The organism is Massilia genomosp. 1 (genome assembly GCF_011682185.1).
In the GTDB taxonomy this organism is placed as follows: domain Bacteria; phylum Pseudomonadota; class Gammaproteobacteria; order Burkholderiales; family Burkholderiaceae_D; genus Telluria_A; species Telluria_A rubra.
On sequence record NZ_WHJF01000059.1, the window covers coordinates 1 to 43,270 of the forward strand.

General features: G+C 63.7%; 37 protein-coding genes, 4 tRNA genes and 3 pseudogenes. 23 read left to right on the top strand and 21 right to left on the bottom strand.

Annotated elements, in window-relative coordinates; all coding sequences use genetic code 11:
• Positions 1 to 181 precede the first annotated feature (181 nt).
• The gene (locus F1735_RS20455; RefSeq protein WP_167238664.1) at positions 182 to 1,339 is read left to right on the top strand and encodes a hypothetical protein; all 1,158 of its coding nucleotides are present in this window, start codon (positions 182 to 184) and stop codon (positions 1,337 to 1,339) included.
• A gap of 41 nt (positions 1,340 to 1,380) precedes the next feature.
• Here the strand turns inward: F1735_RS20455 and F1735_RS20460 are convergent, their stop codons facing one another.
• Complete coding sequence (locus F1735_RS20460) at positions 1,381 to 2,118, bottom strand: hypothetical protein (RefSeq protein ID WP_167238665.1); 738 nt, start codon at positions 2,116 to 2,118, stop codon at positions 1,381 to 1,383.
• A gap of 212 nt (positions 2,119 to 2,330) precedes the next feature.
• On the opposite strand from F1735_RS20460, the gene F1735_RS20465 reads away from it, so the two are divergent.
• Positions 2,331 to 3,113, top strand: coding sequence for a YfaP family protein (locus tag F1735_RS20465; protein WP_167238666.1), 783 nt, complete (start codon positions 2,331 to 2,333; stop codon positions 3,111 to 3,113).
• 67 nt (positions 3,114 to 3,180) lie between these two features.
• Positions 3,181 to 4,062: a hypothetical protein gene (locus F1735_RS20470; protein WP_167238667.1), complete on the top strand. Its 882-nt coding sequence runs from the start codon at positions 3,181 to 3,183 to the stop codon at positions 4,060 to 4,062.
• On the opposite strand, the gene F1735_RS20475 is transcribed toward F1735_RS20470, so the two are convergent.
• Together F1735_RS20475 and F1735_RS20480 are read right to left on the bottom strand one after the other, a co-directional pair.
• On the bottom strand, positions 4,052 to 4,633 hold the full coding sequence (locus F1735_RS20475) for a DJ-1/PfpI family protein (RefSeq protein ID WP_167238668.1): 582 nt from the start codon (positions 4,631 to 4,633) through the stop codon (positions 4,052 to 4,054). The genes F1735_RS20470 and F1735_RS20475 overlap by 11 nt on opposite strands.
• 108 nt (positions 4,634 to 4,741) lie before the next feature.
• On the bottom strand, positions 4,742 to 6,016 hold the full coding sequence (locus F1735_RS20480; RefSeq protein WP_167238669.1) for a DUF1963 domain-containing protein: 1,275 nt from the start codon (positions 6,014 to 6,016) through the stop codon (positions 4,742 to 4,744).
• A gap of 139 nt (positions 6,017 to 6,155) precedes the next feature.
• Between F1735_RS20480 and F1735_RS20485 the strand changes: the two genes are divergently transcribed.
• On the top strand, positions 6,156 to 7,631 hold the full coding sequence (locus F1735_RS20485) for a M20 family metallopeptidase (RefSeq protein ID WP_167238670.1): 1,476 nt from the start codon (positions 6,156 to 6,158) through the stop codon (positions 7,629 to 7,631).
• Positions 7,632 to 7,694: 63 nt separating this feature from the next.
• The gene (locus F1735_RS20490; RefSeq protein ID WP_167238671.1) at positions 7,695 to 8,150 is read left to right on the top strand and encodes a DUF695 domain-containing protein; all 456 of its coding nucleotides are present in this window, start codon (positions 7,695 to 7,697) and stop codon (positions 8,148 to 8,150) included.
• A 16-nt stretch (positions 8,151 to 8,166) separates the two neighbouring features.
• On the opposite strand, the gene F1735_RS37460 is transcribed toward F1735_RS20490, so the two are convergent.
• The 3 genes and pseudogenes from F1735_RS37460 to petA all read right to left on the bottom strand — a co-directional run bounded on the left by F1735_RS37460 (position 8,167) and on the right by petA (position 10,081).
• Complete coding sequence (locus F1735_RS37460) at positions 8,167 to 8,301, bottom strand: hypothetical protein (protein WP_267876681.1); 135 nt, start codon at positions 8,299 to 8,301, stop codon at positions 8,167 to 8,169.
• A 248-nt stretch (positions 8,302 to 8,549) separates the two neighbouring features.
• Positions 8,550 to 9,403, bottom strand: a pseudogene (locus F1735_RS20495) (isoaspartyl peptidase/L-asparaginase).
• Positions 9,404 to 9,556: 153 nt separating this feature from the next.
• A complete protein-coding gene (gene petA, locus F1735_RS20500) occupies positions 9,557 to 10,081 on the bottom strand; it encodes a ubiquinol-cytochrome c reductase iron-sulfur subunit (protein ID WP_373888557.1) in 525 nt (174 codons plus the stop codon).
• A gap of 274 nt (positions 10,082 to 10,355) precedes the next feature.
• Here petA and F1735_RS20505 point away from each other — a divergent pair, with 274 nt between their 5' ends.
• The gene (locus tag F1735_RS20505; protein WP_167238672.1) at positions 10,356 to 14,069 is read left to right on the top strand and encodes a DUF4132 domain-containing protein; all 3,714 of its coding nucleotides are present in this window, start codon (positions 10,356 to 10,358) and stop codon (positions 14,067 to 14,069) included.
• A 227-nt stretch (positions 14,070 to 14,296) separates the two neighbouring features.
• On the opposite strand, the gene F1735_RS20510 is transcribed toward F1735_RS20505, so the two are convergent.
• The 7 genes from F1735_RS20510 to cysS all read right to left on the bottom strand — a co-directional run bounded on the left by F1735_RS20510 (position 14,297) and on the right by cysS (position 20,668).
• Positions 14,297 to 14,388, bottom strand: a tRNA-Ser gene (locus F1735_RS20510).
• 203 nt (positions 14,389 to 14,591) lie between these two features.
• Positions 14,592 to 14,683 (bottom strand) — tRNA-Ser (locus tag F1735_RS20515).
• 92 nt (positions 14,684 to 14,775) lie between these two features.
• Positions 14,776 to 16,023: an aspartate kinase gene (locus tag F1735_RS20520; protein WP_167238673.1), complete on the bottom strand. Its 1,248-nt coding sequence runs from the start codon at positions 16,021 to 16,023 to the stop codon at positions 14,776 to 14,778.
• Positions 16,024 to 16,152: 129 nt separating this feature from the next.
• Entirely contained in the window at positions 16,153 to 17,565 is a 1,413-nt protein-coding gene (tilS, locus tag F1735_RS20525; protein WP_167238674.1) for a tRNA lysidine(34) synthetase TilS, read from the bottom strand.
• Entirely contained in the window at positions 17,562 to 18,539 is a 978-nt protein-coding gene (locus F1735_RS20530) for an acetyl-CoA carboxylase carboxyltransferase subunit alpha (protein WP_166898635.1), read from the bottom strand. Before F1735_RS20530 ends, tilS begins: the two co-directional genes overlap by 4 nt.
• A gap of 57 nt (positions 18,540 to 18,596) precedes the next feature.
• Positions 18,597 to 19,256 (bottom strand): DNA-3-methyladenine glycosylase family protein, encoded by a 660-nt coding sequence (locus tag F1735_RS20535; protein WP_166898646.1) that lies wholly within the window; start codon positions 19,254 to 19,256, stop codon positions 18,597 to 18,599.
• A complete protein-coding gene (cysS, locus tag F1735_RS20540; protein ID WP_167238675.1) occupies positions 19,256 to 20,668 on the bottom strand; it encodes a cysteine--tRNA ligase in 1,413 nt (470 codons plus the stop codon). The genes F1735_RS20535 and cysS overlap by 1 nt, the downstream gene beginning before the upstream one ends.
• Positions 20,669 to 20,941: 273 nt before the next feature.
• Here cysS and F1735_RS20545 point away from each other — a divergent pair, with 273 nt between their 5' ends.
• From F1735_RS20545 to F1735_RS20555, 3 genes are all read left to right on the top strand, one after another.
• Entirely contained in the window at positions 20,942 to 21,535 is a 594-nt protein-coding gene (locus F1735_RS20545) for a peptidylprolyl isomerase (RefSeq protein ID WP_167238676.1), read from the top strand.
• A 72-nt stretch (positions 21,536 to 21,607) separates the two neighbouring features.
• A complete protein-coding gene (locus tag F1735_RS20550) occupies positions 21,608 to 22,084 on the top strand; it encodes a peptidylprolyl isomerase (protein ID WP_166898629.1) in 477 nt (158 codons plus the stop codon).
• Between the two features lie 38 nt (positions 22,085 to 22,122).
• Positions 22,123 to 22,884, top strand: coding sequence for a UDP-2,3-diacylglucosamine diphosphatase (locus tag F1735_RS20555; protein WP_167238677.1), 762 nt, complete (start codon positions 22,123 to 22,125; stop codon positions 22,882 to 22,884).
• A 316-nt stretch (positions 22,885 to 23,200) separates the two neighbouring features.
• Here the strand turns inward: F1735_RS20555 and F1735_RS20560 are convergent, their stop codons facing one another.
• Positions 23,201 to 24,190 (bottom strand): LysR family transcriptional regulator, encoded by a 990-nt coding sequence (locus F1735_RS20560; RefSeq protein WP_167238696.1) that lies wholly within the window; start codon positions 24,188 to 24,190, stop codon positions 23,201 to 23,203.
• A 117-nt stretch (positions 24,191 to 24,307) separates the two neighbouring features.
• Here F1735_RS20560 and F1735_RS20565 point away from each other — a divergent pair, with 117 nt between their 5' ends.
• From F1735_RS20565 to F1735_RS20575, 3 genes are read left to right on the top strand one after another with little or no spacing between them, the layout of a single operon-like run.
• Positions 24,308 to 25,390, top strand: coding sequence for an aldo/keto reductase (locus F1735_RS20565; protein ID WP_167238678.1), 1,083 nt, complete (start codon positions 24,308 to 24,310; stop codon positions 25,388 to 25,390).
• Positions 25,387 to 25,755 carry a DoxX family protein gene (locus F1735_RS20570; RefSeq protein ID WP_167238679.1) on the top strand — a complete coding sequence of 123 codons (369 nt, stop codon included), beginning with the start codon at positions 25,387 to 25,389 and terminating at the stop codon, positions 25,753 to 25,755. Before F1735_RS20565 ends, F1735_RS20570 begins: the two co-directional genes overlap by 4 nt.
• Positions 25,756 to 25,765: 10 nt before the next feature.
• On the top strand, positions 25,766 to 26,368 hold the full coding sequence (locus tag F1735_RS20575) for a flavodoxin family protein (RefSeq protein WP_167238680.1): 603 nt from the start codon (positions 25,766 to 25,768) through the stop codon (positions 26,366 to 26,368).
• 175 nt (positions 26,369 to 26,543) lie between these two features.
• Here F1735_RS20575 and F1735_RS20580 read toward each other — a convergent pair whose 3' ends face one another.
• Positions 26,544 to 28,565 (bottom strand): hypothetical protein, encoded by a 2,022-nt coding sequence (locus tag F1735_RS20580; protein ID WP_167238681.1) that lies wholly within the window; start codon positions 28,563 to 28,565, stop codon positions 26,544 to 26,546.
• 140 nt (positions 28,566 to 28,705) lie between these two features.
• Between F1735_RS20580 and F1735_RS20585 the strand changes: the two genes are divergently transcribed.
• The 4 genes from F1735_RS20585 to F1735_RS20600 all read left to right on the top strand — a co-directional run bounded on the left by F1735_RS20585 (position 28,706) and on the right by F1735_RS20600 (position 31,278).
• Positions 28,706 to 29,359: a MarR family winged helix-turn-helix transcriptional regulator gene (locus tag F1735_RS20585; RefSeq protein ID WP_167238682.1), complete on the top strand. Its 654-nt coding sequence runs from the start codon at positions 28,706 to 28,708 to the stop codon at positions 29,357 to 29,359.
• Between the two features lie 95 nt (positions 29,360 to 29,454).
• Complete coding sequence (locus F1735_RS20590; RefSeq protein WP_167238683.1) at positions 29,455 to 29,997, top strand: carboxymuconolactone decarboxylase family protein; 543 nt, start codon at positions 29,455 to 29,457, stop codon at positions 29,995 to 29,997.
• The gene (locus tag F1735_RS20595) at positions 29,994 to 30,500 is read left to right on the top strand and encodes a peroxiredoxin family protein (protein ID WP_167238684.1); all 507 of its coding nucleotides are present in this window, start codon (positions 29,994 to 29,996) and stop codon (positions 30,498 to 30,500) included. Before F1735_RS20590 ends, F1735_RS20595 begins: the two co-directional genes overlap by 4 nt.
• A 25-nt stretch (positions 30,501 to 30,525) precedes the next feature.
• Positions 30,526 to 31,278 (top strand): hypothetical protein, encoded by a 753-nt coding sequence (locus F1735_RS20600; protein WP_167238685.1) that lies wholly within the window; start codon positions 30,526 to 30,528, stop codon positions 31,276 to 31,278.
• Positions 31,279 to 31,317: 39 nt separating this feature from the next.
• Here F1735_RS20600 and F1735_RS20605 read toward each other — a convergent pair whose 3' ends face one another.
• A complete protein-coding gene (locus F1735_RS20605; RefSeq protein ID WP_167238686.1) occupies positions 31,318 to 33,162 on the bottom strand; it encodes a hypothetical protein in 1,845 nt (614 codons plus the stop codon).
• A gap of 387 nt (positions 33,163 to 33,549) precedes the next feature.
• Here F1735_RS20605 and F1735_RS20610 point away from each other — a divergent pair, with 387 nt between their 5' ends.
• Genes F1735_RS20610 through F1735_RS20620 form a run of 3 tightly spaced genes read left to right on the top strand, consistent with a single transcriptional unit; the run spans position 33,550 to position 35,725 of the window.
• Positions 33,550 to 33,915 carry a GntR family transcriptional regulator gene (locus F1735_RS20610; protein ID WP_167238687.1) on the top strand — a complete coding sequence of 122 codons (366 nt, stop codon included), beginning with the start codon at positions 33,550 to 33,552 and terminating at the stop codon, positions 33,913 to 33,915.
• Positions 33,912 to 34,769: an ABC transporter ATP-binding protein gene (locus F1735_RS20615; protein ID WP_167238688.1), complete on the top strand. Its 858-nt coding sequence runs from the start codon at positions 33,912 to 33,914 to the stop codon at positions 34,767 to 34,769. Before F1735_RS20610 ends, F1735_RS20615 begins: the two co-directional genes overlap by 4 nt.
• Positions 34,766 to 35,725: a hypothetical protein gene (locus tag F1735_RS20620; RefSeq protein WP_167238689.1), complete on the top strand. Its 960-nt coding sequence runs from the start codon at positions 34,766 to 34,768 to the stop codon at positions 35,723 to 35,725. Before F1735_RS20615 ends, F1735_RS20620 begins: the two co-directional genes overlap by 4 nt.
• A gap of 49 nt (positions 35,726 to 35,774) precedes the next feature.
• On the opposite strand, the gene F1735_RS20625 is transcribed toward F1735_RS20620, so the two are convergent.
• The 4 genes from F1735_RS20625 to rnr form a co-directional block, all read right to left on the bottom strand.
• The gene (locus tag F1735_RS20625; protein ID WP_167238690.1) at positions 35,775 to 36,455 is read right to left on the bottom strand and encodes a YceH family protein; all 681 of its coding nucleotides are present in this window, start codon (positions 36,453 to 36,455) and stop codon (positions 35,775 to 35,777) included.
• A 27-nt stretch (positions 36,456 to 36,482) separates the two neighbouring features.
• Entirely contained in the window at positions 36,483 to 37,223 is a 741-nt protein-coding gene (cysE, locus tag F1735_RS20630) for a serine O-acetyltransferase (protein WP_167238691.1), read from the bottom strand.
• 250 nt (positions 37,224 to 37,473) lie between these two features.
• Positions 37,474 to 38,217: a 23S rRNA (guanosine(2251)-2'-O)-methyltransferase RlmB gene (gene rlmB, locus F1735_RS20635; RefSeq protein ID WP_099880211.1), complete on the bottom strand. Its 744-nt coding sequence runs from the start codon at positions 38,215 to 38,217 to the stop codon at positions 37,474 to 37,476.
• Positions 38,218 to 38,220: 3 nt separating this feature from the next.
• Complete coding sequence (rnr, locus tag F1735_RS20640) at positions 38,221 to 40,740, bottom strand: ribonuclease R (RefSeq protein WP_167238692.1); 2,520 nt, start codon at positions 40,738 to 40,740, stop codon at positions 38,221 to 38,223.
• A 371-nt stretch (positions 40,741 to 41,111) separates the two neighbouring features.
• Between rnr and F1735_RS20645 the strand changes: the two genes are divergently transcribed.
• The 4 genes and pseudogenes from F1735_RS20645 to F1735_RS20665 all read left to right on the top strand — a co-directional run bounded on the left by F1735_RS20645 (position 41,112) and on the right by F1735_RS20665 (position 42,851).
• A tRNA-Leu gene (locus F1735_RS20645) sits at positions 41,112 to 41,196 on the top strand.
• A 78-nt stretch (positions 41,197 to 41,274) separates the two neighbouring features.
• A tRNA-Leu gene (locus F1735_RS20650) sits at positions 41,275 to 41,359 on the top strand.
• 151 nt (positions 41,360 to 41,510) lie between these two features.
• Positions 41,511 to 42,584 (top strand): annotated as a pseudogene (locus tag F1735_RS20655) (serine hydrolase domain-containing protein).
• Positions 42,585 to 42,650: 66 nt separating this feature from the next.
• The gene (locus tag F1735_RS20665; protein ID WP_167238694.1) at positions 42,651 to 42,851 is read left to right on the top strand and encodes a hypothetical protein; all 201 of its coding nucleotides are present in this window, start codon (positions 42,651 to 42,653) and stop codon (positions 42,849 to 42,851) included.
• A 246-nt stretch (positions 42,852 to 43,097) separates the two neighbouring features.
• Here the strand turns inward: F1735_RS20665 and F1735_RS36645 are convergent.
• Positions 43,098 to 43,270: pseudogene (locus tag F1735_RS36645) on the bottom strand (ISAs1 family transposase); the annotation flags it as partial.

Genomic DNA, 43,270 nt, shown 5'->3' on the forward strand with positions numbered 1-43,270 from the left:
GATGAATGTTTTAGCGCGAGGACATCGCGTCTTGGCCTGTGGAGAGTCGGCGCAGTCAGGCCGCTCGATGAAGCAGGAACCCACCGAAGCGACCCGTAGATCATCACGCGGCGCCGTAGGAATCCCTTTCCTTTAGGGCGGGGAGGATGTCAACACGATTACCAATTCGAACTATGTGCGCGTGGAAGGCTTTGACGTCGCCAACTTCATCACCGGCGCCTCGGCAACGCCGGTCGGCATCCTGGTCGAAGGCAAGGGATCGAACATTCAGATCGTCAACAACAAGATCCACAACGTCAAGCACACCAGCACCTGCAAGGAGCCCTGCTCGGTCGGCGCGCACGGACTGGCCGTGTTCGGCACGCACGCCAGCGGCATCACCGATCTGCTGGTCCAGGGCAACGAGGTGTACCAGAACGTGCTGCAGGCCAGCGAAGCGCTGGTGATCAACGGTAACGTGGACCGCTTCGAAGTGCTGTCGAACAACGTCCACGACAATAACAACATCGGCTTCGACTTCATCGGTTACGAAGGCGAATGCGGCGGCTGCGGCGACAACGACCGGGTCCGCAACGGCATCGTGCGCGGCAATACGGCCAACAACAATTCGAGCAAGAGCAATCCCTGGTACGCCAAGGTCGGTTCGGCCGGCGGATTTTATGTCGATGGCGGCCGCAACATCATTTTTGACCGGAATATTTCGACGGGCAACGACATCGGCTTCGAGTTCGCCAGCGAGCACAAGGGCAAGGCCACCGAAGATATCCTGATGATGAATAACGTCGTTTTCAACAAGCGCGAAGCGGGCTTGTCGCTGGGAGGCTACTCCTCCTCGGCGGGCGCCTCGCGCCGCATCCAGGTACACAACAATTCCTTTTACAAGAACCAGGGCTGGGGCACCGAACTGCTGTTCCAGTACAAGGTCACCGACAGCCGCTTCAGCAATAACATCTTTTTCGGCGAAAACAGCGCGGGAGAAGCGTACGACATTTCCGGCAGCGGCAACGGCAACAATGTGTGGGGCAAGAATATCTGGTGGGGAACCAGCACGGAAGCGTCTTCGCTGCCCGGCGTCAAGGTCGTTGCCGATCCGAAGTTCGTGGCGCCGGTGACCGGCAACCTCAGGCTCCAGGCCGGCTCGCCCGCCATCAATGCCGGCGCCGTGACAGCGGCCGTGACGACCTGGACCTCGCCGCTGTGGACGCGCTACTTTCCGTCGGGCGTGATTGCGGTCAACGGCGTGGCCGATATCGACGGGCAAGCGCGCAGCGAAGGCGCGATCGACCTGGGCGCGGATGAATTCGGCGCTGCCGCGATTCCGGCCGGGGCGCCGCGCTAAAGCGTGCCGGGGCCATCGCCTGGCGATGGCTTCTTTGCCGCTTACAGCTTGGTGTTACCGCGGTACCAGTCGCTGCCGACCAGGCGCAGGTCGGCCGTTTGCACCGACCCGAGCGCGCCCGAACCGGACCGGCTCTCGTCGATACTCTGGATATTATCGATCGCCACGGTTTCATCGCGGTTATATACCGTGTTATGCAGCAGCACAGTGCCCTTGTTCCAGTCGACGCTGGTCAAGGTGCCCTGCTCGATACGGAAATTGCCCGCTCCGTACGGCAGATAAATCATCAGGTATTTCCCTTTCTGGATCTGCAGCAGCTGGCGCCGGATCTGCTCTTTCCAGCCGTCGAACGGCTGGCCGGCATCGAGATTGGCGCTTTCTTTTTGACTCCACTCGCCGGCCGTCGACAGCATGCCCGCGTATTTGGCGCGGTCGAGCGTGCGCAGCACTTCATCGGCGATGCGGACCTGCTCCGTGTAAGGCAAAAACTGGGGAATCTTGAATTCGTCACGCCACTGCTCGGTGCGCACGATGTAATCGGCGTGCGTGCTAAACGTGGGCAAGACTTCTCCCAGCCGCGTACGCTCCTGTTCGATCCAGATTCCGGCTTCGTCCGCGATCTGCTCGAATTTATCGGTGCCGGCATCGAACAAGACGCGGTCCGCGATCTCCACCTTCAGATCGTAAGGATAATCTTCCGGAATACTGAATTCCATGCACCACTTGGCCGATTGCGCCACAAAATCGGATACCGACAGATCGAACGGATTGATATTCATATACATGCTCTCCAGTGATTGGTGTGAGTGTCATTTCCTACCCTAACCCTGAGTAACGCCGGGCTGATGGATCAGCCTCTTGCCTGCATGACGATATGGCGCGGGTCGCGCTGTCGTGCATTCAATCTTACGCTCCAATTAACAATAATACAAAGGCAATATCGAAATGCATGGCGAGCGGTTACAATCACCCCACCTGCATGGAGAAACCGATGAAAACGACCTGGACGCTGTGCCTGCTGGCCCTGACCCTGACACCCGCGATGGCCACCGAAATCGCCTCGCCGTCCGGCGGATGGAACCGCTCGGGCCTGGTCGACAAGAGCGAGCAAGCCAGCGTGGCCTACCCGAACTCCCCGATCGACCGAGGCGCGCAGAGCAAGCGCAGCATGATCAAGGGCCATATCGCGGCAGCGGCCGGCAAGCGCGCGCCGCACCAGTTGGTGGTCAATGGCAATCCGCTGCGCCTGCTGACCGACGAGCAGGGCCACTACGCGCGCCCCTACCTGTTCGGCGCCGGCTCGAACAGCGTCGAAGTCAAATCGCCGCAAGGCAAGTCGCTGCGGCGCGTGCAGTTTTATGAAACCGACTCGGGCCGCCCCTTGCCCGGCCTGCGCGTGATCTGCGCCTGGGACGACACCGAAGCCGAGATCGACCTGCACATCGTCACGCCGGACGGCCAGCATGCCTACTTCGGCCATCCGGTGCTGACCAATGGCGGCGGCCTGGACGTCGACAGCGTGGACGGCCCCGGTCCCGAGATGTACACCATGACCGCGCCCTTGCGCGGCAACTACCACGTGTACATCAATTACTGGGGCAAGCTGGGCGCGAACGGCTATCACTTCGACGAAACCAAGCGCCAGATGGAGATGATCACCGCGCGCGTGACCTTGGTGTACAACGAAAACACCCCGCGCGAAAAACGCGAAGAATTCGTGCTGCCGATGCGCAGCATTGGCGAGCTGACCCTGGTCAAATCGTTCACCTTCTGACGCCCGGGCGGGCGCCGCGCCCCCCCGTAACCTATACTCGCGGTTTCTTTATTCTGGACAATCATCCATGTGGAAACAGGCGTATCGGCGCTGGTCGGCTGGCTTCGGCGAAGCGGTCGCATGCATCGGGATGGGCTTGCGCGACGCGCGCCACGCCGGCCTGTGGTGGCGCGCAGCGCTGTGGTGCCCGGCGCCGTCCTTGCTGTGTCTCTGGCTGTACTACCACTACCACGATTTTTTCTTCAAGCTGGCCGGGCGGGCCGGCGTGTTCGCCCTGTTCGGCGGGCTGACCCTGCTGGACGGCGGCCTGGGCATGGGGAGCGGCGGGGGTGGCGGGCAAGGCAAGGGCTACGCCAATATCATGGGCGACATCGCGCGTTTCCTGCGCGACCTGGTCAAATTCGTCATGGACCTCGGATTATTCCTGCAGTTTCTCCTTGCCGCACTGGCCATGGCGGGCTTCTTTTATGTGCTGCTGTTCGCCTTCGCCAACCTGAGCACGGTCGCCTTGCCCCTGCGCTGGCTGTTGCTGCGGCGCGCACAGCGGGTCGCCCACACGCGTTATACCGGATGGCAAGCGAGGCCCTTGCCCCCGCTGCCACGCCTGTCCGCATGGCAATGGATGCGCAAGATCCTCACGCTCCTGCTGTCCCTGCTCGTTCCCGTATGGTCGCTGTACGTGGTCTTGCGCTTTGTGCTCGGGTTCAACGTGCGCTTGATGTACTTGCTTGCCGCCGACGGCGTGCTCGACCCGCAACAGCGGCGCGCGCTGATGCATGCCCAAGGCCCCGCCATCACCATGCTGGGCCTGATCCTGTGCGTGCTGATGCTGGTGCCTTTTGTTAACCTGCTGATGCCGGCACTGCTGTGCAGCAGCGTCTGTCACCTGCAGCGGCGCGGGTGGATCGATCCCACCCAAGCGCCGCCGGCGCCACCGCTTACAGCGTGATTTCCGTGCCCAGCAGCACCAGGAATTGGGCCAGCCATTGCGGATGCGCGGGCCACGCCGGCGCCGTGACGAAATTGCCATCCGTCACAGCCTGATCGACCTCGATCTGCGCGTACTCGCCGCCGGCCATGCGCACGTCCGGCGAGCACGCCGGGTAGGCCGAAATGCGCTTGCCGCGAATCACATCGGCGGCGGCCAGCAATTGCGCGCCGTGGCAGACCGCGGCGATCGGCTTGTTCGCTTGCGCGAACTGGCGCACCAGCGCGATGACCCGCTCGTTCAGGCGCAGGTATTCGGGCGCGCGTCCGCCGGCGATCATCAGGGCGTCGTAATTGCCCGCCTCGGCCTCATCGAAACTGGCGTTGAGCGCGAACAGATGGCCCGGTTTTTCGGTGTAGGTCTGGTCGCCTTCGAAATCGTGGATGGCGGTCTTGATCTTGTCGCCGGCCTTCTTGCCCGGACAGACCGCATGCACCGTGTGCCCCACCATCTGCAGCGCCTGGAACGGCACCATGGTTTCGTAATCTTCCGCAAAATCGCCCGTCAGAAACAAAATCTTCTTTCCAGCCATGCTTTTCTCCTTGGTGGGTGGGGTGTAACGAGGTGATGCTTGATTTTCAGATCGTGATTCTCAGATTTTGATTTTCAGATAATACGCCGGAATCGCCCATGACGCGCTTCAGGTACATTGCCACAGGTAGCCGATGGTCCGGCAAGGCTGGCACTGAAAGACATAGCAGATCCCGCCGCTGCCCCACAACCAGGATTCGTCTTCGTCCGTCGTCGGCAATTCCGAGTCGAGCTGCATGGCAAAATGCATGGTCCGGGCGCACGCGGGGCAATCGGGATAATCTGCCGACTGGATCCAGACAGGCGCGCCGCCAAGCCGGTGCAGGTTTCCGCCTCCCCACTGCTGCCAGGTCCAGCGCGCCGGCGTGGGCGCCAGCCGCACCTCGGTCGGGGCCAGCGCCTTGGCGGGAAATTGCGGCGTCACCGCACCGTGGTCGAGCGGACCCGGCAAGCCGTCGTCGCCATGGCGGTAAAACAGCACGTCGCGCTCCCAGCCCAGGCAGGACAGGCATGCTTCCAGCGACAGCGCCCCCGCGCGTGAGGCCGTGGCGCCAAAAATCGCGCTTTCCGGCAGCGTTAGCAGATGATGCAACTGGCCGCCGCACAGCCCGCAGGCGGCGCTGCCGGCGCCGCCGAAGCGATGCAATGGCGCATCGGCGGGCAAGGTCCAGCTGGGGTGCTGCGCGCCCGGCGCAGGATCGGCGCTGCCGTCCCCCAGGTAATTTGCAGGGAAAATCAGGTGTACGCACTGCCGCGAATACAGCGGCAGGCCGGGTCCATCGTGGTCGAGCGCGCGCAGGTAGGCCGCTGGCGGGTATGGCAACGCCAGCGTGGGACAGGCGTTCACCGCGATCGTCATGGCGTCGGGACGACGTGTTTCGAGCAGACAGTCGAATGCCTTGCGCCGCTCTTGCGGGTCGCCCGCTACCAGTTTTTCACTGAGAAAAGCGAGATCCTCGTCCTGCGCGGCGCGCCAGGGCCAGTCCTCCATGGTCCAGCCACGGTGCGGCGCCAGGTCGAACAGGCGCGCGAGATAAGGTTGCAGCGCCGGGGCGATCTGCAAGCTGGCAGCCGCCAGTACCTCGTTGCATATCGCGCGCGCCTCTGGCGACGGCTGCTGTTCCAGCAGGTCCAGGGCGCGCACGGCCAGGCGGGCAAAGGCCGTCGTCGAGATCACGCACAGCACCTCCTCGATCATGTTGCTGGCGCCGCGAGGCAAGCTCAGCAGCTCGTCGCCGGCGAGCGCGTCGATGTCCCCAGGACCTGCATCGCGCAGGAAAACGCGCAACCGCGCATGGCTGGCATGATAATCGCCCGCCCTCAAGACCTGCATCAGGTCGATGGCGCGCAGGGCGCCCGTGCCAGGGTGCGCCGCGTCGGTCATCGTGGTTTTTCCATTCCGATTCTCCAAAAAACAGCTACTTGTGCGACATGCCCGCTGGCGCGATCATACGCGAGCGCCGGTGCAACATGAACCAGGGTGCTACAGTAAAATACAATATTCAGTCAACAGCGAGAATCCCATGACCCATCCAGTGACGTCGCCTGCCAGCGGCACGCTCTCCCCAAGCGAACTCGCGGCGTACGCCGACCGCGTGTGGGATGAAGAAATCGTTCCAGCCCTGGTGCAGTACATCGCCGTGCCCGCCAAAAGCCCCGCTTTCGATGCCAACTGGGAAGCCAACGGCTATCTCGACCGGGTCGTGCGCGATGCCGAGGAGTGGATCAAGAGCAAGAAAATCCCCGGCCTGAAACTCGAAGTGCTGCGTACACCCGGCCGCTCGCCCGTCATCTTCTTCGAAGTGCCGGCCACCAAGGCGGACTCGAACGACACCGTGTTGATCTACGGCCACCTCGACAAGCAGCCCGAATTCGACGGCTGGCGCGGCGACCTGGGGCCCTGGACGCCCAAATACGAAAACGGCAAGCTGTACGGACGCGGCGGGGCCGACGACGGTTACGCGGTGTATGCCTCGCTGACCGCGCTGATGGCGCTCGACCGCCAGAACATTCCGCGTCCGCGCTGCGTGGGCCTGATCGAAACCTGCGAAGAAAGCGGCTCCTACGACCTGCCGCCCTACCTCGACATGCTGGGCCAGCGCCTGGGCCAGGTGTCGCTGGTGGTGTGCCTGGACTCGGGCGCGGGCAACTACGACCAGCTGTGGCTGACCACCTCGCTGCGCGGCATGGTCTCGGGCACCTTGAAGGTCGAAGTGCTGACCGAAGGCATCCACTCGGGTGCGCATTCGGGCGTGGTGCCGTCGAGTTTCCGCATCCTGCGCCACCTGCTCGACCGCCTGGAAGACGCGAAAACCGGGCGCCTGCTGCCTGAAAGTTTCCATTGCGAGATTCCGCACGTGCGCATCGAAGAAGCGAAAGCGACCGCCGCCATCCTCAAGGAAGAAGTCTACAAGCGCATGCCGTGGGCTTGCGGCGCCGACGGCGGCTCGGTGCTGCCGGTGACGACCGACCCGCTCGAAGCGATCCTGAACCGTACATGGCGCCCGACCCTGTCGGTGGTGGGGGCCGAAGGCTTTCCAGAGTTCGCCAACGCCGGCAACGTGCTGCGACCCTACTCCGCGTTCAAGCTGTCGCTGCGCATCCCGCCGCTGCTCGACGGCAATGCCGCCGCGCTGCAACTGAAAGCATTGTTGGAAGATAACGCGCCCTACAATGCGCGCGTGAGCTTCGTGCCCGACGGCACGCCGGGTTCGTACGGGGCCAGCGGCTGGAATACGCCGGAACTGAGCCCGTGGCTGTCGACCGCCGTCAACGCCGCCAGCGAAAGCCATTTCGGCACGCCGGTCGGCTACCTGGGCGAAGGCGGCACCATTCCGCTGATGGGTTTGCTGCAAAAGAGCTTCCCGAAAGCGCAGATGATGGTCTGCGGCGTGCTCGGTCCGAAGAGCAATGCGCACGGTCCGAACGAGTTCCTGCATGTGCCGTACGGTAAGCGCCTGACGGCGGCGGTGGCGCAAGTGATCGCGGCGCACCCATAAAGCCGGTGGCGCGCCGGCGCTGCGCCGGCGCGTCTTGTGTCCAATGACGAACAAGGATTTTCTATGCCATCCGACCACCATTTGCCGCTTGCGCAATTGAACGACCTCGATGACAGCTGGACCCTTGCCGAAGGAAGCCACGGCGACGGTCCGATGCTGGTGCGGATCAACAACTCGGCCAGGCGCTGGGCCGGACACCCGGAACTTGGCATCCGCGTCGGATTTGCGATTGCCTTGAACCATCCGAACCCGGGCGGCTTGCCGGATGCGGAAGAAAACCGGATCATCAGCGAGCTGGAAGACCGGATCCGCGAACGGCTCCAGGCCGGCGGGCCGGTGGTGCATGCGCTGGCGATCACCACCGGCACGTTCAAGGAATTCGTGTTCTACCTCAAGAACGGCGAGTGCATCGGTCCGGTTCACGAGCAGTTGCGCGCCGAGGTGAGCTCGCACCAGATCCAGTGCATGGCCTATCTCGATCCGCAGTGGGACGTGTACGCGTCCTTTGCGACCGGGTAGGCGCCGGCCAGGCCGCTCAGTGCATGGGCGTCGCGCCGCCCTCTTTGCCGATGGCGCCGCGCCAGGCGCCGGTTTCGCTGCCGCGCTTCTCCAGCAAGTTCTTGAAGCGCTGCAGGTTCGCGCGTGCCTGCATGCGCACGGCGCCGGCCATGTCGCCCACGGACCGCGACCGCCACCAAGCCGAGAATACGGTTCAACATGGTTTCCTCCCGGTTGTCGATGAAGATGAAAGGGCGCAAGCGCCGCGCCATGCCGATGCGCCGGCCTTGCCAGACCTTTCATGTTAGACGGGCTGCTTGCGCGCTTGAAAAGGCCTTATCGCAGAACCGCTGCAGGAATGCTCCTTTCATCACCGGCTCACCGTTGTCGGCCCAGGCCATATCGGCGCTCATTTTCTCCTCATGACGGTTCTCCTTGTTCGCGTTGAGGAATGGCGCCGGAAAAATCTTGCGCCTGCGGCATCGCTTGATTGCTCAACGCGCCAGCCTCGGTGCGGCTGACCGCGATCAGGCCCACGGCAACGTCGGCCGGGAACAGGCCGATCGCGCGCCGCAGCGCGTCGCCGACTGCGGTACCGGCGGCGATCCAGTGGTAGACCGTGCTGGCCAGCATGTGCCGCATGATGTGTTCACCGATGCCGGTGGCCGCCACCGCCCCGTGCGGGCCGGCGTAGAAGCCGCTGCCGACGATGGGCGTGTCGCCCACGCGCCCGAGCAGCGACGGCGCCGAGCCGCCGGTGGAACCGGCCACGGCGAAGTGGCCATCCTGGTCGCGCACCACCGCGCCGACCGTGTCGCAGCCGGTCTTGCCGGCAAAGGCCGGGGAACAGGCGTAGTTCCAGAAGGTGGCGAAAGCACGGTTGTCGACGCCCGGCATGACCTGGGCCTCGCCGGCGAGCCGGTCGAGCATTTTTTTGTGCTTGCGCCGCGCCTGCTCGCTGACCTCGCGATACGGTGCGTGGCCCATGGCGTGCGCGCCACGTCGCGCGTGTCCATCACGCAGGCATCCATTTCGATGGTGGCGCCGTCCAGGCCGAGCACGGCGCCGGTGCCGGCATTGAAGCGGCCGTCGTTTTCCATCGACAAAACGGCGGCGATGGCGGCGTCGAGCGCATCGCCCTCTTGCGCGAGTTGTTCGCGCGCGGCGTGCGCGGCCTGGACGCAGCCGTCGTCGAGCTCGCGTCCGGCGCCAGCCCCACCGTGGACCACGATGGCGCTGCCGGGGTGATGTGCATTCATGGCGTCCTTGCTCATTCGTTGATGGTCATCTGTTGAACATTATGCAAATGACAAACGGCTGAGCGAAGTGGACAATGACGCGTGTACGTGTAAGCGCTTTCCCACAGGGTATCTGGCAAGCACGCGCTTGCGCCCTCCCGCTGCGCTTGCGGCGCGTACTGGGCCCGCTCAGGCGGGATGGTCGCGGTCGGCGTCGATGCGCAGGCGGGTATCGGCCAGGTATTCGTGCGGCGGAATGTCCAGGTTGCTGGGGGCCGGCACGTTCTTGAACACACGCCCGGCGAGATCGAATCGCGAGCCGTGGCAGGGACAGTAAAAGCCGCCGTTCCAGTCGCCGCCCAGGTCGGCGGGCGCGACATCGGGACGATACACGGGCACGCAGCCGAGATGGGTGCAGATGCCGGTCGCCACCAGGAACGCGGGGCGGAGCGAGCGGGTGGCGTTGCGCGCGTACGCCGGCTGCTGGTCCTGCCGCGAGCGCGGATCGGCCAGGCGCGCATCATCCGCGCGCAGCTGGGCGATCATGCGCTCGGTCCGGTGCAGTATCCACACCGGCCGGCCGGGCCACTCGCTTGTGAGCAAGGCGCCGGGCACGATCTGGGCGATGTTCTGCGTCAACCGGGCTTGCGTCACCAGTACGCGCTGCTTTTGCTCAGCCGCGTCCGCAGTGCGCTTGCCGACTTGCGCTTGCACCGACTGGCTTGCCGGTGCCTGGTTGGCGGCGTAAATATGGAAAGGAATTCACAGCCAGGCGACCAGCGTTGAAACACGCAGGGCAGTACGGTTGTGCAAGTTCATTCTGTTCTCCTGTTCCTGGATCGTGAGTGGAGCGCTGGTTTGCCGCTCCTGAATGATTTGGACCGCGAGGGCGTCCGGCGGTTCCCGCGACGCACGATGTTTTTTTGGCAAATGGGTGTGTAAAATGGTGGCGGCGTTCGCACGGCAACCCTATCGATCAAGGCAGACAATGAAGCGTTTCGAGTTCACCGACGGCAGCTCCGGCAAGTTTGGGGAAATCGAACACGATGGTTGCGACCTGCACGTTCGTTACGGCAAACTCGGCACCACCGGGCAAGCCCAAACGACGACCCACGCCGATGCCGCCAGGGCTGGCGCCTCCATGGAGAAGCTGGTCCGCGAAAAAACCGGCAAAGGGTACGTCGAGACCGGCGCCGGAACGCCTCGCGCCACGGCGCCGCAGCCGGCCTGCGCGGCGCCCGCGCCCGCGCCCGCGCTCGCGAGCGGCGGCGCGCCCTGGCTGGCGGCAGGCCCGGTGGTCGATCTGGCGCCCGGACTGCTCGGCCCCGCCCTGCCCTCGCGTCGCTTTCCGGCCCCCCGCCCGCTGGACGCGGACGCCAGCTGGCGCGCGTTTCTCGCCATTGCCAACAAGCGCTTCGTGATCGCCCCGGACGCCTCGCATGCGGACGACCGCAACGCGGCCACCGAAGCGGCCGCGCGCCTGAGCGAGGGCGCCAGCGACGGCTCGTTCGCATCCGATGTGGTGCTGATGGCGCTCGACGCCTACCTGCACCAGCACCAGCAACGCGACCAGGCGAACGGGCAATTCCTCGATTTCCTGGTGGCGCGCAAAGGCTTGCCCTACGCCGTGGAGGTGTTCCTCCAGGCCGAAGGCAGCAGTTGCGACCATGCGGCCGGATGGGAGGCGCCCAAGTGGCCGGTGATGTTCGCACGCGACCAAGGCAGGCCATTCGCCACCAGCGAAGAACAGATCGACAACGCGCCCGAACTGGCGCTGCGCGCCCATCTGGCCGCCGCCGCGCCGCAGTCCTGGGAGCAGTGCGTCGCCAGCATTCGCGCCGCCCTGCCGCGCATCGCCCCGCAACGCCGGCCCTGGTACGCCATCATGCTGCCGGAGCTGCCCGACATCGCCAACGACCTGGCACTGACGCTTGATCATGCGCAGGCTCCGGACTCGCGCAACTGGCTGCTGCTGGCGGCCACGTCGCCGGCCGCCATCGCCGCGCTGCGCCTGGACAGCGCGCGCCACGGCACGCCACGGCTGTTCAGGAAGCACGCCATGATCGCCACCCTGGTACAGGAACGCGGGGCGGACGCGGTCGCGGCGCTGGAATCGGGCCTGGAGTACCCGATCGTCGGCGAGGTGCTGACGCATATCGGCACCCCGGCCGCATTGATCATGCTGGCGCGCGACGCCAGGGACGACAAGGCAAAGCTGGTGCGCTTCTTCGGCCTGACCCGGCGCTGGCCGCTGGCCGCCATCGCCGCCCTGGCCGAACTGCTGGCCGCCGAGCGCGGCGCGGCCGCCACCTTCGGCTTCGCCCTGAACAACCTGGTGCGCGTACACGCGGCGGCGGTCCCGGCGATCATCGCCGCCATCGCGCCGGAGGGCGCCAGCCTGCTGGCCGGACTGCAGCGGGAGTTGAGCGTGCCGGCCGACCTGGCCGATTGCGCCGACCTGCCGCCGGTGCTGGTCAATCCACCGTGGCTGGCGGCGGCCAGGCCGGCGCACGCGGTGCTGACGCTCAAACCGCTGGCGCTGCCCGAACGCGAACAATGGGAACCGGGCAGCCGCGCAGCGTGGCTCGCGCTCGACGACGACGTCGCCAAACAGCGCGACGCGGCCGGCAGCGATCCGCTGGCGCTGGCGTGGCTGGCCGGGTTTCGCGACAGTCCGCAACGCGAACAGATTGCCGCCTTGATCGGCGGCGCCGATAGCGAGCGCCTGATCGCGCTGGCGCGGGAGCACCGCAGCATCCCCACCCGTTACATGCTCGATGGGCGCGGCATCGCCAACCTGCCCGCGCCGCTCGGCCTGGCCCTGTGGAACGCGCTCGGGTGCGACGACGTGAGCAATCCGGGGTACGCCGTGGCGCGTTTCGGCCTGGACGCCCTGCCCTCGGTGCTGACGCTGTGCCGCGACTCGCCGGACGGCGGCCAGTGGCTTGCGCTGCCCTTCGGCGCGGTGGCGCTGGCGCAACCGATGGCGCGCAGCTTCGCCACCAAAAAAGCGGCGCGCGACGAGGCCCGCGCGTGGCTGCTGGCGCACCCGGAGCACGCCGCCTGCGGCCTGATCGCCGTGGCGGTCGGTAAAACCTGCCCGGCGCGCGTACACGCCATCGTCGCGCTGCGCATGCTCGCCCACGAAGGCCAGCGCGCACTGCTGCTCGATGTCGCCGCGCGCTACCCGCAAGCGGAAGTGGCGGCGGCGCTGGCCGACCTGCTCGACCCGTACCAGCTGTTCCCGGCCAAACAAGGCGCCTTCCCCGCCTTCTGGCAGCCGGGCGGATGGAGCCGGCCACTGCTGGCGCACAATGGAAAAGCACTGCCCGACAGCGCCATCGAACAACTCGGTTGCATGCTGCGCTTTCCCACCGACGACGGTGTATACGCCGGCATCGCCGACGTCATGCGCGCCTGCACGGCCGAGTCGCTGGCCGACTTCGCATGGGAGCTATTCCTGGCGTGGGTCGGCGCCGGCGGTCCGCCCAAGGAGGGCTGGGGCATGGGCGCGCTCGGCCTGATCGGCAATGACGACAGTGCCCGCAAGCTCACTGCCTGCGTGCGCAGCTGGCCCGGAGAGAGTCAGCACCAGCGCGCCGTGGCGGGGCTGGACGTGCTGGCCGCCATCGGCAGCGACACCGCGCTGATGCTCTTGAACGGCATCGCGCAGAAGCTCAAGTTCAAGGCTTTGCAGGATCGCGCGCGTGAAAAAATCGCGCAGATCGCCGACGCGCGCGGCCTCGGCGTGGAAGAACTGGAAGACCGCCTCGCGCCCGACCTGGGCCTGGGCGAGGACGGCACCTTGCTGCTCGACTTCGGACCGCGCCAGTTCCGCGTCGGCTTCGACGAGACGCTCATGCCGTTCGTGCGCGACGGCGCCAAGCTGCGCCTGGCGGACCTGCCCAAGCCGAACAAGGCCGACGACAAGGCACTGTCGGCGGCGGCGGTGGAGCGCTTCAAGGCGCTCAAGAAGGATGCGCGCACCATCGCCGCGCAGCAGGTGCGCCGGCTGGAAGCGGCCATGTGTACGCAGCGCCGCTGGAGCGCGCAGGTATTCCGCCAGTGCCTGGCCGGGCATCGGCTGGTGCGCCATCTGGTGCAGCGGCTGGTGTGGAGCGTACATGGGGGCGACGCGAACCTGCTGGCGTGCTTCCGGGTCGCTGCCGACGGCAGTTTTACCGATAGCGCCGACGCGCCGTTCGCGCTGCCCGAAGGCGATGACGTGCGCATCGGCATTGCGCATGCGCTGGACTTGCCGGCGGCGGATGCGGCGGCGTTCGGTCAGTTGTTCGCCGACTATGAACTGTTGCAGCCGTTCGCCCAGATCGGGCGCGACGTGCATACGGCCAGCGCCGCCGAACTGGCGGCCGGCAGCTTCGAGCGCTGGGTTGGCGTGGTGGTGGCGAGCGGCCGCGTTCTCGGGCTGGAAAACCAGGGCTGGCGGCGCGGCCGCGCCTGGGACGGCGGCGCGATCTGGAATGTCAACAAGCCGCTCGGCGGGGGACGCGCGGCGCAGCTGGATCTGACTCCGGGGCTGATGGCGAATAATCCGGGTGAATTTCCCGAGCAGACGCTGGGCAAGCTGATTGTGGGGGTGACGGACCGGCACGGTGAAGTGCCGGTCGTGGCCAGTCTGGCCACGCTCGACGCCATCGTTCTCAGTGAACTGATACGGGATATGGAAAGGCTGCGCTCCTGACAGGGGACGGTATTGAGGAGACGGCGCTAAGAGCAGCTACGCCGTACTCACCAAGCAGCCATCGGAAATCAGTCTTTGTATGATCTCCGCCTGATGCATATCGCGGCGGCGTTTAGCCGCATCGCGCCTTTCTGCAACCCGCGCCCCCGGCGCGGCTGCACTAAACGAACGGGCGCGTGTGAATGGCCCAACGAAAAAAGCTCCCTCGCGGGAGCTTTTTCTTGTTCTGGCGGAGATGGTGAGATTCGAACTCACGATACAGGTTACCCCATATGCGTCCTTAGCAGGGACGTGCCTTCGGCCACTCGGCCACATCTCCATTCTGGCCTACACAGTATTGCCAAGCCAGAAGACCAAGATCATACCGGATTCCCGCCGCGCCGAACAGGGCCGAAACGCCCCCCGCAGCGAAAAATTTACCATTTTCCCGCTGCAAACCGGGCAACAAATGCAAAAAACCCGCAGGCTCATGACGAGCGCTGCGGGTTTCTTGACAGTCCAGGCACAAGCTGGACAGGATTCTGGCGGAGATGGTGAGATTCGAACTCACGATACAGGTTACCCCATATGCGTCCTTAGCAGGGACGTGCCTTCGGCCACTCGGCCACATCTCCATTCCGCCCAGTAGTTTCACCAGATCAGAAGACCAAGATCATACCGGCTGGGCGTGGATTTTGCAATGATCCGCATCCATTTTTTGGAAATATTATGCTTTTTCCAAATCGAAGGCCTTGTGCAGGGCGCGCACGGCCAGTTCCATGTACTTTTCATCGATCAGCACCGAGATCTTGATCTCCGACGTCGAGATCATCAGGATGTTGATGCCCTCTTCCGCCAGGGTGCGGAACATCTGCGAGGCCACGCCGACGTGGCTGCGCATGCCCACGCCCACCACCGACACTTTCGACACCTTGGCGTCGCCCGAAATGCTGGCCGCGCCGATGTCGTTCTTGACGCCCTCTAACACGCCCATCGCCTTCACATACTCGCCGCGCGAGACCGTGAAGGTGAAGTCGGTCTTGCCTTCGACCGACTGGTTCTGAATGATCATGTCGACTTCGATGTTGGCGTCGGCCACCGGCCCCAGGATGTGGTAGGCGATGCCCGGCTTGTCCGCCACGCCGAGGATGGTGATTTTGGCCTCATCGCGGTTGAATGCGATGCCGGAGATGACAGCTTGTTCCATATTTGTATCTTCCTCAAACGAAATCAGGGTACCCGAGCTGGCTTCTTCTTCGAGCGGCATCAGGGGATCGGTCAGCGACGACAGGACGCGGGTTGGCACGCGGTAGTTGCCGGCGAATTCCACGGAGCGGCTTTGCAGCACTTTGGAGCCCATCGAAGCGAGCTCCAGCATTTCTTCAAAGGTAATGGTCTTGAGGCGGCGCGCCTCCGACACCACGCGCGGATCGGTCGTGTACACGCCGTCAACGTCGGTGTAAATCAGGCATTCCTGCGCCTTCACCGCCGCTGCGATGGCCACCGCCGAGGTATCCGAACCGCCGCGACCCAGGGTGGCGATGTTGCCGTTCGCATCCACGCCCTGGAAACCGGTAATGATCACGATCTTGCCGGCATCCAGGTCGGCCTTGACCTTGGCGTCGTCGATCGATTCGATGCGCGCCTTGGTAAACGACGAGTCGGTCTTGATCGCGACTTGCCAGCCGGCGTACGAGACCGCCGGTTTACCGATCGCCAGCAGCGCCATCGCCAGCAAGCCAACGGAAACCTGTTCACCGGTGGAGGCAATCATGTCCAGTTCGCGCGGATCAGGCTGTTCCATCAGTTGTTTGGCCAAGCCAATCAGGCGATTGGTTTCGCCCGACATTGCCGATGGTACAACAATGATCTGGTGCCCCGCGTCATGCCACTTGGCGACGCGTGCCGCGACGTTCTTGATGCGGTCGGTCGAGCCCATCGACGTTCCGCCATATTTGTGGACGATTAAAGCCATAAGAGTGAAGTTTCCGCTCGGTTAATGAAAAAGGAGGGCTTTACTCTACATGCTGCGATGCAAAAAAACAAGGCAGTCTGTGGACAAATTTATACGTTATTGGTATATAGAAATAACGTTTTTGCATAGTCAACAGGCATTGCGGGCTTCCCAGCGCAGGCTGACCAAGGGGCCGGAAACGTCCCCGAAGTGATGGCAATCCATGCCGATGCCGGCGGCAAACAGCAAATCCTTGCCGCTGCTGACCACCGGCAGGCGCTCGCGCTCCCAGGCGGGGACATTGCAGGCCTGGTAGTGGTATTTGAGCGGGCGCGTGGGGCGATTCGCCGCCGGTTTCAGGCGCTCGCCGCCCTTGCGGAAGTCGATCTGCAAGGCTTGCGCGCGCAGCCAGGCGCTGTCGAAGCCCTGCCCGGCCGCGTCGAAATGCAGCACGCCGCCGTAGGCCGGGAAGGCCATGCTCGCTTCGCCGTTCCAGGTGAAGCGCTCGCCTTCCTTGACGAAAAGTCCCGCGTCGTCCGGATCGCGCTGGCCGGCCAGGTCGGCCAGCTTGGGCGTGATGTACAGCCGGTCGCGGTGGCGCCGGATGTGGCAGTCGGGATGCGTCACCAGCAGTTGCGCGTCATGCCGCGCTTCGACCAGCTGGGTCACCATTTCGGTCAGCCAGGCGGTCGAGGGCATGCGCAGCGAACGCAGGCCGAACCAGTAGCGCAGCATGTTGTAGGCGCGGTCCAGGCTCATCGAACGCAGTTTGGCCACGTCGATGCACTCCTCGACCAGGCAGCCGGCCAGGTCTTGCACGGCCAGCTCATTCAACAGGCGCTGGGCCGACTGTGCGTGCGCGGCGCTGCGGGCAAAGCGTTCCTGGTAACCGGGAAAGGCCGCCGCCAGCGCCGGCATCACCTGGTGGCGCAGGGCGTTGCGGGCATAGCGCGGGTGGGTGTTCGATTCGTCTTCGACCCAGGCCAGCGCGAATGCGGCGACGTAGGCTTCGAGCTGCTGGCGCGACACCGGCAGCAAGGGACGCGCCATCACCAGGTCGGGATTGCCGAGCAGTTCGGGCGCGGCGTTGGCCGCATCCATGCCCGACAGGCCGGCCGTGCCGGAGCCGCGCAGCAATTGCAAGAGCACGGTTTCGGCCTGGTCGTCGAGGTGGTGGGCGGTCAGCATCAGGCGCACGCCGTGCTCGCGGCACAGCTCGCCCAAGGCCGCGTAACGCAGCTTGCGGGCGGCCGCTTCGACACCGGACTTGGATTTTTCCAGCACCACGCGGCGCGCGGCGAACCTCACGCCCAGGCCAGCACAGCGCGCTTCGCAATGCGCCAGCCAGGCATCGGCGTTGGGGCTGATGCCGTGGTGGACGTGGAAGGCAAACAGGGGAACATCGCTGGCGGCGGCGTACTGCGTCGCCAGGTGCAGCAGGGCCGAGGAATCGAGCCCGCCGCTGTAGGCGATCGCCACCGAGGGCGAAGCGCCTTGTGCCCGCAACGCGTCAAGCGCCTGCGCAAACTGCGCTGCAAGCGCTGCGTTGCTGGTCTGCTTCACTCTTCGGCCGGCGTCGTTTCTTTGAATTTGCCGTAGCTCATCAACTTGTTGTGACGCGCTTCGAGCAAGTCCCTGGTTTTCATGCCCTGGAACTGGCGCAAGGTGTCGGCCAGCGCGCGCTTGAGCATGACGGCCATGTTCTTCGGATCGCGGTGGGCGCCGCCGAGCGGCTCGTTGATGATCTTGTCGATCAGGCCCATGGCTTTGAGGCGGTGCGCGGTCAGGCCCAGCGCGTCGGCGGCGTCGGCGGCGCGCTCGGAGGTTTTCCAGAGGATCGAGGCGCAGCCTTCGGGCGAAATGACCGAGTAGGTAGCGTACTGGAGCATGAGAACCGCATCCCCCACGGCGATCGCCAGCGCGCCGCCGGAGCCGCCTTCGCCGATGATGGTGGCGATCAGCGGCACTTTCAGTTCGGCCATGACATACAGGTTGTGGCCGATCGCTTCGGACTGGCCGCGCTCTTCGGCGTCGATGCCGGGAAAGGCGCCGGGCGTGTCGACGAAGGTGAAGATCGGCAGGCCGAATTTTTCGGCCAGTTTCATCAGGCGCATGGCCTTGCGGTAGCCTTCCGGCTTGGGCATGCCGAAGTTGCGCAGGGCGCGCTCCTTGGTGTCGCGCCCCTTCTGGTGGCCGATCACCATGCAGGCCTGGCCGTTAAAGCGCGCCAGGCCGCCGACGATCGACAGGTCGTCCGCGTAGGAGCGGTCGCCGTGCAGTTCGTGGAAGTCGGTAAAGATTTCGTTCACGTAGTCCATGGTGTACGGACGTTGTGGATGGCGTGCAATCTGCGACACCTGCCACGGCGTGAGCTTGGCGTAAATATCTTTGGTCAGTTGCTGGCTCTTCTTGGCCAGGCGGTCGATTTCTTCGGAGATGTCGACAGCCGAATCGTCCTGGACGAAGCGCAGCTCTTCAATTTTGGAATCGAGCTCTGCAATTGGCTGCTCAAAATTGAGGAAAGTTGTTTTAATCATTGTACCTCCGGGTAAATTCTGGCCGCAGCATACCCCACCGCACGGCCGCTACAGGCGCTATTCTACCGGAACCGGATCGAGGCTACGCCACAAATACCACGTAGCGACCGTTCTCCACGGTTCCCAATTGGCCGAGACCTCGCGCGCATCGCTACGTGATACAGGTTCGCCGGAAAAGTAGTTCTGGCTGATGCCCTGGATCAAACCAGGATCGTCCAGCGGCAAGACATTCGGCCGCAGCAGATTAAATATCAGAAACATCTCCGCTGTCCAGCGTCCGATGCCGCGAATTTGCACCAGCTCGGCGATGACGGCTTCGTCATCCATCTCGGCCCACTGGTTCGCGTGTACGCGCTTGGCCTTGAAATGGTCGGCCAGGTCGAGGATGTATTCGGTCTTGCGCTTGGACAGGCCGCAGGCCGACAGTTGCTCGGCGCCAGCCTTGATCACCTGGGCCGGGTTGATCTTGGGACACGCCAGCAAGAGCTTGTTCCAGGCGGCGTCAGCGGCCTTGGTGGTGACCTGCTGGCCCACCACCGAGCGCGCCAGGGTCGTAAACGGATCGCCGTGGCCGACCAGGTGCAGGTCGCCGAACTGCGGGATCAGCTTTTTCATGATGCGGTCGCGCTTCATGAGTTCGACCTTGGCCTGTTCCCAGTACGCGGGCACATCCAGCGGCGGCGGGGTGGTCCCCGCCGTTTCCTTGGTTGGGGCCATCATGCACGGCGCCAGTTGCTTGTGCCGTCCGGCTTGTCTTCGAGGACGATGCCGGCCGCCAGCAAGCCGGCGCGAATGCTGTCGGACTCGGCGAAGTTGCGCGCCTTTTTGGCCTCGCCGCGGCGCGCGATGGCGTCCACGATGGCGGCCTCGTCCATGCCGCCCTCTTCCACGCCGCCCTGCAGGAATGCCTGCGGGCTGCGTTCGAGCAGGCCCAGCACGGCGGCGAGCGCCTTGAACTGGCGCGCGTACTCGGCCGACTTGCTTTTGTTCAGTTCCGTGGCCAGGTCGAACAGCACGGCGATCGCGATCGGGGTGTTGAAGTCGTCGTCCATCGCCTCGCGGAAACGGATGGCATGCGCTTCGTTCCAGTCGACCTCGGGCGCAGCGGCGCCGCTGTCGATCCCGGCCAGCGCGGTGTACAGGCGCGTCAGGGCCGACTTCGCGTCCTCGAGATTGGCAACGCCGTAGTTCAGCGGGCTGCGGTAGTGTCCGCGCAAGATGAAGAAGCGGATCACTTCGGCGTCATACAGCTTGAGCACGTCGCGGATCGTGAAGAAGTTATTGAGCGACTTGCCCATCTTTTCCGCAACCTGCGTCTCTTCGTTGACCACGCGCACGAAGCCGTTATGTACCCAGTAATTGGTCATCGGATGGCCAAAGGCGCCTTCCGACTGGGCGATCTCGTTCTCGTGGTGCGGGAACTGCAGGTCGGCGCCGCCGCCGTGGATGTCGAAGTGCTGGCCGAGTGTCGCGCACGACATGGCCGAGCACTCGATATGCCAGCCCGGACGGCCGCTGCCCCAGGTCGAGTCCCATTTGACTTCGTCCGGCTCGGATTCCTTGGAGGCCTTCCAGAGCACGAAGTCGAGCGGATCGCGCTTGCCGGCGTTGACGTCGACCCGTTCGCCCGCGCGCAGGTCGTCGAGCGACTTGCCGGACAGCTTGCCGTAGCCGGGGAAATTGCGCACCGAAAAATTGACGTCGCCATCGTCCGACTTGTAGGCCAGGCCCTTCTGTTCGAGCTGGGCGATGATCGACAGCATCTGCGGCACATAGGCGGTGGCGTGCGGCACCACGTCGGGCGGCAAAATGCCGAGCGCGGCGGTGTCTTCGTCCATGTACTTTTCGAAACGCGAGGTCAAGGAGAAAATCGACTCGCCGTTTTCGACGGCGCGCTTGATGATCTTGTCTTCGATATCGGTGATGTTGCGCACGTACGTGACCTGGTAGCCCGACACCTTGAGCCAGCGGTAGATGACGTCGAACGCCATCATCATGCGCGCATGGCCGATATGGCAGTAGTCGTAGATGGTCATCCCGCACACGTACATGCCGACTTTACCTGGCTCGATGGGGGTGAATACCTGTTTTTCACGCGCAAGCGTGTTGTAGATCTTTAATTGGCTCATCAGATTCTTACTCGTTACAGCGCGCGCCGCGCTCGGGCAAAACGACAACCGGGCGCGATCGCCGCGGTGGGCGCGCGCCGGTCAGGCGTGGTTTGCATCGAGATCGTCGGAGCCCTCTGTCTTGTTCTTCTTTGATAGAATGGGACGTTCTGTACAAAGTATAGCATTGTTAAAATACCGGCTGGCCGCATATGGATCAGGTTTATTTTTGCGGTAAAGGCTTGACAGCCTTCCGTCCATATAACAACAAGCACTTCACGTCAAGGATTCCAAATGCAAGATTCGTTAATGTTCCGCATGCCCCTGGTGGCACGTTTTCTCACGCTCTTCGCCGGCCTGACCCTCAGCACCGCCGTACTCGCGAGCGAAACGCCGCAAGTGTCGCTCAAGACCAGCATGGGCGAGATCGTGCTCGAACTGGACCAGGCCAAGGCGCCGAAAACGGTCGCCAATTTTTTGCAGTACGTCAAAAGCGGGCATTACAAGGGCTTGATTTTCCACCGCGTGATTAACGACTTCATGATCCAGGGCGGCGGCATGGACGAAAAAATGCTGCCGCGCCGCACCAACAAGCCGGTCGAGAACGAAGCCAAGAATGGCTTGCTGAACGTACCCTACTCGGTCGCCATGGCGCGCACGCAAGATCCGAATTCGGCCACCTCGCAATTTTTCATCAACGTCGCCGACAACACCAACCTCGACTATCCGGGCCGCGACGGCTTCGGCTACACGGTGTTCGGCAAGGTCATTTCCGGCCAGGAAGTGGTCGACAAGATCAAGGGCGTGATGGTCGACGACGTGCGCGGCAACCAGAACGTGCCGGTAACGCCGATCGTGATCAAGTCCGCCACCATCGTCAAGCCCTGAATTTTCGCGATTCCCGTAAAATAGCGGCGCTGGAAAATACTTCCATTAGTAACTCAACCAACAGGAACACACATGGCTATTCTGATTACCACCAACATGGGCAACATCACCGCCGAGCTCGACGCTGAGAAAGCGCCGAAAACGGTCGCCAACTTCCTCGACTATGTCGCCAAGGGCCATTACAGCAACACCATTTTCCACCGCGTCATCGCCGACTTCATGATCCAGGGCGGCGGCATGGAGCCGAACATGCGCCAGAAGCCAGCCGATCAAACCGTCGAAAATGAAGCCAGCAACGGCCTCAAGAACGACACCTACACCCTGGCAATGGCCCGTACCTCGGCCCCGCATTCGGCTTCGGCGCAGTTCTTCATCAACGTCAAGAACAACAGCTTCCTCGACTATCCGGGCCAGGACGGCTTCGGCTATGCCGTGTTCGGCAAAGTCACCGAAGGCAAGGAAGTGGTCGACGCCATCCGCAAGGTCAAGACCAAAAGCGGCGACGTGCCGCTCGAGCCAGTGATCATCGAAAAAATCGAAGTCATTTAAAGCATGAAGCGCGAGCACACCCCACCGGCGGCGGCCGAATGACCCTGCCCGCGCGAACGCTCGCGCTGTTGATCTCCGACCTGCATTTGCAGGAGGCGCATGCGTACACCGTGGACGCCTTCTTCGCTTTCCTGGAAGAACGCGCCATGGCGGCGCGCGCGCTGTATATTCTCGGCGACCTGTTCGAATACTGGGCCGGCGACGACGATCTCGACGCGCCCCTGCACCGCCGCATCGCCGCCGGCATCCGCGCCGTCAGCGATGCCGGCATTCCGGTCTACTGGATCGCCGGCAACCGCGACTTTTTAGTGGGCCAGGCCTTTGCCGACGCCGCCGGCATGCAATTGCTGGCCGAGCCGCACATTGCCGACATCGGCGGGCAGAAAATCGTGCTCGTGCATGGCGACGCCCAATGCACCGACGACATCAATTACATGGCATTTCGCCAGCAGGTGCGCCAGCCGGCCTGGCAGGCGCAATTCCTGGCCATGCCGCTGGCGCAGCGCAAGGCCATCATCGCCAACCTGCGCGAAGGCAGCAAGGAAGCGCACAGCACCAAGACCATGGAGATCATGGACGTCACGCCGCAGGCGATCGACGCGCTGTTCGCCGCCACCGGCACCGACGTGCTGATCCACGGCCATACGCACCGCCCCGCCCTGCACCAGCACGACGGCAAGCGCCGCTACGTGCTGCCGGACTGGGAGCCGGACGCCGACCCGCCGCGCGGCGGCTGGATCGCCATCGGCGACGGCGGCGCCATCACGCGCCATGACCTGGACGGCAAGGTGATCGGCTGAGTCGTTCGGCTGAGTCGTTCGGCTGAGTCGTTCGGCCAAGAGCGCCTGGCACAAGCTGTCGCCATACCGCCAACAGATGAGCGAGCAGGCCAAGCGAGAGGAAGGCTTGATGGATGCCTGCTGGTCGCTCGTGCCGCATGCGCAATCTGCGAAATCGGTGTAACCATCCCAGGGTGCGCGCAAGGGCCCAAGGCCATCGGCCGGGCCTTTCACGCGACGCCACGCCATATCGCCCGATGCGTACGCGCGATCGGCGTGCTGCCTATCCGGATGTTTGCGCGCACGCCCGGAAAGCCCTTTAACTGCTGGTAAGCGTTCAAACACCGTGATCGCGTCCAAGCTTGGCCTCATGAATGGAAGCGTCAAGCCCACATGATGAGACTGGCTCCGCCTTCGGTGACCGTTCCAAGTCTGGCTGCAGGATCTGTTCGAGCCATTCGATGAAAATGCGGACGCGGCGCGACAGGTTCTGGCGATGCGCTACCACGACCGATACCGGCAACGGCGCCGGCCGCAAACCCGGCAGCACCTCGATCAGTTCGCCGCTGGCAAGATAAGGTTTCAGGCTGGTCAGCCCGGCCTGAATCAGTCCGAGGCCGGCCAGTCCCGCACCATGATAAGCCTGGACGTTGTTGACGCTAACCGCGCCGGGCAGCGCGAGCGTGGCAAAGCCGTCGCCGTCCGGATATTCCCAGCCGAATGGCCGGCTGCCCAGGGTCGGCGTGTAATGCACCATGCGATGTCCGTGCGCGAGCAGGTCGTGCAGGGTGCGAGGTATGCCACGCCGCTCAAGATAAGCCGGACTCGCGGCGTTCGCCATCGGAAGGTCCCCGAAGGGGCGTGCCACCAGCGTGTCGTCGACGATGGGGCCAACGCGCAGCACGCAATCGATCCCTTCCTGCACCAGATCGACGCGCCGGTCAGTGCTCGATATCTCCATCTCAATGCCCGGATAGCGTTCCAGGAAAGCCGGCAAGGCGGGCATGACCGTGGTACGGGCTAATTCGGTGGGCAAGTCGATGCGCAGACGGCCGCTCAGCGGTGCGTCGCGTCCGGTGAACATGGAACCCAGATCCTCGGCATCGGCGAGCAAAGCGCATGCACGCGTATAGAAGCTGCGCCCGTCTTCGCTCAATTGCACCGTCCGGGTCGAACGGTGTAACAGGCGCACGCCCAATTGCGCCTCCAGCTGGCGGACCACGGTCGACGCCCGGCCTTTCTGAATGCCGATGCTCTCAGCGGCGTGGGTGAAGCTGCCCATTTCCGCGATGCGAACAAAAATCGCCAACGCTTCAAGGTTTTGTATTGTCATATTTTTTGATAACAATGAGTTTCCATAGGAGCACTTTATAGAAAAAGTCGCAGCGGGCATAGTGAAGGCTTGGGGCCACCAAGTAGGCCCCCTACACTTTTCGAGGCGATAATGCGCTACAAACAATTGGGTAACACAGGGCTGTTCGTGTCCGAGCTGTGCCTCGGCACAATGACCTTCGGTCCTCCGGGGCAGGCAGGCTTGTATCACGATATCGCCGGAATGGATCAAGCGACGGCCGACAAGATCGTGCAGCGCTGTCTTGACGCAGGGGTCAATCTCTTCGATACCGCCGATGTCTATACCCACGGCCATGCCGAGCGCATGCTGGGCCAGGCTTTGAAAAATCTTGGCGTGGCGCGCAAAGATGTGGTTATCGCAACCAAAGTATTCAATCCGTCGGGCGCCGGACCGAACGACCGCGGCGCATCGCGCGGACACATCATGGACGCGGTCGTGGCCAGCCTGGCGCGCCTGCAGACAGAGTACATCGACCTCTACCAAGTGCATGCCAACGATCCGGTGACCCCCCTTGAAGAAACGCTGCGCGCGTTCGATGACCTGGTGTCGCGTGGACTCGTGCGTCATGCCGGCGTCTCGAACTGGCCAGCCTGGCGCATCGCCAAGGCGAATGGCATTGCCGAGCGACGAGGGTACGGACGCTTCGAAACCGTGCAAGCCTATTATTCGATCGCAGGCCGCGATGTCGAGCGTGAACTGGCGCCGATGGTCAGCGAAGAGAAGATGGGGCTGCTGGCCTGGTCGCCGCTGGCAGGCGGCCTGCTGTCCGGTAAATTTGGTCCCGATTCGATCAATCAGGGTCGGCGCGCGACGTTCAATTTTCCTCCTGTCGATAACGACAAAGCCTGGGCCTGCGTGGCGGCAATGCGTACCATCGCCGAGAAGCATGCGGCGAACGTGGCAAGCGTCGCCCTCGCCTACGTACTGGCGAAGCCCTTCGTCACGTCCGTCGTGATGGGTGCAAAGCGTCTGGATCAGCTTGAACAGAATCTCGGCGCCATGAATCTGGAGCTCGACGCCGATGATCTCTCCCAACTCGACAGCGTCAGCAAGCTCACGCCGGAATATCCGGGCTGGATGCTCGAGCGGACTGCAGCGACGCGCATGCCCGCCGGCGTACAGCTCAAGCCTGGCGCGGATGCGTCCACGGGACGCCAGACGGCATCGTCATGAGCACTTCGTCGAAGAAGGAATTTATCTTGAAAACCGTCTCCTGGCGTGGATCGTTGAAGTGGGTTTTGGTCGCGTTCTTCGTATGCGCCGGGCTGCTCAATGTTTTCGCCACTGCCCCGCTGCTCGCGCAATACCGGCGATGGGGATACCCCGGGTGGATGCATGACGCCACTGGTTTGCTCGAACTATCGAGCGCGTTTCTCCAGGCGCGAAGGATCACCAATACAGCGGGAATCGCGCTGGGAGGCGCCGTCATGGCGGCCGCTGCCCTCACCCTGGCGATTCAACAGGAATGGCTGCATGCCCTGTTCCCAATGCTGGTCTTTCTCGCCCTGATTACTTCACGCATTACCCACCAACCTTGAAAGTCTTATCATGAGCATGTATTCCCAAAAATCAAAAGGCGTTGTCATTTTCCATTCAGGTTATGGTCATACCAAACGGGTCGCCGATGCCGTGGCTGAGGGCGCCCAAGCAAGCCTGCTCCAGATTGACGCCGACGGCAATCTATCCGACCAGGCGTGGGCGGATATCGACGCCGCGCAATACATCATTCTCGGGTCGCCGACCTACATGGGCGGGCCGAGCTGGCAATTCAAGAAATTTGCCGATGCATCGTCAAAGCCGTGGTTTGCCGATGTGTGGAAGGACAAGGTCTTCGGCGGATTTACCAACAGCGCAAGCATCAATGGCGACAAGCTGGCGACGCTCCAGTATTTCACGCTGCTGGCCGCGCAGCATCGCGGGATCTGGGTGGGCATGGGCATGAAATCATCCAACACCAAGGCATCCCAGCGCGACGATATCAATCGCATGGGCTCGTTCCTCGGTCCGATGGCGCAGACGCCTGCTGATGCCGCGCCGGAAGAGATGTCGTTCGGCGACCTCGAAACCGCGCGCCTCTACGGAATACGCGTCGCCGAGATCGCCGACAGGCTGTTCACAGCCAGTCTTTCAGCCGGCTCGCTCGATCACTGACGTGTTTCTCACATAGTGGGGTAAGCAGCTTAACGTTCGCTGTGGCCGCTTGCAGTACTCGCGTTTGTACGATGTGCTTGCGCTCAGGACAAGCACCTGGTTTTGTCAGGCGTTCCAAGTCTTTCGGCCGATCAGTCCGGCTGAGTCGACCGACCCAGCCGTTCTGTTCACCCGCTCAGTCGGCCGGCAACGGCGTCTGCACCACCGCGTACGACGTCAAGCCGATCAGCGTCCCATTGGCGACAGCGATACCGCCCAGCACCGGCTTGCCCCAGGCCAGCGCCGGGGTCGACATGGCGCCGTCCGGCCTGACCTTGCGCAGCAAGCCCTGCCCGCTCAGGTACATATCGCCATTCGGCGCGAACGCCATTTCCGTATTCCCGTGAAAACCCAGCATGGCGTTGCCGGCCGGGCCATCGAGGTCGCCCATCCAGAACGGCGAGCCGGCGAACAGCGCCAGCTTGCCAGCCTTGGACAATTTGTAGACGGCCACGCTGGCCGCGTCGGCCACGTACAGGTTGCCCGGGCGGTCGTAGGCGATACTGGCCGGGCGCAAGGCATTGTCGCTCGCGCCGTCGCGGCCGCCGCCGACATCGACGATCAGCTTGGTAACCTTGCCCGATGGCGACACCTGGCGCACCGAGGTGGTGCCGGCGATAGCCAGGTTCTCTTCGGCATCGACAGCGATATCGACCACGTCGGCATTCTCAGGCGTGTACGACTGCACCACCGTGGTCGCGCCGCGCTCGATCCTGACGATCTGGGTCGTATCGGCCACGTACACCGCGCCGTTCGGGCTGATCGCAATGCTGTAGGGCTGCTTGAACGTCGCGCCCTTCATGCCGTTGCCGGCAAACACGCTGACCGTGCCGTCGGGGCTGACCATGCGCACCAGGTTGGTGGCGTGGTCGGCAATGTACAGATTGCCGGCCGCATCGGCCGCCGTGCCGTCCTGCCGGTTGAAACGCGCGGCGCCGCCCTTGCCATCGACGCTGCCGCCGGCCACGGCGGTCGCGGCCGAGGTGCTCACCACGCCGGCCGGGGTCACGCTGCGGATCGACGGCGCGCCGCTGTCGAGCGCCACGATATTGCCCGACGCCGTCATCAAGAGCGGGCCGAGGTAAGAGAAACGGGCATCCGCGCCGGTGCCGTCGCGCACCGCGCCGCCGGCACGGTTGCCGGCCACGGTGGTGACCACGCCGCCGGCGCTGACCTTGCGCAGCAGGTCGACATCGCTGAAATAGACGTCGCCGGCCGCATCGGCCACCATGGCGCGCGGCGCCATCACCACCGCCGCCGCGCCGACGCCGTCGCGCGCCTCTCCGTAATTACCACCAGCAACAAAGGTGGCCATGCCACCAGCGATGCGGTAGATCTGCCGGAATTCGGACACATACAGCGTCCCGTCGCCGGTGACGGCAATCCGGCTAGGCCGCCGCAGTTCCCATTGTTCGGCCGGGTTGCGGGTCCAGCTCACGCGGCCGACCACGCCGGCTGGCGTGACGCGGCGGATGCCGGCGTTTTCCAGCACCAGGTAGTCGCCGTTGATATCGAGCGCGATGTCGGCCGGACGGTCGAACAGCGCTTGCGCGCCGCTACCGTCGCGCGTGAGTTGTTCGTTACTGGAGCGCAGGCACACCTGCTCGACCGCGCCGGCCAGCGTGCTGACCACGCCAGCCGGCGTGATTTTGCGCAGCGTATTGTTGCAGGTGTCGGTCACGATCAGGTTGCCGGCAGTATCGACAATGAGGCGCGACTTGTGATTGAAATTGAAGCTGGCCGCGCCGCCACTGCCATCCTGGCTGCCGTAGCGGGCAATCGCGCCGGCCAGCACCGACATCGCGCCCGACGGCGTGAACTTGAAGATGACTTGCTTGGCGCGGTCGAGCACGTAGGTGTTGCCAGCCTTGTCGATCGCCATGCCGTTGGGCACCTGCAGCACGGTTTCCTTGCCCGCGCGCACAGACTGCATGCAGGTGATGCCGAGCGCGGCCATGTCATGGTCGCCGGCGGCCACGTAGTCGGTCGCGCCCGGGCCGCATTTGGCGGCTAGCGGCGGCAGGTCCGGCGTGGCGGGCGCGCCGGACGGGCCGCCCGATCCGCCGCCCCCGCAGGCGGTGAACAGCGCGCAGGCAAGCAGTGCGGCGCCGCGGCGCATCGCCGTGCTCAGGGGGAATGACAGGCGCTCGTGTCGCATTGATTCATTGGTCAGTGGGTCTCGGATAGCGAATATACCGACTTTGGACTGGCAGCACTAGGTAAAAGAAGAATCATTCTCATTCCTCCTATTTAGTTAGGACTCTTGACTTCATTACCGGACGTGTTATGATGCGTCGCATGGACATCAAACCTGAAACGCCGTGGGACGGCACACCGGACATTTCGGCTCGCATCGTGGTGGCGATCAGCCGGGTCTCGAGCGTGCTGCGCGCCGGCATGTGGGAGTTCGCCACGGCGGAAAACCTGAATCCGACCCAGGCCGAGATTTTGCAACTGCTGAAAGACCGCAGCACGGGCGTGCGCCTGTCGTGGCTGGCCGCGCAGTTGTCGGTGTCCCCCGCCAGCGCCAGCGATTCGGTCACTGCCCTGGTCGGCAAGGGCCTGGTACGCAAAGCCCGCGCCGAGGATGACGGCCGTGCCAGCGCGCTGTGGCTGACCGGGCAGGGCAAGGCGATGGTCGAGAAAATGATGTCGGCGCTCGGTTTCGCCGATGACGCCGCCGCCGCGCTCGATGCCCAGGTCAAGGACCAGTTGCTGGTCGGCCTGTTCAAGCTGATCGCGCAATTGCAGAAAAGCGAACGCTTTCCAGCCTTGCGCGCCTGCCTCTCGTGCCGCTACTTCGAGCCGAATGTGAATCCCGGCAGTGCGGCGCCGCATCATTGCGCGCTGGTCAAGGCGGCCTTGCCGATTTCGTTCCTGCGCATCGATTGCGCCGAGCATCAGCCGACCGATCCGGCGACCGAACGCCGCAACTGGGCCGCGTTCGCTTAATTTTTTTTTGCGTCAAATCGTTAGGACTCCTATTGAGAAGCGTTCAAGGCCGCGCTTTTCATGTTCTCAACCGGCCTGTTTATGAAGGAAACATCATGTCCCGTCTCGCACTTCTCACCCTCGAGCACGCACCCGCCGCCTCGGCCCCCTTGCTCGACCAGGTCCAGGCCGCCTTCGGCGCCACCCCGAACATGTTTCGCGCCGTCGCCAATTCGCCGGCGGCGCTCGCCAGCATGTGGGCGGCGTTCGGCGCGCTGGGCGGCGGCACGCTCGGCGCCAGGCTCGGCGAACAGATCGCGGTCGCCATCGCCGACCTCAACAACTGCGAATACTGCCTGGCCGCGCATACGGCACTCGGGCGCAAGGCCGGCGCCAGCAGCGCGGACATGCGCGCCGCCCAGGCCGGCCAGTCGGACGATCCGAAGAGCGCCGCCGCCCTGCGCTTCGCGCTGGCCGTGGTTGGGCAGCGCGGCCAGGTCGACGCCGCCGAGGTCGATGCCCTGCGTCGGGCGGGATTCGGCGATGGCGAGATCATGGAAATCATGGCGCACATCGCCCTGAACCTGTTCACCAACTACGTGAATGTGGCTTTTGCAGTGCCGCTCGATTTTCCGAACGTGGCACTGCGCGCCAAATGACGGGCGCGAGCGCACCCGAGTTCCAGGCGACGGCCTGGCTCAACGCATCCGGCCCGGTCAGCCTTGCCGGTTTGCGCGGCAAGGTCGTGGCGCTGTACGCGTTCCAGATGCTGTGCCCCAGCTGCGTGTCGCACGGCATTCCGCAGGCGAAGCAGATCCAGAAGACGTTCGCCCGCGACGAGGTGGAAGTGCTCGGGCTGCACACCGTGTTCGAACACCACGCCGCCATGGGCCGCACGGCGCTGCAAGCGTTCATCCACGAATACCGGATCGACTTCCCGGTCGGGATCGACCAGCCGTCGGAGCGGGGGCCGGTGCCCCTGACGATGGAACGCTACCAGCTGCGCGGCACGCCGACCTTGCTGCTGTTCGACCGCCACGGCGTGTTGCGCCACACGATGCTCGGCGTGGTGCCCGACATGCAGGCCGGTTCGCTGATCGCCCGGCTGGTGGCGGAAACGCTCGCGCAGCCGCACTGCGACGACGGCCCCTGCCGTATCTGAACAATCATCCTCTTTTGGAGAAAAAATGAAATTCCTTACACCAGCGCTTGGCGCCACCCTCCTTTTGTCGGCAGTCACGGCGCACGCGCACCAGGGCAACGACGCCCACAAAGACGGCATCCACAGCGCACCGGCCAAGGCGGTCAACGCGCCATTCGACATCGTGCATACCAGGATCGCACGGGAAGGCAGGACGGCGGTTTTTCATATTGCCGTCTCCGGCAAGGCGGGCCAGTCGCGTCCGTCCGCGACCGGCAAACTGGCCGGCAGCAGCGTGTTTTCGTACGTCTGGCCGACCTCGCTCGATCCATCTGTGGTCGGTTTCGACAAGGGCGCCGGCATCCTCGCATTCGCGGTGACCTCGCATCCCGACTTCGACGACACGCCACTGTACGATGAAAACGGCGACGGCAAGCTCGACAACGATGGCGATCTGTGGCATTCGCACTGGGTGGTGCTGAAAGCGGATGAGGCCTGCGGCAAAGGCGCGCTGAAAGTGGTCGACATCCCGGCCGGCGCAACGCCGGCATTGCCCAAGACCTGGCCCGGGCTGCCGCTGCTGATCGACAGCCCCGGCTACAGCCCGGTATTCAAGGAGTCCACGCTGGAAGTACGGGTGCCGTTCGACGACGTGGGCGTCCTGACGGATGCCAGCTTCGACGGCGTAACGGCGGCGCTGCGCGTCAACGCCAGCGTACACAGCCCGTTGCTGTGCGTGGCGAATGTGTTCAAGGTGGCCTCGGGCACCTTGAGCCTGCCGGGCAAGGTCGGCAAGTAGGCGCAGTGGCGATACGCCCGGCTTGCCGGTGCTGAACGCCTACTGCGGCAGCGGGGTTTGCATCACGGCATAGCGCGTCATGCCTTTCAGCAGGCCATTGCTATACGTGATGCTGATCAGGCTCGGGTCGCCCCAGGCCAGCGCCGGGGTCGATACCGTGCCATCGGGGCTTACTTTGCGCAATTTTCCGTGACCGGTCATGTACATGTCGCCATTCGGTACAAACGTCATCTGCACCTGGGAGTAGAACCCCAGGCTGGCCTTGCCAGGCGCGCCGTCCTGGTCGCCGGCGATGCCGGACGTCCCGGCGAATACGGACAGCGGCCCGTCTTTCGCGACCTTGAAGATGACGTGGCCGTACGCATCGGCCAGGTACAGGTTACCGGCACGGTCGAAGGCGACGCCGCGCGGAGTGGGGAGCGCTCCCCCGCGGTTGGCGTCCAGCTCACGCGAGAAATCGCTCACGCCGATCTCGCGGATGATCTTGCCCGACGGCGCCAGGATGAGCGCCTTGTATGAACCGGCCACTGCAAGATTGCCATCCAGATCGACCGCCACATCGTAGGTGAAGCCGATTTCCTTACCCAGGGTGAACAAGGTGGTCATCGCACCGCCCTTGACCTTGACGATGCGCTGGGCGTCGATCACATACATCACATCCTTGCTATCGATCGCGATGCTGTCGGGCGTGTCAAACGCATCAGCCCTGAAAGCGCCTGTCGATGTATTGTTCTGCACGCCCGGCACACCGGCAAACACGGTCGTTTCGCCGTTGGGGCTGACGCGCCGGATCACGTGGCGCTGGCGGTCAGCCACGTACAGATTGCCTTTGGAATCGCTGGCCACGTGGGTCACGCCGGAAAAGCGCGCGGCCGCGCCGACGCCGTCAACCGAACCGATGGTGGACGGTGTGGCGGCCAGCGTCGTCACGTAGCCGGCGGGCGAAATCCTGCGCACGCTGCGCGCCCCGACGTCGAGCCAGATAAGCTGCCCGGCCGGCTCGAACGCCAGCGCACCCAGCGACGAGAAACGGGCGCTGCCTGCGTCGCCGTCGCGCCACCCGCCACTGCCGTTTCCGCCGACCAGCGTCGTGACCATGCCGGCAGGGGTCATCTTGCGCAAGCGCCCCCCGTCGCCGATCAACACATCTCCCGCCTGGTTCACCACCAGTCCGCCCACGACGTTGAAGCCGGCCGCCTCACCCTGGCCGTCTTCCAGCGCGTTGACCGGCTGGCCGGCCAGCACGCGCAGTCTTGCGCCGGACTCGACACGGTAAATGCGCGTGCTGTCGGCAAGATAGATGACGCCGTCAGCGCCAACCGCCAGGCTGGTTGGCCGCGCGGCCGTGCCATCCCTAGCCCAGTCGACGGTGCTGACCTTGCCGGCCGGCGTGACACGCTGCAGCGCCCGAATGCCGGACAACACCAGGTAGTCGCCGTTGGTATCGAGCGCGATCGCGGCGGGACGGTGGAAGAGGCCGCGCACCGGCTGGCGGTCGGGCGTGAGCGGATTATCGCGCAGCCCGCACGAATAGCCGGTCTGGCCGGCGACCGTGCTCACCGCGCCGGCCGGCGTGATGCGCCGTATCGTATTGTTGCAAGTATCGGTGACCAGCAGGTTGCCGGCCGCGTCGATCAGCATGCGGGACTCATGACTGAAGCGAAAACTCGCGCCAGCCCCGACCCCATCCTGGCTCCCGAATACCAGCTCCGCACCGGCGAGGGTCGAGACCGTGCCATCCGGCGTGATCTTGAGGATCAGTTGACGTCCGGCGTCGAGCACGAAGGTATTGCCGGCCCGATCGACCGCCATGCCCCCCGGCGTCTGCAGCAGCGATGGCGCGCCCGCCAGTACGGTGGGCAACACTTTGACCGGTGGCGTCACCGTCGGCGCCTCGGGCGGTGCCGGCGGCTGCGCAGGCGTTCCGGCAGAACCCCCGGAGCCGCCGCCGCATGCGCTCAATGTTGCCGCCAGTAACAGTGCGACGGTGCGCCGCCCGCCCCGCCGTGGAAAGGATGACTGAGGTCGAATTTGCGGCATTGGATTGTTCTATTGATTAATGGGCGGCAAATATTACAATTTTTGAGCGGAAGCAGTGGTTAACTCGGAGAACTATTTCGAATGGCGCGGCTGGGCGTTTTTTTTTCGCATGCATACGCAGGATACTCAGATATTTAGTGTTATAGTTAACTACATCACCACCTCATCACCTCACCAATAGGGAGGATTCATGTCTCACCAGGCAACACCACATCAGCGGGAGGGTCGTCCATGACCAGCGGCTGGAACGACAACACGCCCATCTACCGCCAGCTCAAGGAAAAAGTCATCGGCATGATGCTCGACGGCGCCCTCAAGGCCGGCGACGCCCTGCCCTCGGTACGCCAGGTCGCGGCCGAGTACCAGCTCAATCCGATCACCGTCTCACGCGCCTACCAGGAACTGGTGGATGAGGAACTCGTGGAAAAACGAAGGGGAATTGGCATGTATGTCACTGAAGGCGCGAGCGAAAAACTGCTCGCCAGCGAACGCGAGCGCTTCATGCGCGAAGAATGGCCGGCCATGCTCGAACGCATCCGCCGCCTCGGCCTGGACCTTGACCAGTTGCTGCGCGCGCAAGACGGAGGCCTCGCATGAGCGCCGTCCTGACCGCCCGCAACCTGAGCAAGCGCTATGGCGCGGCGGTGGTGCTCGACAATGTCAGCTTCACCATTCCGGCCGGCCGCATCGTCGGCCTGATCGGCCCCAACGGCTCGGGCAAGACCACCACCCTCAAAGCCGTGCTCGGCCTGACCGATGTCGCGGGCGAGCTGTTGGTGCTCGGCTTCGATCCGCGCACCGAGCGCGACGCGCTGATGCGGCAAGTCTGCTTTATCGCCGACGTGGCGATCCTGCCGCGCTGGCTGCGCGTGTCCGAGGCGATCGACTTCGTCGAAGGCGTGCATCCGCGCTTCAACCGCGCCAAGGCAGAGCGCTACCTGGCCGCAACCAAGCTCAAGCCGGAGATGAAGGTCAAGACCATGTCCAAAGGCATGATCGTGCAACTGCACCTGGCGCTGGTGATGGCCATCGACGCCAAACTGCTGGTGCTCGACGAACCGACCCTGGGCCTGGACATCCTTTACCGCAAGCAGTTTTACCAGAACTTGCTGGAAGACTACTTTGATGCGGACAAGACCATCATCATCACCACCCACCAGGTCGAGGAAGTCGAGCATATCCTCACCGACCTGCTGTTCATCCGCGACGGCAAGATCGTGCTGTCGGCGTCGATGGACGAGATCGGCGAGCGCTTCATCGAAGTCATGGTCGCGCCCGACAAAGTGAGCGCCGCCAGCGCCTTGCAGCCGATCGACCAGCGCAATGTGTTCGGCAAGTCGGTGATGCTGTTCGACGGCGTGGCGCGCGCGCAGCTGGAGGTCCTCGGCGAAACGCGCAACCCCAGCGTCGCCGATCTGTTTGTCGCCACCATGAAAGGAAGCTACGCATGAACACAATGAAATGGTTGCTCAAGCGCGAGTTCTGGGAGCACAAGGGAGCGTTTTTCTGGGCGCCGCTCATTCTCGGCATGGTGATGGTGGCGGTGACCGGGATTACCGTCGTGTACGGCATGAGTAGCGGCCAGAGCCCCTTCAAGCTGCATCTCAATGGACAAATGCAGGACATGCAAGCGGTGTTCAACGGCATGTCGGCGCAGGATGTTCAGGAAGCCACCAGCGTGCTGTCGAACATCTGCCTCGGGGCCGGCCTGCCGCTGCTGCTGATGCTGGCCGTGACCACCTTCTTTTACTGCCTGGGCGCGTTGCATGACGAACGGCGCGACCGCAGCATCCTGTTCTGGAAATCGCTGCCGCTGTCCGATACCCAGACGGTGCTCTCGAAAGTGCTGATGGTGACCGTGGCCGCGCCGCTGATCGTGATCGGGATCAGCCTGGCCTCCTCGCTCGCGTTGATGCTGATTATCGGCACGGCGGCGTTGTTTCACGGGGTCAATGTGTTCGGCGCCATCCTGGGCAAGGAGGCGGTGTATCTGCTGCCCCTGCAAGCGGTGGGTGTGCTGCCGGTGTACGTGCTGTGCGCACTGCCGACGGTCGGCTGGCTGCTGATGGTCTCTAGCTGGGCCAGATCGAAACCGTTCCTGTGGGCGGTCGGGCTGCCCTTGACCGCGCTGGTGCTGGTGAAATGGGTCGGCTATGTGCTGGGAATGAACTCGGCGTCCGCCTGGATGGCGAGCAACGTGGCCGGGCGCATGCTGCTGGGCCTGGTGCCGGGCAGCTGGTTGTTCGAGCACAACCGGGCCGGCGCCATGCTGCACGCGCCGGGCATGGATGTGCTCTCGCAAGCCTGGGCCGCGCTGGCCACGCCGGGCGTGTGGATCGGTGCGGCGGCGGGCCTGCTGATGATCGCTGCGGCGATTCGCCTGCGCCGCTTCAAGGACGAAGGATAGACGCCTGGCGGCGGGCATGCCGCCTGCCCGCCGCCCTTGGTGGCGGCGCTTACTCGAACTGCGTCTTGAACGCCAGGAACTGCAGCTTGAGGTCGTCGACCTCGGCGCGCAGGGCCGCCATTTCCTGTTCCAGTTGCGCCACCCGGCTGCCCTGGGCCGGCGCGCTGACCACCCCGAACGAGGACTCCTGCTGCGCCAGCGCGGCGTCGCCACCCAACAGCTGGCCGTAGCGCGGCTCCTTGGTCCCCGGCGCGAGCGCGAGGCGGGCCACGATCGGCGGATACTTGTCGATCAAAAACTGCAGGCAGGCCTCGACATCGGCCACCGACTTGAATTCGTGCAGCCGTCCGCTGCGGGTGCGGATTTCGCCCGCCGTCTGCAAGCCGCGCAGCATCAGGATGGTCAGCACGGCCAGCTTGTCCTGTTCGAGCGACCATTTGATGCGCATGCGGTGCTCGTACTTGGTCACGCGCGCGCCCGCCTGGGTGATGCCATTGACGAACTTGCGCTGCATCAGCCGCTGCAGCACGTCCTGCACGGTTTCGTCGGACAGCTGCATCACCGGATCGCGGCTCGAGAGCTGGTTGCAGCCGTTGGTGATGGCATTGAGCGACATCGGATAGTTGTCGGGCGTGAGGCCTTCTTTTTCGGCCAGCACCGCCAGCACGCGGATTTCGAACGGGTCCAGCAAGGCAGCGCCATCGGCGCCGCCGTTTGCTTCTTGTGTCATACCTGCTAGTGTCATGCGTCTGTTTCCTTACTCGACCAGTTTATTGAGCTTTACCGAATCCAATTTATCACACTCGGGCGTGCTGGGGCAGGCGATTCCGGCCGTCTTCATCAGCGCCATCAGGCGGTCGAGCTGTTCGTCCTGACGCGCCGCGTGATTGATCAGCCCGTGCAGGGCTTTCGACAGCGGATCGTCGCCGTTCGGGGTGACGCCATAGGCCGAGAACAGATGCGCGCTGGCGCGCGTGTCGACCTCTTTCTGGACGATGTGGGCCGGATTGCCGACCGCCGTCGCGCCGGCCGGCACCGGCTTGATCACCACCGCGTTCGAGCCGACCTTGGCGTACTCGCCCACCGTAAACGAGCCGAGCACCTTGGCGCCGGCGCCGATGATGACGCCGCGCTCGAGGGTCGGATGGCGCTTGGTGCCGCTGTTGAGCGAGGTGCCGCCCAGGGTCACGCCCTGGTAGATGGTGCAGTCGTCGCCGACCACGGCGGTTTCGCCGATGACCACGCCGAAGCCGTGGTCGATGAACACGCGCCGGCCGATGGTGGCGCCCGGATGGATCTCGATGCCGGTCAGGATGCGCGCCACGTAGGAAATGAAGCGGCCGATCCATTTCAGCTTGCGGGTCCAGCAAGCCTGCGCCCAGCGATGCATCATGATGGCCTGAAAGCCGGGATAACAAGTGAATACTTCCCATCCGTTACGGGCGGCCGGGTCGCGTTCAATGATGCTCTTGATATCTTCGCGCAGGTGTAAAAACATAGACAGGGACGTGGGAACAGTTGCGATACAGGCATGGTAGCGTATCCGCCCGCCTCCCGCTTATGTGTGCTCAATTTGCCCGGTTGGCATCAAGGCGATTGCGGCAAGGCAGATGATGCCCGCCGCGTGCGCCAACGGCGCCAGTCCTTGCACTAAAGGCAAAAACAGCGTCCACAAGATGGGAATTTGCAAGCAAGGAGGTGCGCCACGCCGGCGCGGAGGTTCCGGGCCGGCGTGGCGGGGTTCAGACTTAGCCTTCGCGCGCGATGCGCTGGCGGCGTGCTTCGTACAGGCAGACGCCCGACGCCACCGAGACGTTCAGGCTCTCGACCGAGCCGAACATTGGAATACCAACGAGCACGTCGCAGGTTTCGCGGGTGAGGCGGCGCATGCCCTCGCCTTCCGAACCCATGACCAGTGCGGCCGGGCCGGAGAAGTCCGCTTCATACAAGCCCTTGTCCGCATCGTCGGTGGTGCCGATCAGCAGGATGTCGCGCTCCTTGAGCTCGCGCATGGTGCGCGCCAGGTTGGTGACCGTGATGTACGGCACGGTTTCCGCCGCACCGCTGGCGACCTTGGCCGCGGTGGCGTTCAAGCCCACCGCGCGGTCCTTCGGCACGATGACCGCGTGCGCGCCGACACCGTCGGCCACGCGCAGGCAGGCGCCCAGGTTGTGCGGATCGGTGATGCCGTCGAGGATCAGCAGCAGCGGCGGACCTTCGATCGCATCGAGCAGCTCATCGAGGTTGCGCGCCAGCGCCAGCTGGCTGGCGAAGGCAATCACGCCCTGGTGGCGCCGGGTTCCGACGATCTTGTCGAGGCGGGCCGAATCGACCGGCATGACGCGCACGCCGAGTGCCTTGGCATTGGCGACCAGATCGTGCATGCGGCGATCCTGGCGGGTCGCATCGACAAAAATTTCTTCCACCGACGAGGCCTCGTGACGCAGACGCGAGGTCACCGCGTGGAACCCGAAAATCATTTTATTCTTCATGTGTTATCGCTTGCTCTTATTCGTTTTGCTTGTTGATTTGGTGCTGGAACTGCTGCTGCCCGCCGGTTTTGCGGAACGGCTGGTCGCCTTGCTGGTGGTCGAACCGGACTTGCTGCGCTTTGGCTTGCCGCCCGACGCTTCGGCGTCGACACTCTCGTCGAGTTCATAACGCGATGGCGTGTTGCCCGCGCCGCCGCCCGCGCCGTTGCCCGACTGGCGGCCCGACTTGCCCGGCTTGGCCTCGAGCGCCTTGTGCGCCGCGCTTTTCGGTTTACCGGCGCCGGTATCGGCCTGTACGCTGCTACCGGCCAGCACCAGGTCGATCTTGCGCGCCTCCAGGTCGACCCGCGAGACCTGCACCGTCACGCGGTCGGTCAGCTGGTAGCGCTTGCCGGTGCGTTCGCCGCGCAGTTCGTGACGCGCGTCGTCGTACTGGAAGTAATCGGTGCCCAGTTCGGTGATGTGGACCAGGCCTTCGACGAACAGCGCGTCGAGCTGCACGAAGATGCCGAAGGTGGTCACGCCCGAGACCACGCCGGTGAATTCTTCACCGAGCTTGTCCTTGATGAAGTAGCACTTGAGCCAGGCTTCGACGTCGCGCGAGGCTTCGTCGGCGCGGCGCTCGTTGGCCGAGCAATGCACGCCCAAGGCGTCCCAGATGGTCAGGTCTTTTTCATTCTTTTGCTTGCCGTCGGCCTTGTCCTTGGCCTGCTGCTTGCGCGTGGCGTTCGACACGGTGGTGTTCAGGCCAGCCAGGTCGATGCCCTTCGGCTCGTATTTTTTACCGAGCAAAATGGCCTTGATGGCGCGGTGCGTCAGCAAGTCGGGATAGCGGCGGATCGGGCTGGTGAAGTGGGCATACGCCTCGTACGCCAGGCCGAAGTGGCCGATATTGTCCGGGCTGTAGACCGCTTGCTGCATCGAACGCAGCAGCATGGTTTGCAGCAGCGACGCGTCCGGACGGTCCTTGATCTGCTTCATCAGTTCGGCGTAATCGTTGGCGGTCGGCTTGTCGCCACCGTTCAGGTTCAGGCCAAGCTGCTTGAGGAAGGTGCGCACTTGCGTGAGCTTTTCCTTGGTCGGCGAAGCGTGGATGCGGTAAGTGCCCGGATGCTTGTGGCGGATCAAGAGATCGGCCGCGCAGACGTTGGCTGCCAGCATGCATTCCTCGATGACCTTGTGCGCATCGTTGCGGGTGCGTGGAATGATCTTTTCGATCTTGCCGAGCGCATTGCAGACGATATAGGTTTCGGTGGTTTCGAAGTCGATCGCACCGCGTACCTGGCGCGCCTTGTGCAGCGCGTGGTACACATCGTACAAATTGAGCAGGTGCGGCACGATGGCCGGACGACGCGCCGCTTCCGGGCCGGCGGTGTTGCCGAGGATATCGGCCACTTCGTTGTAGGTCAGGCGCGCAGCCGAGTGAATCACGGCCGGATAGAACTGGTAGGCCTTGATTTCGCCCTTGTCCGAAATGACGGCGTCGCACACCAGGGTCAGGCGGTCGACGGCCGGGTTCAGCGAACACAGGCCGTTCGAGAGCTTTTCGGGCAGCATCGGGATGACGCGGCGCGGGAAATACACCGAGGTGCTGCGTTCGATGGCGTCGATGTCGAGCGCATCGTTCGGCTTGACGTAATGGGACACGTCGGCGATCGCCACGATCAGGCGGAAGCAGTCGGCCTTGCCGACCTTGACCGGCTCGCAGTAGACCGCATCGTCGAAGTCGCGCGCGTCTTCGCCGTCGATGGTCACCAGCGGCACATCGCGCAGGTCGACCCGGTCTTGCAGGTCGGCTTCGCGCACTTCGCCGGGCAGCTTGGCGGCGGACTTGAGCGCGGCGGCGGAGAAGATATGCGGCACGCCGAACTTGCGCACGGCAATTTCGATTTCCATGCCGGGATCGTCCAGGTCGCCGAGCACTTCGACCACGCGGCCGGCCGGCTGCTTGAAGCGCGAGGGCTGCTCGCTCAGCTCGACGCTGACGATCTGCCCTGCCTTGGCCTTGCCGGGCGAACCGGCGACCAGGATGTCCTGGCCGATGCGCTTGTCTTCGGGAGCGACGATCCAGACGCCGTTCTCATTGAGAAGGCGGCCGATCACATGACTGTTGGCGCGCGAGACGACTTCGACGATGGTGCCTTCCTGGCGGCCGCGGCGGTCGGTACCTGTGACTTTGGCGAGCACACGGTCGCCATGCAAGACTTTCTGCATCTCTTTGTCGGACAGGAACAGGTCTTCGCCCGGTTCGTCGGGGATGACGAAGCCGAAACCGTCGCGGTGCGCGCTGACCTTACCGGCGATAAAGCCGGAATGGTCGGCCAGGGCGTAGTTGCCATCGGCGTCGGCGTGGATCTGGCCGTCGCGCTGCATGGCATTCAAACGCCTGCTTAACACCTCCAGCGCGGCTGGCTTGACCTTGAGCGTGCGGGCGATGCTTTCGAGATCAAGCGTCGCGCCCGCGTTGCGGAAAATGCCGAGAATATCCTCGCGGCTGGGAATGGTATGAGTAATTTGGTTCAAATGTTTTTCTATATTTGTTTTTGGCAGTTACCGCGGGAAATGTCTGGGCGGGTGACTGACACAGTGATTATTGACACAGTGATAGGCGTAGTGTACCGGAGGTCGGTGCGATTCGCCTAACGAAGCGTGCTTTGAAAGATTCTTCGGCTAGGGCTGTGACATTTCCAAATCTTCGGCTATAATTTTGGTCTTTCGCGGAAACACAACGTTGAAGCGGGAGAAAAAGGCAGCATATTTGCATGGTGTTGAGCAAAAAGAGTAACGAAAGTTAGTCTGGCGCAAAACTCCGAAAGCGAGTATGATAGCAGAAGTCGGCGGCAACGCCGGCAGGCAGCAAAAGAAGTACCGTAGCAGCAGTAAAGCAACAACATGCCCACGTGGCGGAATTGGTAGACGCGCATGGTTCAGGTCCATGTGCCGCGAGGTGTGGGGGTTCGAGTCCCTCCGTGGGCACCACTTTCTGGAAGATGTTTTCCCGAGAGTACCAAGTAGTCGTAGTAGAGTCGTAAAAGTTGTTGCAGTAGCTGTATCAATGCCCACGTGGCGGAATTGGTAGACGCGCATGGTTCAGGTCCATGTGCCGCGAGGTGTGGGGGTTCGAGTCCCTCCGTGGGCACCACTCTACCGGGTTAGTATATTCCCGCAAAATTCCGTAAGCGCCGCAGTCCTTGCATAAAGGCTGCGGCGTTTTGCGTTGTGCGGCCGGTTTTAAGCAAGCCACATCGTCTCCCATCCAGAAAGTCGCCATGATTGATCGTCTGCCCGGCCGCATGCTAGCCGCTTTTGCCTTGTCCCTTTCCGCCTTGACCCTCTGCAGCGCCGTCCTTGCCGACCCGGTTGACGACATCGTCAACGCCGAAATGGCGCGCCAGCGCATTCCCGGCGCCGCCATCGCCATCGTCAAGGATGGAAAAATCATCAAGCAAGGCGCTTACGGCATGGCCAACCTGGAGCACCAGGTGGCTGTGACGCCCGATACCGTGTTCCAATCCGGCTCGCTGGGCAAGCAATTTACCGCCGCGCTGGTCCTGTTGCTGGCGTCCGACGGCACACTCAAGCTCGACGATCCGATTTCGCGCCATCTACCTGACACGCCGCCGGCCTGGAAAAAGATCACGGTGCGCCATTTGCTCAATCACACCTCCGGTTTGCGCGATCCCGACGACATCATCAAGCTGAACCAGGATTACACCGATGCGCAATTGCAACGCGCAGGCGCCAAGCTGGCGCTCCAGTGGGCGCCGGGGACGAAATGGGCGTACAGCAATTATGGCTACCAGTTGCTGGGCATCGTATGTACTCGCGTGGGCGGAAAACACGACGGCGAACAGCTGCGCACGCGCATCTTTGAACCGGCAGGCATGCAGGCACGCATCATCAGCGAGCGCGATATCGTGCCGCACCGCGCCGCCGGCTACGACCTGGTCAGGGACGAGTTCAAGAACCAGCAATGGGTCTCGCCCACGCTGAACACCACCGCCGACGGCAGCCTGTACCTGACTGTGCGCGACCTGGCCAAATGGCACATCGCGCTCGATAGCGACACCGTGCTGGGCGCGGCGATCAAGCAAGCCATGTAGACGCCCACCACGCTCAAGGACGGCAGCACGAAAGCCTACGGTTTCGGCTGGGAGACCTGGTCCACGCTCGGGCGGGCCTCGGTCTGGCACGACGGCGCGTGGCAGGGATTTACCACGCAGGCCACGCGCTTCGTCGACGATGGTCTGGCGGTCATCGTACTGACCAACCGCTCCGGGACCGACGTCGCCTTTCTGCTGGAACTGGTCGCGGACCACTACCTGGGCATGACCCCGGAGAGCGAACCTCTGCCAGCCAAGCCGTAATCCGTCCCGGACGCCACCATGCCAGAACGTCCTCCCTACCGCCTACCGCGCTAGTATCTTGTCGATATGTGGTACGTTCTTGGCCGCGCAGAGCCCCGCTTCTACTTTGATCTGCGCGACGGCGGTATGCGCGCCGTCCGGCATCAGATGAAACTGAACGCCCGCAGCGATCAAAACTTCATCGACGCCTGCCCTGCCGTGTGCTGCGAACCGCTGGAATCGTTCTACCGGCTCCGCCGAGGTGCGGACATGCTCGACGAAGAGTAGCTGTGCGATTTGCTGTTTTCCTGCAGTTGGCGGGAGGCCAACTGGGTGCCTGGCTTGCCGCGCTGGCCCCAAGGCCGGCGTACGCATCCCATCTGGCGCGCGCCGTTTGCCCACCCGCGGCGCCTGTACTACACAATTTCCATTGTCCGCTCCAATCAGCATCGATCAGCATCGTTGTGAAGCCGCCGTCCGAAACAGAGTGCAGCAGCGCCCCCATTGCGCAGCCCAGGGCGATTGCATGAAGGATCAGATTGGTAGGCCTAAGACCTTGGCAAGATAGTCGGCGCTCCAAGCTGCCTTCATGCGCTTGGTAGCGATCCCGAGCTTAGCCGTCTTCTCGTTCTTCAGCAGGTTTAGAGCTATTCGACGCAGAATGGCGAAATTCTGCGCCGCTTCACCAACGCGGATGCGGCAATCGT

Excerpts from the sequence above, each read along its gene's own strand:
- F1735_RS20460 (WP_167238665.1), bottom strand. The coding sequence starts at position 2,118 with ATGAATATCAATCCGTTCGATCTGTCGGTATCCGATTTTGTGGCGCAA.
- F1735_RS20465 (WP_167238666.1), top strand. The coding sequence starts at position 2,331 with ATGAAAACGACCTGGACGCTGTGCCTGCTGGCCCTGACCCTGACACCC.
- F1735_RS20470 (WP_167238667.1), top strand. The coding sequence starts at position 3,181 with ATGTGGAAACAGGCGTATCGGCGCTGGTCGGCTGGCTTCGGCGAAGCG.
- F1735_RS20475 (WP_167238668.1), bottom strand. The coding sequence starts at position 4,633 with ATGGCTGGAAAGAAGATTTTGTTTCTGACGGGCGATTTTGCGGAAGAT.
- F1735_RS20480 (WP_167238669.1), bottom strand. The coding sequence starts at position 6,016 with ATGACCGACGCGGCGCACCCTGGCACGGGCGCCCTGCGCGCCATCGAC.
- F1735_RS20485 (WP_167238670.1), top strand. The coding sequence starts at position 6,156 with ATGACCCATCCAGTGACGTCGCCTGCCAGCGGCACGCTCTCCCCAAGC.
- F1735_RS20490 (WP_167238671.1), top strand. The coding sequence starts at position 7,695 with ATGCCATCCGACCACCATTTGCCGCTTGCGCAATTGAACGACCTCGAT.
- F1735_RS37460 (WP_267876681.1), bottom strand. The coding sequence starts at position 8,301 with ATGGCCGGCGCCGTGCGCATGCAGGCACGCGCGAACCTGCAGCGCTTC.
- F1735_RS20505 (WP_167238672.1), top strand. The coding sequence starts at position 10,356 with ATGAAGCGTTTCGAGTTCACCGACGGCAGCTCCGGCAAGTTTGGGGAA.
- F1735_RS20520 (WP_167238673.1), bottom strand. The coding sequence starts at position 16,023 with ATGGCTTTAATCGTCCACAAATATGGCGGAACGTCGATGGGCTCGACC.
- F1735_RS20530 (WP_166898635.1), bottom strand. The coding sequence starts at position 18,539 with ATGATTAAAACAACTTTCCTCAATTTTGAGCAGCCAATTGCAGAGCTC.
- F1735_RS20535 (WP_166898646.1), bottom strand. The coding sequence starts at position 19,256 with ATGGCCCCAACCAAGGAAACGGCGGGGACCACCCCGCCGCCGCTGGAT.
- cysS (WP_167238675.1), bottom strand. The coding sequence starts at position 20,668 with ATGAGCCAATTAAAGATCTACAACACGCTTGCGCGTGAAAAACAGGTA.
- F1735_RS20545 (WP_167238676.1), top strand. The coding sequence starts at position 20,942 with ATGCAAGATTCGTTAATGTTCCGCATGCCCCTGGTGGCACGTTTTCTC.
- F1735_RS20550 (WP_166898629.1), top strand. The coding sequence starts at position 21,608 with ATGGCTATTCTGATTACCACCAACATGGGCAACATCACCGCCGAGCTC.
- F1735_RS20555 (WP_167238677.1), top strand. The coding sequence starts at position 22,123 with ATGACCCTGCCCGCGCGAACGCTCGCGCTGTTGATCTCCGACCTGCAT.
- F1735_RS20565 (WP_167238678.1), top strand. The coding sequence starts at position 24,308 with ATGCGCTACAAACAATTGGGTAACACAGGGCTGTTCGTGTCCGAGCTG.
- F1735_RS20570 (WP_167238679.1), top strand. The coding sequence starts at position 25,387 with ATGAGCACTTCGTCGAAGAAGGAATTTATCTTGAAAACCGTCTCCTGG.
- F1735_RS20575 (WP_167238680.1), top strand. The coding sequence starts at position 25,766 with ATGAGCATGTATTCCCAAAAATCAAAAGGCGTTGTCATTTTCCATTCA.
- F1735_RS20580 (WP_167238681.1), bottom strand. The coding sequence starts at position 28,565 with ATGCGACACGAGCGCCTGTCATTCCCCCTGAGCACGGCGATGCGCCGC.
- F1735_RS20585 (WP_167238682.1), top strand. The coding sequence starts at position 28,706 with ATGGACATCAAACCTGAAACGCCGTGGGACGGCACACCGGACATTTCG.
- F1735_RS20590 (WP_167238683.1), top strand. The coding sequence starts at position 29,455 with ATGTCCCGTCTCGCACTTCTCACCCTCGAGCACGCACCCGCCGCCTCG.
- F1735_RS20595 (WP_167238684.1), top strand. The coding sequence starts at position 29,994 with ATGACGGGCGCGAGCGCACCCGAGTTCCAGGCGACGGCCTGGCTCAAC.
- F1735_RS20600 (WP_167238685.1), top strand. The coding sequence starts at position 30,526 with ATGAAATTCCTTACACCAGCGCTTGGCGCCACCCTCCTTTTGTCGGCA.
- F1735_RS20610 (WP_167238687.1), top strand. The coding sequence starts at position 33,550 with ATGACCAGCGGCTGGAACGACAACACGCCCATCTACCGCCAGCTCAAG.
- F1735_RS20615 (WP_167238688.1), top strand. The coding sequence starts at position 33,912 with ATGAGCGCCGTCCTGACCGCCCGCAACCTGAGCAAGCGCTATGGCGCG.
- F1735_RS20620 (WP_167238689.1), top strand. The coding sequence starts at position 34,766 with ATGAACACAATGAAATGGTTGCTCAAGCGCGAGTTCTGGGAGCACAAG.
- F1735_RS20625 (WP_167238690.1), bottom strand. The coding sequence starts at position 36,455 with ATGACACAAGAAGCAAACGGCGGCGCCGATGGCGCTGCCTTGCTGGAC.
- cysE (WP_167238691.1), bottom strand. The coding sequence starts at position 37,223 with ATGTTTTTACACCTGCGCGAAGATATCAAGAGCATCATTGAACGCGAC.
- rlmB (WP_099880211.1), bottom strand. The coding sequence starts at position 38,217 with ATGAAGAATAAAATGATTTTCGGGTTCCACGCGGTGACCTCGCGTCTG.
- F1735_RS20665 (WP_167238694.1), top strand. The coding sequence starts at position 42,651 with ATGTGGTACGTTCTTGGCCGCGCAGAGCCCCGCTTCTACTTTGATCTG.